This is a genomic window from Saccharopolyspora montiporae (genome assembly GCF_015209505.1).
Classification (GTDB): domain Bacteria; phylum Actinomycetota; class Actinomycetes; order Mycobacteriales; family Pseudonocardiaceae; genus Saccharopolyspora; species Saccharopolyspora montiporae.
In genome coordinates this window covers 57672-99421 of record NZ_JADEYC010000027.1, presented here as the reverse complement: position 1 = coordinate 99421, position 41750 = coordinate 57672, and the positions used below count along the sequence as shown (strand labels likewise).

Annotated in this window: 39 protein-coding genes (1 of these 39 only partly in view); 27 read left to right on the top strand and 12 right to left on the bottom strand. The window is 71.6% G+C overall.

Annotated elements, in window-relative coordinates:
* Together scpB and IQ251_RS15900 are read left to right on the top strand one after the other, a co-directional pair.
* The coding region (gene scpB / locus IQ251_RS15905; protein ID WP_228047118.1) for an SMC-Scp complex subunit ScpB at positions 1–748 on the top strand (748 nt) is incomplete at its 5' end.
* Positions 738–1499: a pseudouridine synthase gene (locus tag IQ251_RS15900; protein ID WP_193929376.1), complete on the top strand. Its 762-nt coding sequence runs from the start codon at positions 738–740 to the stop codon at positions 1497–1499. The genes scpB and IQ251_RS15900, both read left to right, overlap by 11 nt.
* On the opposite strand, the gene IQ251_RS15895 is transcribed toward IQ251_RS15900, so the two are convergent.
* Together IQ251_RS15895 and IQ251_RS15890 are read right to left on the bottom strand one after the other, a co-directional pair.
* Positions 1478–2716, bottom strand: a complete 1239-nt coding sequence (locus IQ251_RS15895) for a cation:proton antiporter (protein WP_193929375.1) — start codon at positions 2714–2716, stop codon at positions 1478–1480. The genes IQ251_RS15900 and IQ251_RS15895 overlap by 22 nt on opposite strands.
* A 112-nt stretch (positions 2717–2828) precedes the next feature.
* Complete coding sequence (locus IQ251_RS15890; RefSeq protein ID WP_193929374.1) at positions 2829–3311, bottom strand: cation:proton antiporter regulatory subunit; 483 nt, start codon at positions 3309–3311, stop codon at positions 2829–2831.
* 177 nt (positions 3312–3488) lie between these two features.
* On the opposite strand from IQ251_RS15890, the gene cmk reads away from it, so the two are divergent.
* From cmk to IQ251_RS15855, 7 genes are all read left to right on the top strand, one after another.
* Complete coding sequence (cmk, locus tag IQ251_RS15885; protein WP_370591432.1) at positions 3489–4214, top strand: (d)CMP kinase; 726 nt, start codon at positions 3489–3491, stop codon at positions 4212–4214.
* The gene (locus IQ251_RS15880) at positions 4211–4888 is read left to right on the top strand and encodes a lysophospholipid acyltransferase family protein (RefSeq protein ID WP_193929372.1); all 678 of its coding nucleotides are present in this window, start codon (positions 4211–4213) and stop codon (positions 4886–4888) included. Before cmk ends, IQ251_RS15880 begins: the two co-directional genes overlap by 4 nt.
* Positions 4885–6324 (top strand): ribosome biogenesis GTPase Der, encoded by a 1440-nt coding sequence (der, locus tag IQ251_RS15875; protein WP_193929371.1) that lies wholly within the window; start codon positions 4885–4887, stop codon positions 6322–6324. The genes IQ251_RS15880 and der overlap by 4 nt, the downstream gene beginning before the upstream one ends.
* Before the next feature lie 87 nt (positions 6325–6411).
* A complete protein-coding gene (locus IQ251_RS15870) occupies positions 6412–7089 on the top strand; it encodes a response regulator (protein ID WP_193929370.1) in 678 nt (225 codons plus the stop codon).
* Complete coding sequence (locus IQ251_RS20125) at positions 7089–8177, top strand: sensor histidine kinase (protein ID WP_193929369.1); 1089 nt, start codon at positions 7089–7091, stop codon at positions 8175–8177. The genes IQ251_RS15870 and IQ251_RS20125 overlap by 1 nt, the downstream gene beginning before the upstream one ends.
* Before the next feature lie 235 nt (positions 8178–8412).
* On the top strand, positions 8413–8577 hold the full coding sequence (locus IQ251_RS15860) for a hypothetical protein (RefSeq protein ID WP_193929368.1): 165 nt from the start codon (positions 8413–8415) through the stop codon (positions 8575–8577).
* A gap of 228 nt (positions 8578–8805) precedes the next feature.
* Complete coding sequence (locus IQ251_RS15855; RefSeq protein ID WP_193929367.1) at positions 8806–9636, top strand: aldo/keto reductase; 831 nt, start codon at positions 8806–8808, stop codon at positions 9634–9636.
* 39 nt (positions 9637–9675) lie between these two features.
* On the opposite strand, the gene IQ251_RS15850 is transcribed toward IQ251_RS15855, so the two are convergent.
* Positions 9676–11751 carry a S9 family peptidase gene (locus IQ251_RS15850; protein WP_193929366.1) on the bottom strand — a complete coding sequence of 692 codons (2076 nt, stop codon included), beginning with the start codon at positions 11749–11751 and terminating at the stop codon, positions 9676–9678.
* Between the two features lie 128 nt (positions 11752–11879).
* Here IQ251_RS15850 and IQ251_RS15845 point away from each other — a divergent pair, with 128 nt between their 5' ends.
* A complete protein-coding gene (locus IQ251_RS15845; protein WP_370591431.1) occupies positions 11880–13547 on the top strand; it encodes a glycoside hydrolase family 43 protein in 1668 nt (555 codons plus the stop codon).
* Positions 13548–13617: 70 nt separating this feature from the next.
* Here the strand turns inward: IQ251_RS15845 and IQ251_RS15840 are convergent, their stop codons facing one another.
* Positions 13618–14409 (bottom strand): DeoR/GlpR family DNA-binding transcription regulator, encoded by a 792-nt coding sequence (locus IQ251_RS15840; protein WP_193929365.1) that lies wholly within the window; start codon positions 14407–14409, stop codon positions 13618–13620.
* 133 nt (positions 14410–14542) lie between these two features.
* On the opposite strand from IQ251_RS15840, the gene IQ251_RS15835 reads away from it, so the two are divergent.
* The 8 genes from IQ251_RS15835 (at position 14543) to IQ251_RS15800 (ending at position 22780) form a co-directional block, all read left to right on the top strand.
* Entirely contained in the window at positions 14543–15238 is a 696-nt protein-coding gene (locus tag IQ251_RS15835; protein ID WP_193929364.1) for an HAD family hydrolase, read from the top strand.
* Positions 15239–15282: 44 nt separating this feature from the next.
* Positions 15283–16341 carry a 2-hydroxyacid dehydrogenase gene (locus tag IQ251_RS15830; RefSeq protein ID WP_193929363.1) on the top strand — a complete coding sequence of 353 codons (1059 nt, stop codon included), beginning with the start codon at positions 15283–15285 and terminating at the stop codon, positions 16339–16341.
* Positions 16338–17804, top strand: coding sequence for an FGGY-family carbohydrate kinase (locus IQ251_RS15825; protein ID WP_193929362.1), 1467 nt, complete (start codon positions 16338–16340; stop codon positions 17802–17804). Before IQ251_RS15830 ends, IQ251_RS15825 begins: the two co-directional genes overlap by 4 nt.
* 52 nt (positions 17805–17856) lie before the next feature.
* Positions 17857–19572: a dihydroxyacetone kinase family protein gene (locus IQ251_RS15820; protein ID WP_193929361.1), complete on the top strand. Its 1716-nt coding sequence runs from the start codon at positions 17857–17859 to the stop codon at positions 19570–19572.
* Between the two features lie 37 nt (positions 19573–19609).
* Positions 19610–20083: a ribose-5-phosphate isomerase gene (locus IQ251_RS15815; protein WP_193929360.1), complete on the top strand. Its 474-nt coding sequence runs from the start codon at positions 19610–19612 to the stop codon at positions 20081–20083.
* 68 nt (positions 20084–20151) lie between these two features.
* Positions 20152–20805, top strand: a complete 654-nt coding sequence (locus IQ251_RS15810; RefSeq protein ID WP_193929359.1) for a class II aldolase/adducin family protein — start codon at positions 20152–20154, stop codon at positions 20803–20805.
* 47 nt (positions 20806–20852) lie between these two features.
* Positions 20853–21530 carry a pentapeptide repeat-containing protein gene (locus tag IQ251_RS15805; RefSeq protein ID WP_193929358.1) on the top strand — a complete coding sequence of 226 codons (678 nt, stop codon included), beginning with the start codon at positions 20853–20855 and terminating at the stop codon, positions 21528–21530.
* Between the two features lie 203 nt (positions 21531–21733).
* Positions 21734–22780 (top strand): GNAT family N-acetyltransferase, encoded by a 1047-nt coding sequence (locus IQ251_RS15800; RefSeq protein WP_228047116.1) that lies wholly within the window; start codon positions 21734–21736, stop codon positions 22778–22780.
* A gap of 48 nt (positions 22781–22828) precedes the next feature.
* On the opposite strand, the gene idi is transcribed toward IQ251_RS15800, so the two are convergent.
* From idi to IQ251_RS15780, 4 genes are all read right to left on the bottom strand, one after another.
* The gene (gene idi, locus IQ251_RS15795; RefSeq protein ID WP_193929356.1) at positions 22829–23401 is read right to left on the bottom strand and encodes an isopentenyl-diphosphate Delta-isomerase; all 573 of its coding nucleotides are present in this window, start codon (positions 23399–23401) and stop codon (positions 22829–22831) included.
* A gap of 221 nt (positions 23402–23622) precedes the next feature.
* Positions 23623–24909: a TRAP transporter large permease gene (locus IQ251_RS15790; protein WP_193929355.1), complete on the bottom strand. Its 1287-nt coding sequence runs from the start codon at positions 24907–24909 to the stop codon at positions 23623–23625.
* Entirely contained in the window at positions 24909–25412 is a 504-nt protein-coding gene (locus tag IQ251_RS15785; protein ID WP_228047136.1) for a TRAP transporter small permease subunit, read from the bottom strand. Before IQ251_RS15785 ends, IQ251_RS15790 begins: the two co-directional genes overlap by 1 nt.
* A gap of 5 nt (positions 25413–25417) precedes the next feature.
* Entirely contained in the window at positions 25418–26368 is a 951-nt protein-coding gene (locus IQ251_RS15780; protein WP_193929353.1) for a TRAP transporter substrate-binding protein, read from the bottom strand.
* 329 nt (positions 26369–26697) lie between these two features.
* On the opposite strand from IQ251_RS15780, the gene IQ251_RS15775 reads away from it, so the two are divergent.
* Both IQ251_RS15775 and IQ251_RS15770 read left to right on the top strand, forming a co-directional pair.
* The gene (locus IQ251_RS15775) at positions 26698–27888 is read left to right on the top strand and encodes a CaiB/BaiF CoA transferase family protein (protein WP_193929352.1); all 1191 of its coding nucleotides are present in this window, start codon (positions 26698–26700) and stop codon (positions 27886–27888) included.
* 11 nt (positions 27889–27899) lie between these two features.
* Positions 27900–29066, top strand: coding sequence for an acyl-CoA dehydrogenase family protein (locus IQ251_RS15770; RefSeq protein ID WP_193929351.1), 1167 nt, complete (start codon positions 27900–27902; stop codon positions 29064–29066).
* Between the two features lie 37 nt (positions 29067–29103).
* Here the strand turns inward: IQ251_RS15770 and IQ251_RS15765 are convergent, their stop codons facing one another.
* Positions 29104–29787, bottom strand: coding sequence for a TetR/AcrR family transcriptional regulator (locus tag IQ251_RS15765; RefSeq protein WP_193929350.1), 684 nt, complete (start codon positions 29785–29787; stop codon positions 29104–29106).
* 108 nt (positions 29788–29895) lie between these two features.
* On the opposite strand from IQ251_RS15765, the gene IQ251_RS15760 reads away from it, so the two are divergent.
* From IQ251_RS15760 to IQ251_RS15740, 5 genes are read left to right on the top strand one after another with little or no spacing between them, the layout of a single operon-like run.
* Positions 29896–31101, top strand: a complete 1206-nt coding sequence (locus tag IQ251_RS15760; protein WP_370591430.1) for a lipid-transfer protein — start codon at positions 29896–29898, stop codon at positions 31099–31101.
* 32 nt (positions 31102–31133) lie between these two features.
* On the top strand, positions 31134–31565 hold the full coding sequence (locus IQ251_RS15755) for a type II toxin-antitoxin system Rv0910 family toxin (RefSeq protein ID WP_193929349.1): 432 nt from the start codon (positions 31134–31136) through the stop codon (positions 31563–31565).
* Between the two features lie 4 nt (positions 31566–31569).
* Positions 31570–32457: a MaoC/PaaZ C-terminal domain-containing protein gene (locus IQ251_RS15750; protein ID WP_193929348.1), complete on the top strand. Its 888-nt coding sequence runs from the start codon at positions 31570–31572 to the stop codon at positions 32455–32457.
* 11 nt (positions 32458–32468) lie between these two features.
* A complete protein-coding gene (locus IQ251_RS15745; RefSeq protein ID WP_193929347.1) occupies positions 32469–33347 on the top strand; it encodes an SDR family oxidoreductase in 879 nt (292 codons plus the stop codon).
* Between the two features lie 30 nt (positions 33348–33377).
* A complete protein-coding gene (locus tag IQ251_RS15740; RefSeq protein WP_193929346.1) occupies positions 33378–35582 on the top strand; it encodes an acyl-CoA dehydrogenase family protein in 2205 nt (734 codons plus the stop codon).
* 5 nt (positions 35583–35587) lie between these two features.
* Here IQ251_RS15740 and IQ251_RS15735 read toward each other — a convergent pair whose 3' ends face one another.
* Both IQ251_RS15735 and IQ251_RS15730 read right to left on the bottom strand, forming a co-directional pair.
* Positions 35588–36337 carry an IclR family transcriptional regulator gene (locus IQ251_RS15735; RefSeq protein WP_193929345.1) on the bottom strand — a complete coding sequence of 250 codons (750 nt, stop codon included), beginning with the start codon at positions 36335–36337 and terminating at the stop codon, positions 35588–35590.
* Positions 36338–36408: 71 nt separating this feature from the next.
* Entirely contained in the window at positions 36409–37713 is a 1305-nt protein-coding gene (locus IQ251_RS15730; protein WP_370591429.1) for a NupC/NupG family nucleoside CNT transporter, read from the bottom strand.
* A 622-nt stretch (positions 37714–38335) separates the two neighbouring features.
* Between IQ251_RS15730 and IQ251_RS15725 the strand changes: the two genes are divergently transcribed.
* Positions 38336–38746 carry a hypothetical protein gene (locus IQ251_RS15725; protein WP_228047114.1) on the top strand — a complete coding sequence of 137 codons (411 nt, stop codon included), beginning with the start codon at positions 38336–38338 and terminating at the stop codon, positions 38744–38746.
* Positions 38746–41556: a M48 family metalloprotease gene (locus IQ251_RS15720; protein ID WP_193929343.1), complete on the top strand. Its 2811-nt coding sequence runs from the start codon at positions 38746–38748 to the stop codon at positions 41554–41556. The genes IQ251_RS15725 and IQ251_RS15720 overlap by 1 nt, the downstream gene beginning before the upstream one ends.
* Before the next feature lie 6 nt (positions 41557–41562).
* On the opposite strand, the gene IQ251_RS15715 is transcribed toward IQ251_RS15720, so the two are convergent.
* On the bottom strand, positions 41563–41750 hold the 3' portion of the coding sequence (locus IQ251_RS15715) for an NACHT and WD repeat domain-containing protein (RefSeq protein WP_193929342.1). 4105 nt of this gene lie beyond the right edge of the window; only the last 188 of its 4293 coding nucleotides appear in the window; the start codon falls outside the window, past its right edge; its stop codon occupies positions 41563–41565.

Below are 41750 nucleotides of genomic sequence, written 5' to 3'. Positions count from 1 at the left end.
GCAGCAGGGCGGTGACGACGGGCCGCAGGAGGAACCGGAGCAGCCCGGGAACGGGGGCGAGGCGACCGCGGGCCCGGCCGAGCAGGAGTCGGCCGAGCAGGAGTCGGCCGAGCAGGAGTCGGCCGAGCAGGAGTCGGCCGAGCCGGAGCCGGTCGGGCCGGATGCCGAGCGGGCCGATGCGGAGGTCGCGAACGCCGCCCCGGATCTGTCCGAGGACTCCGCGCTGGACGCGGCGCTGGAGGCGCTGCTGCTCGTGGTGGACGTGCCGGCTGGTGAGGAGCTGCTGGCCGACACGCTCGGCGTGCCGGTCGCCCGGGTCCGCGAGGCGCTGCGCAGGCTCTCCGATAGTTACGCCGCTGCCCGGCGCGGCATTGATCTGCGGCGGGTCGGCGACGGGTGGCGCTTCTACACCCGCGAGCTCTACGCGCCCTACGTGGAGCGGTACCTGCTGGACGGGCAGCGCACCAAGCTCACCCGCGCGGCGCTGGAGACGCTGGCCGTGATCGCCTACCGGCAGCCGGTGACCCGGTCGCGAGTGGCGGCGGTACGCGGTGTGAACGTCGACGGCGTCATCCGTACCCTGGTGGGTCGTGGCCTTATCGAAGAGGCCGGTACCGACCCGGAGACGGGCGGCACCCTGTATTGCACGACGGAGCTGTTCCTGGAACGGCTCGGCCTGTCGTCGCTGAAGGACCTGCCGCCGCTCGCTCCGCTGCTGCCCGAAGTGGATTCGATTGATGACGTCTGAGCACCGTTCCCCGTCCAGCTCCGAAGCCGAAGGCGTTCGGTTGCAGAAGGTGTTGTCCCGGGCCGGGGTCGCCTCGCGGCGCGCGGCCGAGGAGATGATCACCGAGGGACGTATCGAGGTGAACGGCGAGCCGGTCACCGAGCTGGGGCGGCGGGTGGATCCGGCCACCGCGGTGATCCACGTGGACGGCTCCCGCGTGGTGGTCAACGAGGACGTCACGCACCTGATGCTGAACAAGCCGACCGGCATCCTGTGTTCGATGTCCGATGACCAGGACCGCCCGTGCATCGGCGACTACCTGCGCGAGACCGAGGGCAAGCTCTTCCACGTGGGGCGGTTGGACGTCGACACCGAAGGCCTGCTGCTGATCACCAATGACGGCGAGTTGGCGCACCGGTTGATGCATCCGTCCTACCGGGTGCTCAAGACCTACCTGGCCGAGGTGCTCGGCCCGATCCCGAAGGACCTCGGTGCTCGGCTGCGGGAGGGCATTCAGCTCGACGACGGTGTGGCGAAGGTCGACGGCTTCAAACTGGTGGACACCAACAAGAACCGGGCGCTGGTCGAGATCGTGCTGCACGAGGGTCGCAAGCGGATCGTGCGCCGGCTTCTGAAGGAGGCGGGCCACCCGGTGCAGCGGCTGGTGCGCACCGCGGTCGGCGACGTGCGGCTGGGTAACGAGCGCCCGGGCGCCATCCGCAAGCTCAACCGGCAGGAAGTGGGATCGCTCTACCGCTCGGTGGGGCTGTGATGCTGGACCGCGGGTAGTGCTTCCGCGGCGGGGCTTTCCGCGTGGCTGGCGGGCGGCGGGCGGCGCAGCAGGCGCCGCGCGAGCGGTTCGGCGGCCCGCGTGGTCACCGGGCCGATGACGGCCATCAGCAGCACGTAGGCGGTGGCCAGCGCGGCGAGCTCGTCGGTCACGGTGCCGGAGGCCACGGCGAGCCCGGCGATGACGATCGAGAACTCGCCGCGGGCCACCAGGGCCGTTCCGGCGCGCAGCCGCCCCATCCGGGCCACGCCCTGCATCCGCGCGGCGAACCAGCCGGTCGCGATCTTGGTCATGCAGGTCAGCACCGCCAGGCCCAGTGCCACTGCGAAGACGGGTGGGATGCGGGCCGGGTCGGTGCTCAGGCCGAACACCACGAAGAACAGCGCGGCGAACAGGTCGCGCAGCGGTTCCAGCATGCGCGAGGCGTTCACCGCGGTGGAGCCGGAGATCGCGATGCCGAGCAGGAACGATCCCACGGCCGCCGACACCTGCAGTTCGGAGGCGAGGCCGGCGACGAGCAGCGCGGCACCCAGCAGCCGCAGCAGGAAGACCTCGGGGTCGGGGCTGTCCACCAGAGCCGAGACGTAGCGGCCGAAGCGCAGCGCGATCACCAGCACGAGGGTGATCACGACCAGCGAGATGCCGACCGCGGTGAGCCCGCCGAGGAAGCTGACCCCGGCCAGCACGGCGGTCAGGATCGGCAGGTACAGCGCCATCGCGAGGTCTTCGAACACGAGCACGGACAGGATGACCGGCGTCTCCCGGTTGCCGAGCCTGCCCAGGTCGCCGAGGACCTTGGCCACGATTCCGGATGAGGAGATGTAGGTGACCCCGGCCATGGTCAGCGCGCCGATCGGGCCCCAGCCCAGCAGCAGCGCGACCGCCGCGCCGGGTAACGCGTTGAGCGCGATGTCGATCAGGCCCGCTGCCCAGGAGCGGCGCAGTCCGGTAACGAGTTCGCCTGCGGAGTACTCCAGGCCCAGCAGCAACAGCAGGAGGACGACGCCGATCTCGGAGGCCAGCTCGGTGAACGGTTCGATGCCGTGTAGTGGGACGAGGCCCCCGGACCCGAATGCGAGTCCGCCGAGCAGGTACAGCGGGATCGGCGAAACACCGATGCGGAAGGCGAGTCTCCCGAGGACGCCGAGACCGAAGAAAACCGCTCCCAGCTCGATCAACGAGATCGCCGTTTCCTGCAAGGTGCTTCCTCTCGCGTTGCCTGCGATTCTTGAGTTGTGCCGCTTTCGGTACCCGACCGCCGAATTGTGCGGAATGGCGATGATTCGCCCGGTCCCGTCCGCGTGGTCCGGTTCAGCCGCTTTCCAGGATGTCGCTGGCGGCGCGCAGCCCGTCCTGGGTGCCGACGACGACCACGAGATCGCCGCCCGCGAATTCGAAGTCCGGGCGCGGCGAGGGGTGCACCACGCCACTGCGCACCACGGCGACGATGGACGCCGAGGTGCGGGTGCGCATCTCGGTGGCGCTGAGCGGGTTCCCGTCGTACGGCGACCCCGTGGCGACCGGTAGTTGCCAGGTGGTCACTCCGGTGACGTCGCGTTGTTGCTCGGCCAGTTGCGAAACGAGGTGCGGGGCGCCGAGCAGATTCGCCAGCGCGCTGCTCTCCCCGGTGGTCAAATCGACCGATGCGGCGATTTTGTCCGGATCATCGAAATCCGAGACGATCAGTTCGAAACGTCCGTCCCGATACGTTATCACTCCGATCCGGTGGCCGGACCGGGTTGTGAAGTCCTGCTTCGAGCCGAGGCCGGGAAGCGGAGTCACTGTTACATCCACGGGGTTCGATCCTATTCCTCAACGCCATTTTGCAGAAGGATTCGGCGTGATTTCCGGGTGCCGTGGTGGGACGCGATTGGGGGCGGTGCGCGGCGGGCAGGCAGAATGGTGGGCTGGTCCGGTCCGACGCAGGGTCGGCAGTGTGGCGAATCGGCTCCCGGGGGAGGACGAGCAGACGTGGTACACGCCCAGCTTCGCGGTGCGGTGGCTCTGGACGGTCCGTCCGGCACCGGCAAGTCCACGGTGTCGCGCAGGCTCGCCATCGCGCTCGGCGCGACCTACCTGGACACCGGTGCGATGTATCGGGCCGCGACCCTGGCGGTGCTGCGCGCCGGGGTGGATCCCGGTGCTGCCGAGGAGGCGACCGCGGTCGTGGCGGCGGCGCGGATGACGATGGGCACCGATCCCCGGCTTCCCGGGGTGGGACTGGACGGCGAGGACGTGGCCGAGGAGATCCGCGGTGCGGAGGTGACCGGTGCGGTCTCGGCGGTCTCGGCCGTCGGGGAGATCCGCGAGCTGCTGGTCCAGCGGCAGCGCGAGCTGGTCCGGCAGGCGCTGGCCGAGCCGGGCGGTGTGGTCGTGGAGGGCCGGGACATCGGCACGGTCGTCCTGCCGGATGCGGGGCTGAAGGTGTACCTGACCGCCTCGGCCGATGCGCGCGCCCAACGGCGCACCGAGCAGGACGTGGCCGAGGGGCGCACCGGTGATCTGGCCAGCACCAGGGCGTCGGTGCAGCGCCGGGACGCGCTGGACTCGGGGCGCGCGGTCGCACCGCTGCGGGCCGCGGGTGATGCGCTGGAGCTCGACACCACCGAGTTGGGCATCGACCAGGTCGTGACCCGGCTGCAGGACCTGGCCGCCGAGCGGGACCTGCTGAGCACGGCGGAGAGGTCGGCGGGATGACCGCGGCGCAGCTTCCGGAAGGCGCCTCGCCGCGCACGCACCGCGCGGCGCAGTGGGTGGGGCGCACGCTGCTGCGGCTGCCTTACCGGGTCCGGGTGCAGCACGCCGAGCGGATACCGTCTGCGGGCCCGGTCGTGCTGGTGGCCAACCACAGTTCGCTGCTGGACGGGCCGCTGCTGTTCGGCATGCTGCGCAGGCCGGGCGTGTTCCTGGTCAAGCAGGAGATGTTCCGCGGCCCGGTAGGCTGGTTCCTGCGGCGGATCGGGCAGTTGGGCGTGCGCCGGGGCGAACCGGACCGGACCCCGCTGCTGACCGCGGTGCGACTGCTGCGCAACGGCGGGCTCGTGTGCGTGTTCCCGGAAGGCACGCGGGACGGCGGGGGCGAGGTCGTCGATGCCCAGCACGGGGCGGCGTGGCTGGCCCGGTCGTCGAAGGCGCAGGTGCTCCCGGTGGTGTGCCGGGGCACGCGACGTCCGGAGGGGGTCGGCCGCAGGCTGTTGCCCCGGGTCGACGTGCTGTTCGGCGAACCGTTCGAGCTCGGGGGCGGCAAGGGTCGCGCCGGGCTGGAGCAGGCCACGCAACAGGTGCGCACGGAACTGGTCGAGCTGATCGCCGAATTGGACCGGCAGATCGCCGACCGCGCAGATGACGACCGGAGAGGGAAACGAGCGTGACCGAGGAGCCGTTGGACGGCGCCGGACTGGATGGAACCTGGTCCGATGAGGCCGAATGGGCCGAGTTCGAGGCCGGCGAGCCCGGCGAGGAGGGCGGTGACGCGGCGCCGCAACCGGTGCTGGCGGTGGTTGGCCGACCGAACGTCGGCAAGTCCACGTTGGTGAACCGGCTGCTCGGCCGCCGCGAAGCCGTCGTGCAGGACACGCCGGGCGTCACCCGCGACCGGGTCACCTACGACGCGTTGTGGAACGGGCGCCGGTTCACCGTCGTCGACACCGGTGGCTGGGAGCCCGATGCGAAGGGGCTGCAGGCCTCGGTCGCGGCGCAAGCCGAGCTGGCGATGAAGACCGCGGATGCGGTGCTGCTGGTCGTCGATGCTCGGGTGGGCGCCACGAGCACCGAGGAGGCCGTCGCCAAGGTGCTGCGGCGCTCGAAGGCGCCGGTGCTGGTGGCGGCCAACAAGGTCGACGACCGGCGCACCGCCAACGAGGTGCACACCCTGTGGTCGCTGGGGCTCGGGGAGCCGATGCCGGTCAGCGGGCTGCACGGCACCGGGTCCGGGGATCTGCTGGATGCCGTGCTGGAGGCGTTCCCGGCGACTCCGCGCGAGTTGCTCGCGTCCGGGGGCGGGCCGCGCCGGGTGGCGCTGGTGGGCAAGCCCAACGTGGGCAAGTCGAGCATGCTCAACCAGCTCACCGGGGATCAGCGCGCGGTGGTGGACGAGGTCGCGGGCACCACGGTCGACCCGGTCGACTCGCTGGTGGAGCTGGACGACGAGGTGTGGCGGTTCGTGGACACCGCGGGGCTGCGCAAGCGCACCAAGACCGCCAGCGGCACCGAGTACTACGCCTCGCTGCGCACCAAGGGTGCCATCGACGCCGCGGAGGTGGCGGTGGTGCTCGTGGACGCCGCGCAGCCGCTCAGCGACCAGGACCTGCGGATCATCAACCAGGTCGTGGAGGCCGGGCGCGCCCTGGTGGTCGCCTACAACAAGTGGGACCTCGTCGACGACGACCGCAGGCGCATGCTGGAGAAGGAGATCGACCGGGATCTGATCCAGGTGCGCTGGGCGGAACGGGTGAACGTCTCCGCGTCGACCGGCCGCTCGGTGGCCAAGCTGGCGCCGCGGCTGCGCACCGCGCTGGAGTCCTGGGACCGGCGCGTGCCGACCGGGCAGCTGAACTCGTTCCTGTCCGATCTGGTGGCCGCGTATCCGCCGCCGGCTCGCGGGGGCCGGCAGCCCAAGGTCATGTTCGCCACCCAGGCACGTACTCGGCCGCCGACGTTCGTGCTGTTCACCACCGGGTTCCTGGAGGCGGGCTACCGCCGCTTCCTGGAGCGCAAGCTGCGCGAGACGTTCGATTTCACCGGCACTCCGGTGCGCTTGTCGGTGCGGGTGCGCGAGCGCAGGAACGAGCGCAAGGGTCGGCGGTGATCGCAACCCGCACCGTGTGCCCCAGGTCTCACCCTTCCGGTTAGTCTCTCCGCGCGACCCTCGGGAAACAGGGGAGGTGACCGAGTGGTGCAGAGAAGTGAACAGGAAGTCGGTGATCGGGTTCGCGTCGTGGTCGCCGATGATGAGGCGGCGTTGCGGCGCACTCTGCGCGTCGTGCTGGAGAGCGGCGGTGACCTGGAGGTGGTCGCCGAAGCCGGTGATGGCGAGGAGCTGCTCGCCGTCGCCCGCACGCATGTCCCGGATGTCGTGCTGGTCGACGTGCAGATGCCGGGCCGGGACGGGCTCAGCGCGCTGCGCGAGCTCACCGCGTTGCACCGGGCGCCGGCGACGGCGGTGCTGACGACGTTCGATCTGGACGACTACGTGTCGGGGGCGCTGCATTGCGGCGCGCAGGGGTTCCTGCTCAAAGACGCCGAACCGGAGGCGCTGGTGCGGGCCGTGCGCGATCTGGCCGCCGGCGGTGCGGTGCTGGACCCGCGGATCGCCGCTCGGCTGCTGCCGCAGTTGCGCGGGGCCGGGGACGCGTTGCGCGAAGCGCGGCTGGTGCGCGGGTTGTCCGCGCGTGAGCAGCAGGTGCTGCAGCTGTTATCCGGCGGGTGGTCCAACGCGGATATCGGCCGGGAGCTCGGGCTGACCGAGGCCACGGTGAAGAGCTACCTCTCGGCGGTGCTGGGCAAGCTCGGCGCGCAGAACCGGGTGCAGGCGGCGCTGATCGCGCAGCGCGCGGCGCGCGGCGGTAGCTGATGCCCGTTCGTCGGCCCGAACCGCTGCGGCGGTTTGGCTGGGACCTGCTCGCGCTGGGGATCCCGCTACTGGCTCTGCTGGTCGCTCAGGACGGGTGGGGCTTCCCGCTGGTTGCTGGGCTGGTGGCCACCGCGGGGCTGCTGCTACGGCGGCGGCGGGCGCGCACGGCGTTGGTGCTGTGCTTGCCCGCGCTGTCCGGTGGTCTCGGTTGGGCCGCGAGCTGGGTGGCACTGTACCGGCTGGGCCGCACCCGGCCTGGGCTGCTACCGCTGGGCGGGTGGGCGGTTCCGGTGGTGCTCGCCGCGCTGGTTCCGGTACTGGTGCGGGAGTCGCTGGGCGTGCGCGACGTCGTGCTCACCGCGGCGTTCGTGCTCGTGGCCACGGCCGCGCCGCTCGCGGTGGGGGCGCTGGTGGCGCTGCGCGCGGAGCTCGCGGGCAGTCTGCGCCGGTTGACCACGGCGGTGGATCGGGAGTCGATGGCACGTGCTGAGGCCGCGCGTGCCGAGGAGCGGGCGTTCATCGCTCGGGAGATTCACGACGCGGTGGGCCATCACGTGACGCTGCTGGCGTTCGAAGCCGCCGCGCTGGGCGTCAGCACGCAGGATGCGCGCACGGCTGCGGCGGCGGAGCGGATGCGCGGGCTCGCGCAGCAGGCGTTGGGGGAGATGCGTCTGACGCTGGGGTTGGCAGGCGGGCAGGTGCACCGCACGGGGCTGGACGCGGTGCCCGCGCTGGTGCACCGGGCGCGTGAGTCGGGACTCCGGGTGGAGCTGGACGACCGGGTCGACGGGGTCGATCCACCTGCCGCGGTGCAGCGCGCGGTCTATCGGGTGGTGCAGGAGGGGTTGACCAACGCCGCCAAGCACGCGCCGGGTGCGCCGGTGCGGGTGGACGTACGGGTGCGGGAGCAGTGGCTGGAGGTCTCGGTCGTCAACGATGCCGCTGTGCACCGGCCGGAGGGTTCGGCGGGTGCTGGGTCGGGGTTGGCGGGGCTCTGCGAGCGGGTGGCGACCGCGGGCGGGGAGCTGACCAGCTCGCCGTCCGCCGATGGCGGTTTCGCGCTGCACGCGGTGCTGCCCGTGCAGTAGGTGGTGCGCAGGGGGGCGAAGGCGGTCAGTCGGGCGTCCGCATACCGGTGCCGAGGGATCCGCGGACAACCCGTTGATCAGTACGTCCATTCCGGTCTTGAGCTGTTCGACGCTGGGTCCCTCTTGTTCGCGGAGGTAGGTGTGCATCGCCGGGGCTCCCGCGGATGGGGGTCTGATCTGGCCGTTGGCTCGGAGTCGATCCTGCAGTACGTCATCTCGCAGGCGCCGGATCTTCGTGTCCGGGCTGCTGCTGTTCGGTGGCGCGTTGACCGATCTGTTCGGCTGGCGGTGGATCTTCTTCAGCAACCTGCCGCCGGCACTCGGGGCGGCGTGGCGGCGACGATGGGCGCTACCAGCGGTGTTCACGACGCCGAGCACGGCGTCGCTTCCGGCGTCGTGAACGCGGCGCAGCTGTAGGCGCTGCGGTGCGGAGCACGTGCCGACGTCGACCCGTATTCTCGCCGGGCCGGCCGGATCGGTGCTCGTGGTAGCACCGGGTTGATCCCGGTGGCTTGGTGGGGCGACGATCGCTCGTCGGTGCGGACCCGACTTCCCTGCGGGTGGACGACCTCGGCGAGCATGCCCCGGTGCGCAGTAGGCCGTTGCGCGCGGGAGAGGAGATCGAACGATGCGGGAACTGACGATGCCGGACGGTGACGGCTTGCCGGTGCTCGGTCAGGGAACCTGGGGTATGGGTGAGGATCCGGGGCGCCGCGAGTCCGAAGTGGGCGCGCTGCAGCACGGGCTGGACCGCGGGCTTGCGCTGATCGATACGGCCGAGATGTACGGCCGCGGTGGCGCCGAGGAGGTGGTCGGCCGGGCCGTGGCGGGCCGGCGCGAGGAGGCCTTCTTGGTCAGCAAGGTCCTGCCGAGCAACGCCGGGCACCGGGACGTGCTGCGAGCTTGCGAGCGGAGTCTGCAGCGGTTGGGCACCGAGTACCTGGACCTGTACCTGCTGCACTGGCGCGGGGCGACGCCGCTGGCCGAGACGCTGGAGGCGTTCGCCGAGCTGCGCGAACAGGGCAAGATCCGCCGGTTCGGGGTGAGCAACTTCGACCCGGACGACATGGCCGAGCTCGTCGAGCACGACCTGGGCAGGCAGGTGGTCACCGATCAGGTGCTGTACAACCTCACCCGCCGCGGCGTCGAAGTCGATCTGCTGCCGTGGTGCGCGCAGCGCGGTGTGCCGGTGATGGCCTACTCGCCGATCGAGCAGGGGCGGTTGCTGCACGATGCGGCGCTGGGCGCGGTGGCCGAGCGCCACGGGGTCGAGCCGGCGCAGGTCGCGCTGGCGTGGGCGCTGCGCGGTGGGGTGTGCGCGATCCCGAAGGCGTCCGACCCGCGGCACGTGGACGCGAACCTGGCAGCGCTGGACGTCGAACTCGACTCCCGTGATGTGTCCGAATTGGACGCCGCTTTCCCGGCGCCGGATGGACCGGTACCGCTGGAGATCCTCTGAACCGGTGCGGAGTTCCGAAATGCTGCCGCACCCCGATTTTCAGGACGGGAGGTTGCGGCGCAAGAAGTCGACCTGCAGCAGCAGGAGGTTCTCGGTCGTGACCTCGTCGGTGGGCATGTGGCTGACCCCGGGCAGCGGCAGCGCGGTGTGCGGGCGGCCCGCGGCGGTCAGCGCAGCCGAGAGCCGCAGGCTGTGCGCCGGGAACACGTTGTCGTCCACGGTGCCGTGCACCAGCAGCAGCGGGCGCCGGAGTTCGGCGGCGCCGTCCAGGAGCGAGTTGGCGCGGTATGCTTCCGGATCCGCCGCCGGGTCGCCGAGGTAGCGTTCGGTGTAGTGCGTGTCGTACAGGCGCCAGTCGCACACGGGTGCTCCGGCGATGCCGGCGTGGAAGACGTCCGGGCGGCGCAGCACGGCCAACGCGGCCAGGTACCCGCCGAAGGACCAGCCGCGGATGCCGACGCGCCCGAGGTCGAGTTCGGGGCGTTCGGCGGCGACGGCGTGCAATGCGTCGATCTGGTCCTGCAGCGGCGGTTCGGCCAGATCGCCCGCCACTGCGCGGTCCCATTCCGGGCCGCGGCCGGTCATTCCGCGCCCGTCGGTGATGAGCACGGCGAAACCCTGGTCGGCGAACCACTGCGAGGTCAGGTAGCCCTGCTGGCGGGCCAGCACGCGCTGGGCCTGCGGACCGCCGTAGGGGTCGAGCAGCACCGGCAGCGGTCCGTCCTGCTCACGGTGCCCGTGCGGCAGCAGCAGCGCGGTGCGCAGCTCCCGGGTGCCCGCGGTGCGCAGTTCGATGTTGGGCCGCATCCCGGGATCCTCGGCGTGGTTGCCGATTTCGGCGATCTGCGTTCCGCCGCGAAGCACGCGAACGCGGGTCAGCGGATCGTCCGGCGTCGCGGAGGTCACCACCAGCACGTCACCGCCGCGGGTTCCGCCGTGCACCCCGGCGGGTCCGGTCAGCCGCTCGGTTCCGCCGGCGCCGGCCCGGTACAGGTGGATCTCGGCCGGTTCGCCTTCCGAGGCCGACAGCAGCACGTCCGAGCCCGCGTCCAGCACCGCGCGCACCTGCAGCGGGGCCGAGGTCCAGGGCTCGTCGCCGACGAACAGCCGGTAGGCGCCCTCGTCGACGCCGATGCGCACCAGGCGTCCGTCCGGTGTCCACGCGGGCCAGCCGGGTTTGATCTCCACCCAGTGCGGATCGGTGTCGGTGTGCAGTTCCCGGGTGCTGCCGGTTTCCGGATCGGCGGTGAGCACCTGCTGGGTGCGCTGGTCGCGGCTCTGCACCGCGAGCAGCGGTGTCCCGTGCGCGGACCAGTGCGTGGCCACGAGGTAGGGGAATGCGCTGCGGTCCCAGTGCACCGGGGTGCGCGTGCCGCTGCGGTCCAGGATGGCCAGCGAGACATCGGCATTGGTGCTGCCGGCCGCTGGGTAGCGCAGTGCTGCGGGCTGCTGGGCGGGCTCGGCGGGGTCACCGAGGTGGAACCGGCCCACCGCGGATTCGTCGACCCGCGCGGCCAGCAGGGCGGAACCGTCGGGTGCCCACCAGTACCCGCGGTGCCGGGACATCTCCTCGGCGGCGATGAACTCCGCGGCGCCCCAGGTGATCGAGTCCTCGTCGGGTTCGGCGAGCGCGCGGTCGTGCGCACCGTCCACATCGATCAGCCGCAGCGAGCGGCCGGACAGGTAGGCCACGCACGTGCCGTCCGGGTCCGGGCGCGGATCGGCGACCGGTCCGCGGGCGGGCAGTTCGCGCACGGCACCGGTGGCCACGTCGGCGGTGAACAAGCGCCCGGACAGCACGAAGGCGGCGAGACCGCCGGTGCGGTCGGTGGCGTAGCCGGTGATGCCGCCGGCCCGTTCGCGGGCGCGTTCCCGGCGGGCCTGTTCGGCGGCCGAGACCTCTTCGGCGGGATCGAGTCGCGCGGGGTCGGCCAGCAGATGTTCGGTGCCGGTCGCCGTTTCCAGCGCCCACAGCCCGTTGGCCCGGTCGCGTCCGCCGGATGAGCGCAGGAACAGCACGAACTCGCCGTCGCGGGCAACGGTGAAGTTCCGGGGAGCTCCCAGGGTGAAACCCTGCGTCTGGGCACTTCGGCGAGGAAACGACGCTGTCTGCATGGGATTCAAGCCTGCCACTCGGTGCCGGACCACCGGCAGGCAGGTGGTCGGCCGATCGCGGGTCGTCGCTTGACACATTACGCGATGTTGCCGTTACTTGCGGTGATGGCCGATGAGATGATCACGCCGTGCTGAGCCGCTGGCGCCGGATCGCGGCGGCGCTGTCCGTGTTGCCGGTCGCCGCAGGCACCTCGGCCCCGCAGGAACGGTCCGCTTCGACGAACGCCACGTACTACAACGACGCGCGCACGCCCGGCGCCGATCCGTTCGTGCTCCGCGCCGGCGGGTACTACTACGCCTATACCACCGAAGGCGCCGACGAGGGGTTCCACTTCGGGATCTACCGTTCGCCCGATCTGGCCACCTGGGAGCGGATCCCCGGCGGGGCGCTGCCGGTCGACGATCCCGGCCAGTGGGGCGGGGACTGGTTCTGGGCGCCGGAGGTCTACCACAACCCGAAAACCGGAAAATACTTCATGTTCTACTCGGCGCGACTCGCCGAGGGCGTGGCCGAGCACTTCGACCATCCGGACTTCGAGGAACCGAGCAAGATCGGCGTGGCGGTGGCCGACTCCCCCACGGGACCGTTCCGCAACATCGGTGACGCTCCGCTGGACTACCGGCCCTACGACCCGCACTACCACGACGTGAACCGGCTCATGGACGCCGAGCAGAAGAAGCCCCCGGAGACGCTGGAGGAGGGCCGGACCGCGCCGCTGGGCGTGTACCTGCCGGCGATCGACCCGAACGTGTTCTTCGACGACGGGCGGATCTTCCTGTACTTCTCGCGCAACGCCTACCGGAACTGGGTGTGGGACCGCGGGCTGGGCAAGTACGTCGAGGAGGCCGACATCAACGCCGTCGAGCTCACCGGCGACTGGTGGCACGATCCGCACGGCAGCACCGCGCCGGAGATCCGGCCCGAATACCGCGGTGTGCACGGTGATTCGGCCGAACCGGGCCGCAGGGACGGATTCGTGCCGATCCTCGACCACGCCGGGGATCCGCAGGAGTGGGAGGACGCCCACGTGCACGACTACGCGCGCAGCGGCGGTCGGCTCAAGGACCGCCGCTGGGCCGAGGGGTCGAGCGTGGTGCGGGCGCAGCGCACCGACGGGCGCCCGCTGTACTTCCTGACCTACTCGGCCAACAACTTCCAGAACGCTTCCTACGGGGTCGGGTACGCCGTCGCCGAGCACCCGTTGGGTCCGTGGCGCAAGAGCGGCGCGAATCCCGTGCTGCACCAGGACGAGCAGCTCGGCCTCTACTCGACCGGGCACGGCAGCGCGGTGGACGGCCAGCGGCCGGGGGAGCGCTACTACGTGTTCCACGGGCGTCCGGCGCCGGATACCGACCGCAGGCTCTACACCGGTGCGCTGCACCTGGATCCGGATGCCGGGTCGCTGGACATTACCGAGTCCACTGCGGACGAACCGGTTCCGTCCGGGGTGGCGCCCTACGAGATCAGCACCGATGTCGACGAGGTCGACCTCACCTCCGGGCGCGGTGCGGTCTCCTGGGCCGTGCGCACGGCCGGCGGCGGGCGGATGGACCTGGCGCACCCGGCGAACCGGGTCGTGCCGGAAATCCGCAACGGCGAGGGGGTTTCGCTCGTCGAGCACGGACCGGACGGCGCGGTTCTGCGCGGATCGCCGCGCGACGGGGCGAGCCTGGTGCTGCGCTACCAGCGCCAGCGCGCGGACGGACGGTACGTCGACATCCGCAACGGTGCCGCGCCGGTGCAGCGGGAAGTGCCGGTCGTCGGGTGCCCGGATGGCAGTTGCGACCCGCGCTGAGCGGCGGGCACGACTGCGTTCAGCATGAGCGGTAGAATTACCACTCAGTGTGTTAAAACGCTGCGGTCGGTCAGTCCGGGACCGCCGAGATGCGCACGTCGGTGTGCTCGCGCATCCCCTCGATGAGCTCGGCGTCCAGCTCGCCGGCCAGCAGCACGTGGTCGAACTCGCCCACCGGGGCGAGCTTGTGCAGCGCTGCGCGGCCGACCTTGCTGGCGTCCATCATGAGCACCTTGGTCGCCGCCGAGCCGAGCATGGCCCGCTTGACCAGCACGATCTCCTGCTCCTGGTGGTAGGTCAGCTGCGCGTTCATCGCCGAGGTGGACAGGAACACGATGTCGACCGAGAAGGTGCGCACCATCTCCTGGCAGGGCAACCCCAGGTAGGAGTCGTGCGTGCGGGAGTACTCCCCGCCCAGCCCGATCAGGTGGATGTCGGTGGCCTCGCGCAGCGCGTCCTGCACCTGGCGGTAGTTGCTCACCACCGTCAGCGGCCCGATGTCGGGCAGCAGCCGCGCCAGCGCCAGCGCGGTGGTGGAATCGTCGAGCATCACCGACATCCCCGGTGTGATCAGCTGCAGCGCGTCCCGGGCCAGCGCCTCCTTCTCCGCGGTGCGCGTGTGCAGGCGGAAGTCCGAGCTGCTCTCGAACACGGTGGAGGGCTGGGCCGAGACCCCGCCGTGGAACTTGCGCAGCAATCCCCGGGTGACCAGGTCGTCGATGTCGCGGTGCACCGTCATCAGGCTCACTGAGGTCAGCTCGGACAGCTCCGCGGCGCTGGCGAACCCCTGGTTGACCACGTGGTCGATGACCTTCTGCTGGCGCAGGAGACGGGGTGACTGCTTCTTCGGTGCGGACGCCATGGGGTCCATCCTGCCTGGTTCCCGGCCTGGTGCGTGATCTGCGGGGCGTTTCGGCTGACTATCACACGGCCGGTGACAATTAACGGATAACATGTTAATTTTCCTCGTGACTGTGATTGGCGGGAGGTACGAGATGACCCAGCCCGAGGGGGCGACCGGCACACACCGCGCCGTGGTGTTCGACATGGACGGTGTGCTGGTCGAGAGCGAACACCTCTGGGAACGGATGTGGGCCGAGTTCGCGGCCGCCCGCGGCGCGACGTGGACCGTCGAGCAGACCCGGCAGGTGCAGGGCATGAGCGCGCCCGAGTGGTCGGCGTTCCTGGCCGAGTTCAGCGGCGCGGAGTCCGCCGAGCGGACCGAGCGGCTCGTGGTCGACGGGATGATCGCCGCACTGGACGGCGGGGAGATCGAGCTGCTGGGCGGTGCGGCCCGCATGGTCACCGACGTGGCCGAGCGGGCCCCGATCGCGCTGGCCTCCTCGGCCCCGCGCAGACTCATCGATGCGGTGCTGGACCGGCACGGGCTGACCCCGCACTTCACCGCCACCGTCTCCAGCGCCGAGGTGCCCAAGGGCAAGCCGAACCCGGACGTCTACCTGGCCGCCGCCGAGCAGCTCGGCCAGGACCCGCAGCTGTGCCTGGCCGTGGAGGATTCCAGCAACGGCTTGCGCGCGGCCGCGGCGGCGGGCATGACTGTGGTGGCCATGCCCAACTCGGACTACCCGCCCGCGCAGGACGCGCTGGACCGGGCCAGCCACATCGCCACCGACCTCGACGACGTGCGCTGCCGGCTCGTCGCCGCGCTGCCCGAGCCGGTGGGCAGCTGACCCGCACCGGACGGCCGCACCCCATTCAGGACAAAGGAGTCGCAATGACCAGCGTTCTCGCTGCCGGTGATCACTTCGTGGCGCCGGAGGTGTTCGTCGACGCCCTGCGCCGCACCTCGGGTGACCGGGATCTGCAGTTCAGCACCCTGCAGCTGCCGTGGCCGGTGGAGCCGTTCGGTCCGGTCGGCACCGTGCAGGAGGCCAGCGGCACCGAGCAGCAGTTGCTGGAGGCGCTGCCCGGCGCCGAGATCGCGGTGACCCAGATGGCGCCGTTCACCGGCGATGTGCTGGCCCAGGCCCCCGCGCTGCAGTTCATCGGCGTCTGCCGGGGCGGGCCGGTCAACGTCGACCTGCAGGCGGCCACCGACAACGGGGTGCTCGTCAGCTACGCGCCCGGGCGCAACGCCGCCGCGGCCGCCGAATTCGCGGTGGGTCTGGCGCTGGCCGCGCTGCGCCGGATCCCGGGATCGGACGCCGAGCTCAAGTCCGGCAATTGGCGCGGTGATTACTACGCCTACGACAACGCCGGGATCGAGCTGGAAGGCTCGACGGTCGGCCTGGTCGGTTACGGCGCCATCGGCCGCATCGTGGCCCGGGTGCTCAACGCCTTCGGCGCGCACGTACTGGTGGCCGACCCGTTCGCCGACGCCGCGCAGCTGGGCCAAGACGGGGTCGAGCTCGTCGAGCTGGACGACCTGCTGCGGCGCAGTTCGGTGGTGAGCCTGCACGCCCGGTTGACTCCGGAGACGCAGCACCTGCTCAACGGGGACAACCTCAAGCTGCTGCCCGAGGGCGCGGTGCTGATCAACTCCGCGCGCGGCGGGTTGCTCGACTACGAGCCGCTGCCGGCGATGCTCAAGTCCGGGCACCTGGGTGCCCTGGCCGTGGACGTCTACGACATCGAGCCGCCGCCGCGCGACTGGCCGCTGTTCGACGCGCCGAACGTCATCACCACGCCGCACCTGGCCGGGGCCACCCGGCAGACCGCGCACCGCGCCGCCGAGATCGTCGCCGGTGAGCTCGCCCGCTTCCTGGGCGGGCAGCAGCCGAAGTTCGTGGCCAACCCGGACGTGCTGGCCCGGTTCGAAGGCCTGCGGCCATGATCATCGGGGTCGACGTCGGAACGTCGGTCACCAAGGCCTCGCTGCTCAACCGCAGCGGGTCGGCGCTGGTCACGCACAGCGTGTCGAGCACGTTGAGCCGGTTGCCGGGCGGCCGGGTCGAGCAGGATCTCGACGAGGTCGTCGACTCGGTGGTGCGGGTGGTGCGCGCGGTCAGCGCCGACGCGGCCGCGGCCGGCCAGCCGGTCGAGGCGCTGGCCATCACCGGGCAGGGCGACGGGCTGTGGCTGCGCGACCACGCCGGTGCGCAGGTCGGCCCCGCGCTGTCCTGGTTGGACGCGCGCAGCGCCGACGTGCTGGCCCGCTGGGACGCCGACGGGGTGCAGCGCCGCGTCTACCAGCTCACCGGCTCGGGGATGTTCCCCGGCTCGGCCGGTCCGCTGCTGGCGCACCTGGCCGAGCACGAGCCCGAGCGGCTGCGGCGGGCGAGCGTGGCCGGGTACTGCGTGGACGCCATCGTGCAGCGGTTCACCGGGGAGATCACCGTCGACGCCTCGGACGCCTCGCTGCCGTTCCTGGACGTGCCCAGCCGCACGTACTCGGCCGAGGCGCTCGACGCCTGCGGGCTCACCCCCTACCGCGGGCTGCTGGCCGAACCGGCCCCGGCCGGCAAGCTGTTCGCGCTGGACACCGCCAGCGCCGCCGCGCTCGACCTGCCCTCCGGTCTGCCCGTCTCGGCGGGCCCGTTCGATCTGCCCGCCTGCGCGTTCGGTTCCGGCATCGACGAGGTCGGGGACGGGACGCTGGTCATCGGCACCACGTTGGGCTGCCAGGTGCTGCGCGATGAGGTCTCCATCGACGCCGGTGGCGAGGCCGCGGGCATGTGGCTGGCCACCCCGTACCAGCAGCGCTACCTGCGGGTCATGCCCGCCATGGTCGGCACCGCGAACCTGGACTGGGTGCTGCGCACCGTCGGTGCGCGCCTCGACGAGCTGGAGGCGCTGCTGCAGGCCAGCGAACCCGGTGCCGGCGGGGTGTCGGCGCTGTCGTTCCTGTCCGGTTCCGGCGAGCGGGCGCCGTTCGTGGAACCGCGGGCGCGCGGTCAGTTCACCGGGCTGTCGCTGGAGACGGAACCGGCCGATCTGGTGCGCGCGATGTGCGAGGCCGTTGCCTACGCCGCCCGGCACAACCTGGAGTCGGCCGGGCTCACCGGTGCGGTCTCCGCGTGCGGGGGAGGGGCGCGTTCGGCGGCGTGGAGCCAGATCTTCGCCGATGTGCTCGGAAAGCCGCTGCACGTCCCGCACGAGGAGGGTGTCGGGGCGCGCGGTGCGGCCATGACGGCCTGGGACGCGCTCGGCGAGCCGATCGACCGGCAGGAGTGGGCCGCCCAGCGGCGCACGGTCCGGCCGCACCCCAGTGCCGTGGAGTTCTACGAGCGCGGCTACCGGGACTACCTGGCCTCCATCGAGCGGGTCCGCCCGGTGTGGCAGCGGGGCGCGCAGTGAAAGACCGCCCGGATCGGGCAGTTTCCGCCAACCAGCGCAGAGGAGCTTGCAGATGACGCGCTTGTACGACGATCCCGCGTCGTTCTCCGAGGACATGGTCGAGGGGTTCGTGGCCGCCAACCCCGGCTACGTCCGGCAGGTGCCCGGTGGTGTGGTGCGCGCCGAGCGCGCGCGGCGCGGCAAGGTCGCCGTGGTCACCGGCGGCGGGTCCGGGCACTACCCGGCGTTCTGCGGCGTGGTCGGGCCCGGCTTCGCCGACGGGGCGGTCGTGGGCAACATCTTCACCTCGCCGTCGGCCGCGGACGCGCTGTCCGTGGCCCGCGCCGCCGACCGGGGTGCGGGAGTGGTGTTCTCGTTCGGCAACTACGCCGGGGACAACATGAACTTCGGCCTGGCCGTGGAACGCCTGGAACGTGAGGGCGTCCGCGCGCACAACGTGGTGGTCACCGACGACGTGGCCAGCGCCCCGGACGCCGAGCGCAGCAAGCGTCGCGGCGTGGTGGGTGACTTCGTGGTGTTCAAGGTGGCTTCGGCCGCCGCGGAGGAGGGCTACTCGTTCGACGAGGTCGTGCGGGTGGCCGAGCACGCCAACGACCGCACGCGCAGCCTGGGCGTGGCCTTCGACGGCTGCACCCTGCCCGGCCAGGACCACCCGCTGTTCGAGGTGCCGGACGGCCGGATGGGGCTCGGGCTGGGCATCCACGGCGAGCCCGGTGTTTCCGAGCGCGAGCTGCCCTCGGCCGCCGAGCTGGCGCGGATCCTCGTGGACGGTCTGCTGCAGGAAGCCCCGCAGAGCGGCGGCACGGTCACCGCGATCCTCAACGGGCTCGGCGGTACCAAGTACGAGGAGCTGTTCGTCGTGTGGCGCACCGCGGCCAAGCTGCTGGCCGAGGCCGGGGTGGAGGTCGTGGCACCCGAGGTGGGTGAGCTGGTGACCAGCCTGGACATGGCCGGGTGCTCGCTGACCCTGACCTGGCTCGACGACGAGCTGGAGCGGCTGTGGCAGGCGCCTGCCGACTCGCCCGCCTACCGCAAGGGCAACGTCGCGATCTCCCCGGCCGATCCGGAGGAGGCCGCCGACGAGGTGCCCGAGCCGGTGCAGCAACCGGTGGTCGTGGCACCGGCCCCGGGGCAGGCCACCGCCGAGCGGGTTCGGCAGGCCCTGCACGCCGTGGGCGCGCTGCTGGAGGGGGCCGAGGACGAGCTGGGCAGGCTGGACGCGATCGCCGGTGACGGCGACCACGGCCGCGGGATGACCCGGGGCAGTGCCGCCGCGGTGACCGCGGCCGACGAGAGCGCCGGGCAGGGCGTGGGTCCGGCCGCGGTGCTGGTGGCGGCCGGTGATGCCTGGGCGGCCAAGGCCGGCGGCACGTCGGGCGTGCTGTGGGGCGCTGCGCTGCGCTCGTTCGGCGATCTGCTGCCCGAGGACCGCGAGGTCGCCGCCGGGGACCTCGTCGCGGGGGCGGCCGCGGCGCTGGCCGCGGTGCAGCGGTTGGGCCGGGCCGAGGTCGGGGACAAGACGCTGGTCGACGCCTTCGTGCCGTTCGTCGAGGAGCTGCGTTCCGGTGTGGACGGCGGTGCCGGCGGCGCCCAGGCGTGGGATCGGGCGGCGAAAGCGGCGACCTCGGCGGCCGAGCGCACCGCCGAGTTGCGCCCGCGCACCGGGCGGGCGCGCCCGCTGGCCGAGCGCAGCGTCGGCACCCCTGATCCGGGTGCCACGTCGTTGGCGATGGTGTTGACCGAGGTCGGCGAGGTGCTGGGGCAGTGATGGCAATCGGGTTTTCCGCGCAGTACAGGGAGGAATCGTGAGCGAGCAGGAACCGCTGCGCATCGTCGTCGGGTCCGATGACGCGGGCGTGCAGCACAAGGACGCGCTCAAGCAGGACCTGCAGGGTGACGCGCGGGTGGCCGAGGTGGTGGACGTCGGTGTGGGCGCCGACGAGCACACCGACTACCCGCACATCGCGGTCCGCGCGGCGCGCATGATCGCCGACGGCACGGCCGACCGGGCGCTGCTGGTGTGCGGGACCGGGCTGGGCGTGGCCATCAGCGCCAACAAGGTGCCCGGGATCCGCGCGGTGACCGCGCACGACGGCTACTCGGTGGAGCGGGCCGTGCTCAGCAACAACGCGCAGGTGCTGTGCTTCGGTCAGCGCGTGGTGGGTCTGGAGCTGGCGCGCAGGCTGGCCGGCGAGTGGCTGGACTACCGGTTCGACGAGACGTCGGGCTCGGCCGCCAAGGTCGCCGCGATCAGCGGGTACGAGACCGGCGGCTGCTGACGAGGTTTCGGTTCGGTGCCGGCGCGGTCCTGCGGGGCCGCGTCGGTGTCGTCCCAGGAGGGAGCGGGATGGGCGAGGTGCCGGGGCTGGTGCGGCAGCGCCAGGAGGTGGTCACCGTCGCGCAGCGGATGATCGCCGACGGTCTCGTGGTCGGCACGTCCGGCAACGTGTCGCTGCGCAGCGGCGATCTGGTGGCGGTGACCCCGTCCGGAGTGGACTACGCGCGGATGACCTGGTCGGACGTGCCGCTGGTGGACTTGTCCGGACACGTCGTGGCCGGTGAGCTCGCGCCGACCTCGGAACTGCCGGTGCACCTGGCGGCCTACCGCGATCACGGTGCTGCCGCGGTGGTGCACACGCATTCGCTGCACGCCACGGCGCTGTCCCTGCTGCGCGACGACGTGCCCGCGGTGCACTACCAGCTCGCCGAGTTCGGTGGCCCGGTGCGGGTGGCGGAGTACGCCACGTTCGGCAGCCCGGAGCTGGCCGCGGCGATGTCGGCGGCGCTGCGGGGCCGGACCGGCTGCGTGCTGCGCAACCACGGTACCGTCACGCTGGGCCCGACGCTGGCCAAGGCCTACGACCGCGCGCGGCAGCTGGAGTGGCTGTGCCAGCTGTGGTTGACGGCGGTGCGCGTCGGCGAGCCGCGGCTGCTCGATGACGAGGAACTCGCCCGCTGCGCCGCGAAGTTCGCGGACTACGGGCAGCAGCCCGAGCGCTGAGCGCCCCCGGGACACCGCGCCGCGCGGCGGGCGGCTAGGTTGGGTCGGTGCCACCGCGCAGTTCTCGTCGCAAGCCCGCCGAACGTCGGCCCGCCGAGGTCGCCGAGCAGTTGCGCGAGGTCGCGGATCCCGCGCCCGCCGAGGAGCTCACCGAGGTCGAGATCACCGGAACGCCGTTCGGCGCCGAGGCCGGGGACCAGCTGCACGAAATGCGCATGACCGGCAGCCGCTGGCGGTCCGGCAGGCTCACCGGGGTGCGGGTGCGGCGGTTGCGGCTGGTCGACGTCGTCGTCACCGGGTGCGATCTGTCCGGGCTGGTGGCCGATCGCGCGGAGCTGGCCCGGGTGGAGTTCCGGGATTGCCGGATGAGCGGGGCCGTGCTGGCCGGGGCGCACCTGTCCGATGTGCTGTTCAGCGGATGCCGGCTGGACGGGGCGAACCTGCGGATGGTGCGGGCTCGGGCGGCGGAGTTCACCGAGTGCGACCTGCGCAGCGCGGACCTGCGGGAGGCTGCGATCACTGCTGGGCGCATTCACGACAGCGATCTGGCCGAGGCCGATGTCACCGAGGTCGGGCTGGACGGGTTGGCGCTGCACGGTTCGGGCCTGCGCGGGCTGGTGGGTGCGCCGTGGCTGCGCGGGGCGGCCATCGGCCCGGACCAGGTGCTGGATCTGTCGGTGGCGCTGTTCGACTCGGCGGGTATCGAGGTGCGCGAGCAGCGCTGATCGATCGGGTGGCAAGGGTTTTCGCTACCGTCCGTCCGTAGTGGAGTGTTGTCCGCGAGTGGCGCCCATCCCCCGGTCGGGTGTGATGTCGTCCGGTTTACCTCGATGTCATCGCAGGTCGAACGGCTGCAATGCCCGGGGCGCAGGATGGCTGCAGGACATCCGGGGAAACCCGCGCACTCGACTCGGACGGGGTGGTAGCCATGGAACGGGAACTGTGGCGGTTGCGTGCCGCGGTCGCCGACGCTCCGGGGCGGCTGGCGCAGCTCGCCGGGAACCTCGCCGCGCTCGGCGGCGATATCCGCACGATGCACGTGCACCCGATGCCGGACGGTGTCGTGGACGAGGTCCTGCTGCACCTGCCCGCCGAGGTCACCGAGGCGCAGCTGGTCGGCGCGGTGCGCGCGGCCGGCGGGACGGAGATCCGCGCGCTGCGCGCCGACGTGCGCGAACTCGACGACGTACCCACCCGCACCGTCAAACTCGCCGACGACCTCATCAACGGCCGCGCGGAGGTCGTCGGTGCGCTGCAGCGCCTGCTCGGCGACGTCGAGGTCGTCTGGCAGGAGAGTCCGCAGCCGGACCCCGGGGCCGAGTTCGCCGCGGAGGTGATCCGGCTGCCCGAACCGGGCGGCGGGCTGCTGGAGGTGCGCCGCCCGGGAGCGTCGTTCACGCCCGCGGAGTTCGCCCGGGCCAGCTCGATGCTGGAGTTCGCCGCGAGTTGCCGGCGGCTGGTCCCCACCCGGATCGATCGCGCGCGCACCCGGGACGGCTGCCGCGTGACGGTGCGGGCGGCTACCCGCGCGGACCTCGACCTGGTGTGCGCCTTTCACGACCGCTGCTCCGGTGCGGCCCGCTACCGCCGGTACTTCGGGCCGGGGCCCGGTCCCGGGGAGCAGGGCCTGCGCCGGTTGCTGACCCCCGCGCTGGGGCGGTGCCTGCTGGTGCTCTCCCCGGACGGCGAGATCGTGGGCATGGGAAACCTGATGTACCAGGATGATTCCGGTGAGGTCGCGCTGCTGGTGCGCGACGACTGGCAGCGCCGCGGGGTGGGCACGATCCTGGTGCGCGGTCTGGTCGAGAAGGCGCGCGAGCTGGGGATCGCGCAGCTGACCGCGCAGACGCACGTGGACAACACGGCGATCGCGCGCACGCTGCGCACCGCGGGGCTCAAGCTCGCCGGTGCGCCGGAGCCGGGGGAGTGGAGCTGGTCGCTGGACCTGCGCGCGAAGGCGGGCGCGCGCGGCTGATCCGCCGACCGGCCGGGCGCTGCGGTGCGGCCCGGCCGGTCGGGACGGTCACCGCGCTGCGGCGGGCAGGTCCTGCTCGGCGCCGACGGGCCAGGACGTCGGGTCGGGTCCGAGCTTGACCAGCTGCTCGACCTGCTCGAAGCACCACGGCGAGATCTCCGCGCCGCCGTGCAGCACCCGCTCGCTGAACTCGGCCCAGTCGACCCAGCGCGTCTCGGCGACCTCGTCCGGATTGGGCTGCGCGTCGTGCTCGGTGAACGCGGCGAACACCGGGCAGATCTCGTTCTCCACCACGCCGTTGCCCATCACCGCGCGGTAGCGGAAGCCGGGCAGCGCCGGTGCCGGCGTGCTCGCGGTCAGGCCCAGTTCTTCGCGCAGCCGGCGGGTGATCGCGCCCGGCAGGTCCTCACCCGGTGCGGGGTGGCCACAGCAGGTGTTGGTCCACACGCCCGGCCAGGTCAGCTTGTGGTGCGCGCGCTGGGTGAGCAGGAAGCGGCCCCGGTCGTCGAACACGTAGCAGGAGAAGGCCAGGTGCAGCGGGGTCTCCCGGTGGTGCACCGTCGCCTTGTCCGCCGTTCCGGTCGCCTCACCGGACTCGTTGAGCAGCACGACCTGTTCCACGAAACACCCACCTCCACGCTGGGGACCAACCGGCGCCGTTGCCGGACCTCGCGTCGGCACGGGCACCGGTGTGCCCACCTGCGCAGGTGGGGCGGTCGGCGCGGCGCGACATTTCCGGCGAGCATTGCACCACATGATCTTGGTCCACGTAGCGGGCAGGTGTCCACACGCCGCGTGATCGCGCCCGCCGCGGGCGTGCTGGGCGGTGCGGCGTCCGGGCCCTAACCCGCCATCGTGGAGGGTGCCCAGAGCACGATGCCCGGCCACAGGGTGAGCACCACGACCAGCAGCAGCATCGCGATCACGAACGGCAGCACGCCGAGGAAGATCTCGCCGGTCGGTCGACCCGAGGCGCGGGAGACGACGAAGACGTTGAGTCCCAGCGGTGGGGTGACCATGCCGATCTCGGCCAGCAGTACGATGATGACCCCGAACCAGATCGGGTCGAAGCCGAGCTCCTCGATCACCGGCAGCGCTACCGGCACGGTCAGCGCCAGGATCGCCATCTGGTCCATGAAGAACCCCAGTACCAGGTAGATCAGCGCGATGAGCGCGAAGATCGCCAGCGCTGGTGCCGGGATCGACGAGATCGTCTCGACGAGCTGCTGGGTGACCCGGGTGGCGGTGAGGAAGTAGCCGAACAGGTACGCGCTGGTGATGATCATGAGGATCATCACGCTCGACGTGATCGTCTCGGTCACCGCCGCCCGCAGCGCCGACAGCGGCAGCTTGCGCCGCGCGAGGCCGATGGCCAGCGCACCGAGCACACCCAGTGCCGCGGCCTCGGTCGGCGTCGTCACGCCGACGTAGATCGTTCCGGTCACCAGCAGGAACAGCAGCGCGATCGGTCCGGCGGCACCGAGCCCGCGCACCTTGTCCCGCCAGCTGTGCGCCTGGGCGGTCGGCGCCAGGTGCGGTTTGCGCCAGATCAGCAGCAGCGTGGTCGCGATGATCGCGGCGGTGACCAGCGCGCCGGGCACGAACCCGGCCACGAGCACCTGGCCGACGCTCTCCTCGGCCAGCACCGCGTAGAACACGAGCACGATGCTGGGCGGGATCATCGCGGCCAGGGTCCCCACGACGGCGACCAGCCCGTTGGCCAGCCGGGCGTCGTAGCCGCGTCGGGTCATCTCCGGGATGGTGGTCGAGGCGAGGGTGGCCGCCGAGGCGGTGCTGGATCCGCAGATCGCCGAGAACAGGGACCCGGCCAGCGTGGTGGCCACGCCGAGCCCGCCGGGGGTGCGGCCGACGAGCACCCGGGCGGCGTCGAAGAGGTTCTGCGCCACGCCGCTGTGCAGGATCAGCTGCGCCATGAGGATGAACAGCGGGATCGCCGACAGCGAGTAGCTCACCGCGGAGTAGGGCGTGGTCTCGGCGATCCCGAGCAGCATGTCCGGTCCGCCGTAGGCCAGCAGGCCCACCGCGGCGGCGATGCCGATGGCGAAGGCGACCGGCACGTGCGCCAGCAGCAGCACCAGCAGCAGTGCGATGACGAGTGCTACCAGCATCAGCGCTCCTCGGCGGTGGTGGTCGGCGTGAACACGGCGCTGATCAGGCGCAGCACCAGGACCGCGGCACCGATCGGCAGCAGTGCCCGCGAGATCCAGGTGGGCCAGGACAGTTCCGCTCCGCCCGGCGGCGGGATCTCGCCGCCGGCCCACGCGCCGTGCGTGGCCAGCAGGCCGGCGTAGAGCAGCAGCGCGGCGAACAGCAGGCACAGCACGTTCCCGCCGACGTCGAGGGAGCGGCGCACCCGCGGCGGCATCCGGGTGTAGAGCACGTCGATGCGCACGTGCCCGCCCAGGCGCCAGGTCGGTGACATGGCCAGGAAGAACATTCCCAGCAGGAGGTATTCGGTGATGAACGACATCGACCAGGACAGCGGCGATCCCACCGCATAGCGCAGCACGACCTCGACGGTCATCAGCGCGGCCAGCACCACCAGCGCCGCGCCGCTGACCGCGGTGCAGACGCGTTCGGCGCGCAGCACGAGGGTTTCCAGGCGGGACATGGTGATCACTGCCCTTCCCGGTCCTGCTGCGCGCGGGCGGCGCGGAACTCGTCGAGCACCTGTTGTCCGGGAAGGCCGATCCGCGCCATGTCCGCGGCCCACTGCTGCGGGACGTGCGCGGTGGCGCGTTGCCAGGTGTTCTTCTCCTCGGTGCCGAGCTCGCGGAAGTCCATCCCGCCCTCCTGCATCTCCTGCTGCGCCGCGGAGTTCTCCCGTTCGACGACCTCGCAGAGGTGCTGCGAGGTCTCCCGGCCGGCGCGGGTGAGCGCGTCCCGGTCGGCGGCGGGCAGCTCGCGCCAGGTCTTGTCCGCGATGGAATAGGTGGCCGTCCAGCTGCCCAGCTGCGCGCCGGAGGTCGAGTTGTCGGCGGCTTCGTCCAGCCGGTACGGGTGCGCGCTCATCGGACCGAGCACGGTGCCGTCGACGGTGCCGCGCGAGATCGCCTCGTACATGTCGGTGGCCGGCATGGAAACCGGTGCCGCGCCCAGTGCTTCGACGGTGCGGTCGATGGCACCGCCCGCAGAGCGCAGTTGCATCCCGCGCACGTCGTCCGGGTGCTCGACCTGCCGGTCGCCGGTCATCACCTCGTAGCCCGGGATGACCCCGATCGCCAGCGGGCGGATCTGCTTGGGGGCGAAGTCCTCGCGCAGCAGGATCCCGTCGTCCTCGGTCAGGCTGCGCACGGCTGCTCCGCCGCTGCACGCGTCCTCGGACATGCCGGGCAGGTCGGCGACGCTGGACAGCGGGAGCTGGGCGGGGACGTAGGCGGGCGCGATCATCGCCACGTCGACCACGCCGGAACGGGTGAGGTCGAGCATGTCCTCGGCGTGGCCCATCTGCTCGGCCGGGAAGTACTCGAAGTCGATCCGGCCGCCGGAGAGCTCGCTGGCGCGCTGCATGAGGAACTCGGCCCCGCCTTCGGACAGCGGATGTTCGGCGGGGAACGAGTCGGCCATCCGCAGGGTGATGGTGGGTTCCGGTTCCGGGGCTGCCCCGGTGCTGCAGGAGGCGGTCCAGGTTCCCGCCATCAGGGCGGCTGCGAGCGCGGCCAGTGCACGCCTGCTCCGCCTCGCTGTTCGTCGAGCGCCCACGATGCTCCCCGTGTTCCGAAATACGAACGTCATGTCTGTGGCTGGCGACACATTAGGGTGAGTGCTGGGCCGGGTCAACCGGTTCGGTAGCAGCAGTAACGGACGAATCACCGTGAATCAGGCGTGCTTGTGGTTCTTGACGCGCCGACATCCGGATCCTTAGGTTCGCAAATAAGAACGTGTACGGAGGCGTGATGACGAAACCCCTCGACGGCATCCGGGTGCTGGACCTCTCGCGCATCCTCGCCGGCCCCTACTGCACCCAGTTCCTCGGCGAGATGGGCGCCGACGTCATCAAGGTCGAACCGCCCGGGCACGGCGACGACACCCGCACCTGGGGGCCACCGTTCCTGGACGGTGGTGAAGCGGCCTACTTCCTGGCGGCCAACCGGAACAAGCGCGGCATCGCGGTGGACCTCAAGACCGAGCGCGGGCGGGAGATCGTGCGCGCGCTGGCTGCCGAGGCCGACGTCGTCGTGGAGAACTTCCGGCCCGGGACGCTGGAGAAATGGGGACTGGGCCACGACACGCTCAGCGAGCTCAACCCGCGGCTGATCCACCTGTCCATCACCGGTTTCGGGCAGACCGGCCGCTACCGCGACCGGCCCGGCTACGACCTCATCGCCCAGGGCATGGGCGGCATCATGAACCTCACCGGTGAACCGGACGGCGCACCGATGAAGGTCGGGCTCCCGGTCGCCGACCTCAACGGCGGCACCTGGGGCATCATCGCCGTGCTCATGGCGCTGCAGGCACGGCACAGCACCGGACGCGGCCAGTACCTGGACGTCTCGCTGCTGGAAGCCCAGATGGCCTGGCACACCTACGCGGCGGGCAGCTACCTGCAGACCGGGGACGAACCGGAGCGCAGCGGTGCCGCGCACCCGATGATCGCGCCCTACCAGGCGTACCGGGCCGCGGACGGCTGGATGAACATCACGGTCGGCAGCCAAAAGCTGTGGGGGCTGTTCTGCGCGGCGCTCGGGCTCGACATCGCCGACGATCCGCGCTTCTGCGACAACGCCCAGCGCGTGACGCACCGCGACGAGCTCAACGCGCTCGTCGAGCCGGTGCTGCGCGAACGGCCGGTGCAGCACTGGATCGACGAGCTCGGCCGCGCCGGGATTCCGGCCGGACCGATCAACGGCATGGCCGAGCTCTACGCCGACCCGTGGGTGCACGAACGCGAGCAGGTCGTCGAACTCGCCCACCCCACAGCGGGCACCTACCGCGGGACCGGGTTCCCGGTGAAGGCGTCGCAGACCCCCGCGGAACCGGCGCTGGCGCCGCCGACCCTGGGTCAGCACACCGACGAGGTGCTCGGCGAGCTCGGTTACGGCGCGGACCAGGTGGTCGGCCTCCGCAACGACGGCATCGTCAACTGAGAGGGACAGCAATGGATTTCGAGCTCACCGAGGACCAGCGGGCCATCCGCTCCGCGGTCCGCGAGCTGGCGGGCCGGTTCGGCGACGACTACTGGGCGCAGCAGGACGAGCAGCACCGGTTCCCGTGGGAGTTCTACAACGCCTTCGCCGAATCGGGCTGGCTGGGCATCGCGATCCCGGAGGAGTACGGCGGCGGCGGGCTGGGCATCCAGGAAGCCGCGATCCTGCTGGAGGAGGTCGCCGCCTCCGGTGCCGCGATGAACGGGTGCAGCACCATGCACCTCACCATCTTCGGGATCAACGTGCTGGTCAAGCACGGCAGTCGGCAGCTGCGCGAGGAGGTGCTGCCCGGCGTCGTGGACGGCAGCCTGCACGTGTGCTTCGCGGTCACCGAACCGGATGCCGGCACCGACACCACGCGGGTGTCCACCTTCGCCCGGCGCGACGGGGATTCCTACGTCATCAACGGGCGCAAGGTGTGGATCACCAAGGCGGGCGACTCGCAGAAGATGGTGCTCATCGCGCGCACCACGCCGCGGGACCAGGTGGCCAAGCCCACCGACGGGATCAGCCTGTTCGTCGCCGACCTGGATCCGGACGCGGTGCAGATCAACCCGATCGCCAAGATGGGCCGCAACGCGGTGGCCTCCAACGAACTGTCCATCCAGGACCTGCGGGTTCCGGTGTCGGCGCGGATCGGTGAGGAGGGCAAGGGTTTCCGCTACCTGCTCGACGGGCTCAACCCGGAGCGGATCCTGCTCGCGCACGAAGCGCTCGGCATCGGGCGCGCCGCCATCGAGCACGCCACCCGCTACGCCAACCAGCGCGAAGTCTTCGGCAGGCCGATCGGGCAGAACCAGGGGCTGGCGTTCCCGCTGGCCGAGGCGCTCACTCGGCTGGACGCCGCGCGGCTGATGGCGCGCAACGCGGCGTGGCGCTACGACTCCGGGCTGGAGTGCGGGCGCGAGGCGAACATGGCGAAATTCCTGTGCGCCGACGCGGGTTTCCAGGCCGCCGACGCCGCGGTGCAGACGCACGGCGGCATGGGCTACGCCCGCGAGTACCACGTCGAGCGCTACTTCCGGGAAGCGCGGCTGATGCGGTTGGCACCGATCAGCCAGGAGATGGTGCTGAACTACGTGTCGCAGCACGTGCTCGGCCTGCCGCGCTCCTACTGAAGCTTCCGGGGCCTGCCTCGCCGGCATCGCCCAAGTTCTACCCTTCGAGCAGGTCGCCGACCGGGGTGCGCGGATCCAGTTCGACGCCCAGGGCTCGAAGGTTGCCGTCCAGGACCAGCCACGCGGAGCGGGTGAGGTAGTCGGCGAGCTCGCCCGCGGAAAGCCCGCCCTCCCGGTCGCCCAGCCACCGGTTGACCGAGGCGTCCACCAATCCGACCAGCCCGGACGCCAGCGGACCGGCGAGCAGCGTATCGGCACCGGAGGCCCGCACGAGCCGGGTAAACAGGTCGGCCACTGTCGCGGCGATCACGGATTTGGTCCCGGACACGGCCCGCGAGGAGTCCGGCCCGGGTCGGCCGGATCCGGCGCCGAGGAAGGCGTGCAGCCGCGGGTGCCGCTCGATCCAACCGAGGTAGGCGTCCACGGCCCGTCGGATGGCCTCTTCGGGAGTGCCGTCCGGTCGCAGCGTCGGTGCCAGCTCGGTCATCAGCGCGTCCACGACCCGTTGCCGGACCCGTTCGTCCAGGTCGGCGCGGTCGGCGAAGTGCCGGTACACCACCGAACGCGGCAGGCCCGCCTCCTCGGCGATCCGGCGCACGCCCACGCCCGGCCCGTCCTGCTCGATGGCGGCCACCGCGGCATCGAGCACGTCCTCCCGGCGCTGCGCCTTGTGCGCGTCCCAGCGCGTCGTCCGGCCGTCGCCGCTCGTGGTCTCCAGCATCGCTGGAAGCTTACTAGCGCCATTTTCCTGTGACACCTTGTCTCAGAAACATATCTGCGACAGCCTGTCGCACACAGGTTGGTGCAGCCGGTGCGCGAGGAGGCGGACGTGGGCAGCGGAACGAGCGGCGGTGCGGCGTACGTGATCGGGGTCGGGATGACCCCGTTCGTCAAGCCCGGCAGCCGGGACGGGGACTACCCCGACATGGCCCGCGAGGCCGGCAGCGCCGCGTTGGCCGATGCCGGGATCGACTACGCCCAGGTGCAACAGGGCTACGTCGGCTACGTCTACGGCGAGTCGACCTCCGGGCAGCGCGCGATCTACGAGCTGGGCCTCACCGGTATCCCGGTGGTCAACGTGAACAACAACTGCTCGACCGGAGCCACCGCGCTGTTCCTGGCCACCCAGGCGGTGCGCAGCGGTGCCGCCGACTGCGCGCTCGCGCTGGGCTTCGAGAAGATGCAGGCCGGTTCGCTCGGTGCGACCTACGACGACCGCGAGCAGCCCATGATGCGGCACCTGCTCGCGCTGGCCGAGCTGCACGAGTTCGCGATGCCGCCCGCCCCGTACATGTTCGGCGCGGCCGGGCGCGAGCACATGCGCCGCTACGGCACCACCGAGCAGCAGTTCGCCAGGATCGGCGAGAAGAACCACCGCCACTCGGCGGACAACCCGTACGCGCAGTTCCAGGACGTCTACACCCTCGACGAGATCCGCTCCTCGGCCGCGGTGTACGAACCGCTGACGAAACTGCAGTGCTCGCCGACCTCGGACGGATCGGCGGCGGTGGTCGTGGCCTCCGAGTCGTTCGTGGAGCGGCACGGTCTGGCCGGCCAGGCGGTGGAGATCGCCGGGCAGGCGATGGTCACCGACCTGCCCAGCACCTTCGACGACGAGAGCGCGATCAGCCTCGTCGGCGCCGAGATGACCCGGACCGCGGCGCGGCAGGTCTACGAGCAGGCGGGAGTCGATCCGTCCGATGTGGACGTCATCGAGCTGCACGACTGCTTCTCCACCAACGAACTCATCACCTACGAAGCGCTGGGCCTGTGCGCCGCGGGGGAGGGCGGTCGGCTCGTCGACGCCGCCGAGACCACCTACGGCGGCCGATGGGTGGTCAACCCCTCGGGCGGCCTGATCTCCAAGGGGCATCCGCTGGGCGCCACCGGGCTGGCCCAGTGCACCGAACTGACCTGGCAGCTGCGCGGCCGGGCCGAGCGGCGCCAGGTCGAGGGCGCCAACATCGCGCTGCAACACAACATCGGGCTCGGCGGTGCCGCCGTGGTCTCCGCCTACCGGCCCGCGAACCGCTGAACGATCCGCAACCGAGCGAAGGAGACGATCCCATGGTCGCCGTGCACGTTCCCGCCGAACTCCCCTGCTCCCCGGAGAAGGCGTGGTCGACCGTCTCGGACCTGGCCCGGTTCGAGGAGTGGCTGACGATCCACCAGGACTGGAAGAGCGAGATCCCGGACGAGATCGGCGTCGGCAGCCGGATCACCGAGGTCGTGTCCGTGATGGGCATGGCCAACAAGATCGAGTGGACCGTCGAGGAGTACGACGCGCCCCGCTCGCTGCGGATCAGCGGCACCGGCATGGCCGGGGTGCAGGTCTCGTTCACGCTCACCGTCGAACCCGTGGGCGAGGGCTCCACCGCGACCATCGACGCCGAGTTCACCGGCCAGATGATCGTCGGCCCCATCGGCACGGCCCTGGGCAAGAACACCAAGGGCGAGCTGGAGAAGTCGGTGTCCGCGTTGGCCGGACTGGTCTCCTGATCCGATGACCGGCCTCGCTTCCGATACCGACGGCCCCGCTTTCGACACCGACGGCCTCGGGCGCTGGACCGAGGAGGACGCCTTCGACGTCACGCGCGAGCGCATCGCGCAGTACGCGGCGGCGACCAACGATCCGATCCCGGCGCACCGGGCGGGCGAGATCGCGCCCCCGGTGTTCGGCATCGTCCCGGTGTTCCCGTCGCTGATCCCGGCGGCCCTGTCCGTCGCACCGCCCGAGCTGCTGGGCAAGCTGGTGCACGGCGAGCAGGACTTCGTCTTCCACCGCCCGATCCGGCCCGGTGAGCGGCTGGTGTCGCGGGCGCGGCCGGTCGGTGTCGACGGCAAACCCGCGGGCACGGCCGTTCTCGTGCGCACCGAGACCCGCGACGTCGCCGGTGAGCTCGTCAACGAGCAGTGGATGACCGCGTTCTTCCGCAAGGTCGACGCGGGCTCCCGCACGGGCGAGTCGGCGCCCGCGCACGGGTTCGACGAGGCACTGCGCGATGTGGCACCGGCGGCCGAGGTCACCGGGCACGTCGACGACGACCAGACCTTCCGCTACGCGGAGGCCGCGGGCGATCCGATGCCGATCCACCTCGACGAGGAGATGGCCCGCGCCTCCGGGCTGCCGGGCATCATCGCGCACGGCCTGTGCACGATGGCGTTCACCTCCTGGGCCGTGCTCACCGAACTCGCCCGCTCGGACACCGCGCGGCTGCGCAGGCTCGCCGTGCGGTTCGCCAAACCGGTCCTGCCCGGGCAGGACCTCAACACCCGGATCTGGCGCAGCGGCACCGAACCCGGCGCCACGACCTACGCCTACGAGACCGGCGCGGCCGGGCGGACCGTCATCGCCGACGGCCTCGCGGTCCTCGCCGACCGGACGGAATGAGGGTGCACACCATGGGATCGTTGCGAGGACGCGTCGCGATCATCACCGGCGCGGGACGCGGCATCGGACGCGAGCACGCCCTGCTGTTCGCCGGGGAGGGTGCTTCGGTCGTGGTCAACGACGTCGGCGGCGGCAACGACGGCACCGGATCCGACAGCGGCCCGGCGCAGGACGTGGCCGACGAGATCACCGCGGCAGGCGGCACCGCGGTCGCCGACGGCAGCGATGTCGCCGACTGGCGCGGTGCCGGCGCGCTCGTGGACCGCGCGGTCGCCGAGTTCGGGCGGCTCGACGTGCTGGTCAACAACGCGGGCATCCTGCGCGACGCGTTCATCGCCGGGATGGACGAGGAGCAGTGGGATTCGGTGCTCGGCGTGCACCTCAAGGGGCACTTCGCGATGCTGCGGCACGCCGCCGGGCACTGGAAGCAGCGCAGCAAGCAGGGCGAGGACGTGCGGGCGGCGGTCATCAACACCGCATCCGCGTCCGGCACGTTCCTGCCCAACCCCGGTCAGGCCAACTACGGTGCGGCCAAAGCGGGGATCGCGGCGCTGACCCAGGTCGCGGCCGCGGAGCTGGATCGCTACGGAGTGCGGGTCAACGCGATCGCACCGATCGCCCGCACCCGGCTGACCCTGGCCACGCCCGGGATGGGTGCGCTGTTCGACGAGGAGCCCGACGAAGGGGAGTTCGACGCGTTCAGCCCGGCCAACATCGCCCCGCTGGTCGCCCATCTGGCGGCCGAGGACTGCCCGTTCACCGGGCGGGTCTTCTCCGTGCAGGGCGGGGCGATCGCCGAGCTCGCCGGCTGGCACGACGTGCGCACGGCGCAGGTGGACGGTCCGTGGACGGTGCGCGACGTCGAGCGCGAACTCGCCGCGTGGGCGTGAAAACCGGTGCTGAGGAAGGAGAACGTGTTCATGACCGCAGGTGGGCTCGGCATCGGTCTGGGTGCCGATCACGAGGAGCTGGCCGAATCGGTGCGCCGGTTCGCGCGGCGGCACGTCACCGCGCAGGTGCTGCGCGATGCCGTGGACGCGCGGGCGGAGACCGCGGCGCCGTTCTGGCCGGAGCTGGGCGAGCAAGGCCTGCTGGGCTTGCACCTGCCCGAGGAGCACGGCGGCCAGGGCGGCGGGCTGCTGGAACTGGCCGTAGCGCTGGAGGCGCTCGGACATGCTGCCGCACCAGGGGTGTTCACCCCGTCGGTGCTGTCCTCGGCGGTATTGGCCGCCGCCGGTGGTGAGCTGCCCGCCAAGCTGCTGCCCGGCCTGGCCGACGGCTCGCGCACCGCCGCCACCGCGCTGGGCACCCCGCTGCCGGGGGTTCGCGACGGGTCCGGGCTGACCGTGTCCGGCACCACGGTGGGCGTGCTCGGCGGATCCCTCGCCGACGTGCTGCTGCTACCGGTGCGCGAGGCGGAGCGGACCCGCTGGGCCGTGTTGGACAGCTCGGACGTGCGGGTGGTCGAACAGGACAGCCTCGACGTCAGCCGGGCCGCGGCGCGGGTGGACGTGGCCGAGGTGCACGTGCCGGACGAGCGGGTGCTCGGGCTCGGTGAAGGTCAGGTCCGCGCGATCGCGGCCGTGGTGCTCGGTGCCGAAGCGGTCGGCATCGCGTCCTGGAGCGTGTCCACCGCGGCCGAGTACGCCCGCACCCGGGTCCAGTTCGGCAAACCGATCGGGCAGTTCCAGGGCGTCAAGCACAAGTGCGCGCACACCGGCATCGCGCTGGAAGGTGCCCGCGCGGTGGTGTGGGATGCGGCCCGTGCGGTGGATTCCGGGGACGACGCGGCGGGTTTCGCCTCGGCGATCGCGGCGGTGGTCGCCCCGGACGCCGCGGTGCAGTGCGCGGCGGACTGCATCCAGGTGCTGGGCGGGATCGGGTTCACCTGGGAGCACGACGCGCACCTGTACTACCGCCGCGCGCTGACGGTGCGCGGGCTGCTGGGCCGTTCCGGGGACTTGGCCACCGAGGTCGCCGACCAGGCGCTGTCCGGCGCGGCCCGCCCCGTCGAGATCGACCTGCCCGAGGGCAGCGAGTCGGTGCGCGAGGCGGTGCGCGCGGAACTGGCCGGACTGGCCGACCTCGGCGAAGGTGACCGGCTGGTGCGGCTCGGCGACGGCGGATGGGTGCAACCGCACCTGCCGCGCCCCTACGGTCGCGACGCCGGTCCGCTGGAGCAGATCGTCATCGACGAGGAGCTCCGCCGTGCCGGGATCAGCCGGCCCGAGCTGCTGATGGGCGGTTGGGCGGTGCCCGCGGTCGTGGCCTACGGCACCGAGGAGCAGAAGCAGCGGCTCGTCGTGCCCACGCTGCGCGGGGAAGTCGTGTGGTGCCAGCTGTTCAGCGAACCGGGCGCCGGATCCGATCTCGCCTCGCTGACCACGAAGGCCGAGCGCGTCGAGGGCGGCTGGAAGGTCAACGGGCAGAAGATCTGGACCACCGTCGCGCAGTTCTCCGACTGGGCCATGCTCATCGCCCGCACCGATCCGCAGGCGGCCAAGCACGCCGGGATCACCTACTTCGTGCTGGACATGTCCACGCCCGGTGTCATGGTGCGTCCGATGCGCGAGGCCACCGGCAAGGAGCTGTTCAACGAGGTCTTCCTGGACGACGTGTTCATCCCGGACGACTGCGTGGTCGGCGACGTGGGTGACGGGTGGAGCGTGGCGCGGGCGACGTTGTCCAGCGAGCGGGTGGCGCTGGGGCGCGGCAACGCCTCGTACCCGACGTTGGCCGATCTGCTGCGGTTCGCCGGGGACCGCGAGCCCGGCGGCAGCGCCCGCGAGCGGATCGGGCGGTTCGTCTGCGACAACCAGATCATCGACCTGCTCGGGGCGCGGTCGGTGCTGCAGCAGCTCTCCGGCGGCGACAGCAGCACGACCTCCAGCGTCGGCAAGTTCCTGAACATGCGCTTCGGTCAGCAGGTCGCCGAGTTCTGCCTGGCCGAGCTCGGGACCGCCGGGGTGGTGTCGGTGTCCGGCGAGCCCAGTGACACGTGGATGGAGCAGGTGGTCAGCTGCCGGGCGATGACGATCTACGGCGGCACCACCGAGGTTCAGCTCAACGTCATCGGCGAGCGGATGCTCGGGCTGCCGCGCGACGACGCACCGGCGCCGCGCTGACCGGGTCAGGAACCCAAGTCGCGGGCGATCCGGGCGCAGGTCTCGCGGACCTCGCCGGCCATCGCGTCCAGGTGGGCGCTGACCCGTTCGGTGGGGCCGGCGATCGCCACCGACGCGGTGGCCCGGCGGGCGAGCACGATCCCGGCCATCGCGGTGACGTCCGGGACCGTCTCGCCGCGGTTGCGCGACACGCCTTCGGCCGCGATCTCGTCGAGTTCGCGGCGCACCCGCTCGCGGTCGGCCGGGTCCACGTGCTCGTCCAGGTAGGCGTCGCGGCGCGCGGTGGGCTGGTGGGCGAGCAGGCACTTGCCGGTGCTGGTCGGGTAGACGGGCCGGCGGGTGCGCAGCGGTGCCGAGTACCGGATCAGCTGCCCGGATTCGAGGCTGTCCAGGTACACCACGGAATCGCCGACCAGCACCGCCAGCATCACGGTCTCGTCGAAGCGGTCGCGCAGCCGCTGCATCTGCGGGTGTGCTGCGGCGGCCAGCTGCGCGTCCGGGGAGGACAGCAGGGCGCCGACCGCGGGTCCGAGCAGGTAGCAGCCCTGCTGCTCGCGGAGGTATCCGGTCGCGACGAGCCCTTTGACCAGCCCGTGCACGGAGGTCTTCGGGGCGTCGAGCACCTCGGCCAGCGCGCTGAGCCGCACGCCCCGCGGGTCGGCGGCCACGGTTTCCAGGATCGTCGTCACCCGGCTGACGGTGCGGTGCTGCTTGGCGTGACCGGTCTCCCGGGCGCGCTCGCCTCGTGCGGCCACGCCCACTCCTCTCGGATCGGTTCCCGCGCCGAGGATAGTCCGGCCGGTCCTCGGCGCGGGGCACCGGCGGGTCAGATGAGCACGCCCGCGATGGTGGCCGAGAGCAGGTTGGCCAAGGTGCCGGCCAGCAGCGCGCGCACGCCGTCCCGGGCGATCCAGCTGCGCTTGCTGGGCACCAGCCCGCCCAGTCCGCCCAGCAGGATGCCGAGCGAGCCGATGTTGGCGAACCCGGTCAGCGCGAAAGTGACGATGGTGGTGGTCTTCTCGCTGAACTCGCCGATCCGCGGGCCGAATTCGGAGAAGGCCAGGAACTCGTTGATGACCAGCTTCTGGCCCACGAAGCTGCCCGCCTGCACCGCCTCGTCCCACGGCACGCCGATCACGAACATCAGCGGGGAGAACAGGTAGCCCAGCATCTCCTGCAAGGTGAGCTCCGGGACGCCGAACAGGCCGCCCGCCGCGCCGATGATGAGGTTGATCAGGGCGACCAGCGACACGAACGCGAACAGCATGGCGCCGACGTTGAGCGCCAGGCGCAGCCCGTCCGAGGCGCCGGAAGCCGCGGCATCGATGACGTTGGTCGGCTTGCCGGTGTCGTCCTCGTCCGCGGAGTCCTCCGGCTCGGAGCTCGTGCCGTCGTCGTCGGTATCACTGCCTCCGGTGTCTGCGGTGGTGCTGTCCGCGGTGCGGGCGTCCGGGCCGGTTTGGGCGGCCTCGTCGGTGCTGCGCGGTTCGGGCATGATGATCTTGGCCATGAGCAGGCCGGCCGGGGCGGCCATGAAGCTCGCCGCGATGAGGTTCTCCAGGCTCGCGCCCATCAGCGCGTAACCGACCATGACGCTGCCGGCCACCGTCGACAGCCCGCCGACCATGACGGCGAAGAACTCCGAGCGGGTCATCCGCGCCAGGTACGGGCGGATCACCAGTGGGGCCTCGGTCTGGCCGAGGAAGATGTTGGCGGTCGCGTTCAGCGACTCCGGCCGGGTGGTGCCCAGGACCTTGCGCAGGCCGCCGCCGATGATGCGCACCACCCACTGCAGCACGTTGAGGTAGTACAGCACCGCGGTCAGCGAGGACACGAACACGATCACCGGGAGCACCTGGAAGGCCACCACCGTGCCCTCGGAGGGCAGGATCGGGCCGACCATGAACTCGATGCCCTCCTCGGAGGAATCGATCACGTCCTGCACGGCACCGGCCACGGCACCGAGCACCTGACCGCCCGGTCCGGTGGCCAGCACCAGGACCGCGAACACGATCTGGATCGCCAGCGCGCCCAGCACGGTGCGCGGGCGGATCGAGCGCCGATCGGTGGACAACGCGAACGCGAGCAGCAGCACCACCAGCATGCCGCCCGCTCCCCACAAGTACTGCACGTGCGCCCCGCCTTCCCCGGCCGCGGCCGGTCCCCGGAAAACCGCTGATGGGCGGGAATGCTCGCACTCGACGGGCCCGCGATGTGGCACCCGGCCATATCGATGCGGTCAACGGGCGTTGCGCGGCGGTGAACCGGACCCGCCCGGGTGCGAAACCCCAGGTAGCAGCGACTCCGGTCGACCGCCTGCCGCGCTGGCGACTTCCGGAAGCCCGGTCGGGGCGGGAGCGGCGTGACCGCGCGCGGCGCCGGACGGAGAGCCGATTTCCCTCCGGACCGGTCCACTCCATCCGCACCGCACCAGGAACGGAACCGCTTCGCCGAAGGGCTTTTCGAGATCGCCCTCGACGACCTGGTACGGCCCTCGATGGCCCCTTCGCAGGTGAGCGTGAACGACCCGACCTCGCTGGAGTGATCGCCCGTGCTCGCGACGATGCACGCCTCAGCGTTCGCGGCCACGGAGAACCGCGTTCCCGATAGCCTGAACAACGGTGTGCCGCGGTTGAGCGCGACCGATCGGAGGGGTGGATATGGGGACCGAAGCAGCGAGTTCCGGGACGCACCGGGTGCGCGACGTGGTCCGCGACGTCGTAGCTGTGGCGGCTCCCGAGGAACTACCCCTGGTGGACGGGTTCGTCCGGCTCGACGATGCCTCGGTCGTGCGGCGCTTGCGGCGTTCCGGGCGACGGCGCGAGCCCTTGGGCTTCGGCTGGGGTGAAGTGGTGGCCTTAGCGACCCCGGTCGTGTGGCTGGTGCTCGACGAGGCCGCCAAGGCGGCAGCCGGTGCGGTGGTGGACGGCGCGGCCAACGGCCTGAAAGGTCTGTGGCGCAGGGTCGTCCGGAAGAAGAGTTCGGACGTGATCGTGCCGCCGTTGACCGTTGAGCAGCTCGATCACCTGCGGCAGCAGCTCGTGGAAGCGGCCACGCAGCAAGGGTGGGAACGCGAGGCTGCGCAGGGTATCGCTGACCAGGTGGTGGATCGGCTGCAACGGCGAACGCGCGACGACAGCGACGGCACGTCGACCACGGCGTGATGCCTACCGACCCCGCGCCGCGGCGGGTCGACGAGCGGGTCCTGGGCGCGGGAACGACGGTGCGTTTCGCACTGCTCGCGGTCCTGCTCATCGTGGCCAGCGGGGCGATGATGCAGGACGTCCTGGGCGGCGTCTCCGGGTCGAGCAACGTCGGTTGCGCGCTGGCCGGAGGGGCCGACCCCGACGACGACGTCCTGCAGACCAAGCTCGCGCTCATGCCGCAGTACGAGGCATACGAGGAATGCCGGGCCCGGTTCGAGCCGCCCCCGCCGTGGTGGATCATCCTGGGCTGGCCGGTCCTGGTGGTCGCCGGAACGGCGCTGTTGTTCCGGGCGATCCCGGTGTGGAAGGTCCGGCGGCACGGGCTCGTCGCGCTGCAGCAGACGAGCGCGCTCCGGCAGGTGCGGGACGCGGCGCAGACCGCGGGATTGGTTCGGATGCCGCGGATCGTGGTCGATCCGGCAGCGGCCTCGACGGACGCGGTCGTGTTCGGGAGCAACCGCAGGCCCACCGTGTGCCTGCACGGTGGGCTGGTCGCTCGTGCCGGCGATGACCCCGAGCGCTTCCGGGCGGTGGTGCTGCACGAGCTCGCCCACATTCGGCACGGTGACGTCACGCTCACCTATACGACCGTTGCGATGTGGCGGGTGTTCCTCGGAGCGGTGCTGCTGCCGTACGCGGTGTGGGCGCTCACGGCGTTGACCGGTGGGTTCTGGGCGAGTGACCGGCCGATCGGGGCGCGAGCCGTGCTGTTGATCGGTGTGCTGGTGGTGCTCGTCTACCTCGCGCGGTCGGATGTGCTGCGCAGCCGGGAGCTCTACGCCGACCTGGCGGCGCTGCGGTGGGGTGCGCACCGGTCCACGTGGCGATCTGCGCCGGCACCGGGCCGGACCTCGTTCCTGGACGTGTGGCGTGTGCACCCGCGGCGGGATCTCCGCAGCGATGCTGTGCAAGATCCGGCAGTGCTGTTCGCGGTTCGGGCGTTGCCGATGTTCTTGACCGGTGTGGCCGCCACGTTGATCAGCGCCCAACTCCGTTCGCACGTGTCCTACGTGGATCCCGATAGTCCCCTCATCGGCTGGATCCACGAGGGGTTGACCCTGGTTGTAGCGGGTCTCGTCATGGCTGTGGCCGGGATGACCCTGTGGCGCGGCGTGGTGCACGCCGTGCTTACCACGCGTCGCGTCCCGTCCGGAGCGCGAGCCGGGCTGTGGCTGGGGGCGGGGATGGTCGTCGGTGAGCTGATGCTGAACCGCGTCGCGGTCACCGAATGGTTGCCGCCCCGTCCCGAGTTCCTCCTGCTCGTCGTACTGGCAGGCGCGGGTATCGGCTGGTGGGTCGAACAGTGCGCCCGGTTGTCGGCCACCACGTGGCCGTCGCACCGGGTTGCCCGGTCGGCGATGGTGGCCGGGCTCGCCGCCGCAGGTCTGGCCCTGTCGTCGTGGTTCGTGTGGTGGCAGGGAACGGGTACCGGGCTCACCAGCGGGTCGCCGTTCGGGACGGAGCAGATCGGCGCAGTGCTCGCTCGCGGTCTTGGTGGAGGAGCCACCGAGCACGCGGGCACGCTGCACCTGGTCGCCGCGGTGCTGCCCTTGCTGGACAGCGTGTCCGCGCCGGCGTTCGTCCTCACCGCGGTCGGCGCGCTGTGGATCGTGCCGTTGTTGGCGTGGGCGGTCGACGACGGTACTCCGCGCTGGTTGCGATCACCCCTCGCATCCACGGCGGACCGTCCCGCCTCGGAGACGGCGTTGCCGCGGTTGCGCCGGGTTCTGCTGCCCGGAGTGCTCGCCGGGGTCCTGGGCTGGGTGGGCGTGCTGGGCGTGCAGGCGTACCTGCACACCTGGCAGCCGTTACCGCAGGGAGCGGGTGCGATCTACTCCTTGGGGTATTTCGCGTGGCTGCTGGCCGTCCTGGTCGCGGCGACCGCGGTGGCAGCCGTCGCCGCCGCAGTGCCGGCCGGCCCCTATCGGCTGCTCAGTACGCTCATCGCCGCGGAAACCGCCGCGGTGGTGGGTTTTTCGGGGATGTATGCGTTGACGGCGATCGACGGCTGCATCGAACCGCTGAGCACGCTGCAGTCCTCCTGCAGGTGGCATCCCATCCCGGCCGGGATGGTGTTCGGGGTCATGCTCACCCCGGTGTTAGTCGCCGGTGCGATCGCGGCCGGCGTGGCTGCGGCCGCCGGAGCGGTGGTCCGTCCGAGCACGGGACGATCACCGCAGCCGTACTCCGGTTCACTGCCCGCCCGCCGCCGGGTGGTCGGGCTGCTGATCATCGCAGCGGTGGGGACCGCGGCGGTCGGGATCGCGACACGGACGCAGAACCACCCGGATGCCGATGAGTCCAGCGTCGCACAGCTCGTCGCGCCGACCGAGGATCGACCGGTCCCGGTTCTGACCAGGAAAGCGCAGGTGAACGCGTGGTACGAACACGGGGGAGAGGAGCTGGCGCTGCGCCTGCACGAGGTGGAGTCCCGATTCTCCACCGCGTTGAGCGGGGCGGCGGAAGCGCCGACCGGGCGGGCCGATGTTTCATCCTTCCTCCCGGTCTGCGTCGATTTCGGTCGGATCGCCCGGGACGCGCAGCAGTACTTCCGCATTCCCGATCCGCGTGCCGACGCGCAGTGGGTGCGGTTCAGCACGCTCGCGGGACGGGGGAGCGAGAACTGCGCGACGGCCCTCGACCGGCACCAGGAGAGCATGGATCCGCAGACCAACGAGCTCTTCCGGAGATCGCTCGACGAACTGCTGCGAGCCGAGGCCGCCGCCAACGCGACTCTCGACCGACTGATCACCGTGCTGCGCGGCTGATGGAGCTCACCGGCACGGCGGGTCGTGCGGGAGGTCGGGCAGGTAGCGTTTCCACTGCTGCGGGGTGATCGGGTCACCGACCGCGTTGCAGAGGCCGGCCGGGACGTGCGCCGGGTCGGTGTCCCACAGGTCGATGCCCGCCCCGGCCCGGGTGGTGCCGAGCGTCCGCCCGTCCGGGCTGAAGCCGAGCGAGT

Coding starts and splice junctions, on each gene's coding strand:
- IQ251_RS15755 (WP_193929349.1), top strand. CDS start 31,134: ATGGTCGCCGTGCACGTTCCCGCCGAACTCCCCTGCTCCCCGGAGAAG.
- IQ251_RS15740 (WP_193929346.1), top strand. CDS start 33,378: ATGACCGCAGGTGGGCTCGGCATCGGTCTGGGTGCCGATCACGAGGAG.
- IQ251_RS15835 (WP_193929364.1), top strand. CDS start 14,543: ATGACCCAGCCCGAGGGGGCGACCGGCACACACCGCGCCGTGGTGTTC.
- IQ251_RS15855 (WP_193929367.1), top strand. CDS start 8,806: ATGCGGGAACTGACGATGCCGGACGGTGACGGCTTGCCGGTGCTCGGT.
- IQ251_RS15825 (WP_193929362.1), top strand. CDS start 16,338: ATGATCATCGGGGTCGACGTCGGAACGTCGGTCACCAAGGCCTCGCTG.
- IQ251_RS15900 (WP_193929376.1), top strand. CDS start 738: ATGACGTCTGAGCACCGTTCCCCGTCCAGCTCCGAAGCCGAAGGCGTT.
- IQ251_RS15820 (WP_193929361.1), top strand. CDS start 17,857: ATGACGCGCTTGTACGACGATCCCGCGTCGTTCTCCGAGGACATGGTC.
- IQ251_RS15785 (WP_228047136.1), bottom strand. CDS start 25,412: ATGTCCCGCCTGGAAACCCTCGTGCTGCGCGCCGAACGCGTCTGCACC.
- IQ251_RS15840 (WP_193929365.1), bottom strand. CDS start 14,409: ATGGCGTCCGCACCGAAGAAGCAGTCACCCCGTCTCCTGCGCCAGCAG.
- IQ251_RS15780 (WP_193929353.1), bottom strand. CDS start 26,368: ATGGCCGACTCGTTCCCCGCCGAACATCCGCTGTCCGAAGGCGGGGCC.
- IQ251_RS15830 (WP_193929363.1), top strand. CDS start 15,283: ATGACCAGCGTTCTCGCTGCCGGTGATCACTTCGTGGCGCCGGAGGTG.
- IQ251_RS15745 (WP_193929347.1), top strand. CDS start 32,469: ATGGGATCGTTGCGAGGACGCGTCGCGATCATCACCGGCGCGGGACGC.
- IQ251_RS15775 (WP_193929352.1), top strand. CDS start 26,698: ATGACGAAACCCCTCGACGGCATCCGGGTGCTGGACCTCTCGCGCATC.
- IQ251_RS15765 (WP_193929350.1), bottom strand. CDS start 29,787: ATGCTGGAGACCACGAGCGGCGACGGCCGGACGACGCGCTGGGACGCG.
- IQ251_RS15810 (WP_193929359.1), top strand. CDS start 20,152: ATGGGCGAGGTGCCGGGGCTGGTGCGGCAGCGCCAGGAGGTGGTCACC.
- IQ251_RS15800 (WP_228047116.1), top strand. CDS start 21,734: ATGGAACGGGAACTGTGGCGGTTGCGTGCCGCGGTCGCCGACGCTCCG.
- IQ251_RS15750 (WP_193929348.1), top strand. CDS start 31,570: ATGACCGGCCTCGCTTCCGATACCGACGGCCCCGCTTTCGACACCGAC.
- IQ251_RS15850 (WP_193929366.1), bottom strand. CDS start 11,751: ATGCAGACAGCGTCGTTTCCTCGCCGAAGTGCCCAGACGCAGGGTTTC.
- IQ251_RS20125 (WP_193929369.1), top strand. CDS start 7,089: ATGCCCGTTCGTCGGCCCGAACCGCTGCGGCGGTTTGGCTGGGACCTG.
- IQ251_RS15770 (WP_193929351.1), top strand. CDS start 27,900: ATGGATTTCGAGCTCACCGAGGACCAGCGGGCCATCCGCTCCGCGGTC.
- IQ251_RS15880 (WP_193929372.1), top strand. CDS start 4,211: ATGACCGCGGCGCAGCTTCCGGAAGGCGCCTCGCCGCGCACGCACCGC.
- IQ251_RS15790 (WP_193929355.1), bottom strand. CDS start 24,909: ATGCTGGTAGCACTCGTCATCGCACTGCTGCTGGTGCTGCTGCTGGCG.
- IQ251_RS15720 (WP_193929343.1), top strand. CDS start 38,746: ATGCCTACCGACCCCGCGCCGCGGCGGGTCGACGAGCGGGTCCTGGGC.